58 protein-coding genes and 3 pseudogenes (2 of these 61 cut by a window edge) are annotated in these 56524 nt (G+C 62.9%); 22 read left to right on the top strand and 39 right to left on the bottom strand.

The window, feature by feature from the left end:
* The 6 genes in view from CO669_RS18430 to CO669_RS18455 are tightly spaced (at most 60 nt apart) and all read right to left on the bottom strand, a layout consistent with a single transcriptional unit that may run on beyond the window.
* Positions 1 to 954, bottom strand: the 5' portion of a protein-coding gene (locus CO669_RS18430; protein ID WP_097661326.1) for a sugar kinase. The gene continues 6 nt to the left of window position 1, outside the view; the window shows 954 of its 960 coding nt (coding positions 1-954); it begins with the start codon at positions 952 to 954; its stop codon lies off the left edge, out of view.
* Positions 951 to 2024: an ABC transporter ATP-binding protein gene (locus tag CO669_RS18435; RefSeq protein ID WP_097661328.1), complete on the bottom strand. Its 1074-nt coding sequence runs from the start codon at positions 2022 to 2024 to the stop codon at positions 951 to 953. Before CO669_RS18435 ends, CO669_RS18430 begins: the two co-directional genes overlap by 4 nt.
* A 2-nt stretch (positions 2025 to 2026) precedes the next feature.
* Positions 2027 to 3031: a zinc-dependent alcohol dehydrogenase family protein gene (locus CO669_RS18440; RefSeq protein WP_097661330.1), complete on the bottom strand. Its 1005-nt coding sequence runs from the start codon at positions 3029 to 3031 to the stop codon at positions 2027 to 2029.
* A gap of 7 nt (positions 3032 to 3038) precedes the next feature.
* On the bottom strand, positions 3039 to 3866 hold the full coding sequence (locus CO669_RS18445; protein ID WP_097661332.1) for a carbohydrate ABC transporter permease: 828 nt from the start codon (positions 3864 to 3866) through the stop codon (positions 3039 to 3041).
* Positions 3867 to 3870: 4 nt separating this feature from the next.
* Complete coding sequence (locus tag CO669_RS18450; protein ID WP_198964091.1) at positions 3871 to 4758, bottom strand: carbohydrate ABC transporter permease; 888 nt, start codon at positions 4756 to 4758, stop codon at positions 3871 to 3873.
* A gap of 60 nt (positions 4759 to 4818) precedes the next feature.
* Complete coding sequence (locus CO669_RS18455; protein ID WP_097661336.1) at positions 4819 to 6120, bottom strand: ABC transporter substrate-binding protein; 1302 nt, start codon at positions 6118 to 6120, stop codon at positions 4819 to 4821.
* Between the two features lie 194 nt (positions 6121 to 6314).
* Between CO669_RS18455 and CO669_RS18460 the strand changes: the two genes are divergently transcribed.
* Both CO669_RS18460 and CO669_RS18465 read left to right on the top strand, forming a co-directional pair.
* Positions 6315 to 7355, top strand: coding sequence for a LacI family DNA-binding transcriptional regulator (locus tag CO669_RS18460; RefSeq protein WP_097661338.1), 1041 nt, complete (start codon positions 6315 to 6317; stop codon positions 7353 to 7355).
* A gap of 11 nt (positions 7356 to 7366) precedes the next feature.
* Positions 7367 to 8101, top strand: coding sequence for an SDR family NAD(P)-dependent oxidoreductase (locus CO669_RS18465; RefSeq protein WP_097661340.1), 735 nt, complete (start codon positions 7367 to 7369; stop codon positions 8099 to 8101).
* Positions 8102 to 8270: 169 nt separating this feature from the next.
* On the opposite strand, the gene CO669_RS18470 is transcribed toward CO669_RS18465, so the two are convergent.
* The 17 genes from CO669_RS18470 to CO669_RS18550 form a co-directional block, all read right to left on the bottom strand.
* Positions 8271 to 11318 carry an ATP-binding protein gene (locus tag CO669_RS18470; RefSeq protein ID WP_097661341.1) on the bottom strand — a complete coding sequence of 1016 codons (3048 nt, stop codon included), beginning with the start codon at positions 11316 to 11318 and terminating at the stop codon, positions 8271 to 8273.
* Positions 11315 to 11680, bottom strand: a complete 366-nt coding sequence (locus CO669_RS18475) for an Hpt domain-containing protein (RefSeq protein ID WP_097661343.1) — start codon at positions 11678 to 11680, stop codon at positions 11315 to 11317. The genes CO669_RS18470 and CO669_RS18475 overlap by 4 nt, the downstream gene beginning before the upstream one ends.
* On the bottom strand, positions 11665 to 12972 hold the full coding sequence (locus CO669_RS18480) for a PP2C family protein-serine/threonine phosphatase (protein ID WP_097661463.1): 1308 nt from the start codon (positions 12970 to 12972) through the stop codon (positions 11665 to 11667). The genes CO669_RS18475 and CO669_RS18480 overlap by 16 nt, the downstream gene beginning before the upstream one ends.
* Before the next feature lie 5 nt (positions 12973 to 12977).
* Entirely contained in the window at positions 12978 to 13631 is a 654-nt protein-coding gene (locus CO669_RS18485) for an ATP-binding protein (RefSeq protein WP_097661344.1), read from the bottom strand.
* Between the two features lie 3 nt (positions 13632 to 13634).
* Positions 13635 to 13928 carry an STAS domain-containing protein gene (locus CO669_RS18490; protein ID WP_097661346.1) on the bottom strand — a complete coding sequence of 98 codons (294 nt, stop codon included), beginning with the start codon at positions 13926 to 13928 and terminating at the stop codon, positions 13635 to 13637.
* A gap of 9 nt (positions 13929 to 13937) precedes the next feature.
* On the bottom strand, positions 13938 to 15074 hold the full coding sequence (locus CO669_RS18495) for a methyl-accepting chemotaxis protein (RefSeq protein ID WP_245444356.1): 1137 nt from the start codon (positions 15072 to 15074) through the stop codon (positions 13938 to 13940).
* A gap of 2 nt (positions 15075 to 15076) precedes the next feature.
* Positions 15077 to 16138, bottom strand: a complete 1062-nt coding sequence (locus CO669_RS18500) for a protein-glutamate methylesterase/protein-glutamine glutaminase (protein WP_097661348.1) — start codon at positions 16136 to 16138, stop codon at positions 15077 to 15079.
* Positions 16139 to 16147: 9 nt separating this feature from the next.
* Positions 16148 to 16786, bottom strand: coding sequence for a chemoreceptor glutamine deamidase CheD (cheD, locus tag CO669_RS18505; protein ID WP_349627012.1), 639 nt, complete (start codon positions 16784 to 16786; stop codon positions 16148 to 16150).
* Positions 16783 to 17610, bottom strand: coding sequence for a CheR family methyltransferase (locus tag CO669_RS18510; protein ID WP_097661352.1), 828 nt, complete (start codon positions 17608 to 17610; stop codon positions 16783 to 16785). Before CO669_RS18510 ends, cheD begins: the two co-directional genes overlap by 4 nt.
* Positions 17611 to 17677: 67 nt before the next feature.
* A complete protein-coding gene (locus CO669_RS18515; RefSeq protein WP_502694492.1) occupies positions 17678 to 19885 on the bottom strand; it encodes a methyl-accepting chemotaxis protein in 2208 nt (735 codons plus the stop codon).
* Between the two features lie 188 nt (positions 19886 to 20073).
* Positions 20074 to 20616 carry a chemotaxis protein CheW gene (locus CO669_RS18520; protein WP_097661354.1) on the bottom strand — a complete coding sequence of 181 codons (543 nt, stop codon included), beginning with the start codon at positions 20614 to 20616 and terminating at the stop codon, positions 20074 to 20076.
* A complete protein-coding gene (locus CO669_RS18525) occupies positions 20606 to 22693 on the bottom strand; it encodes a chemotaxis protein CheA (protein WP_097661356.1) in 2088 nt (695 codons plus the stop codon). The genes CO669_RS18520 and CO669_RS18525 overlap by 11 nt, the downstream gene beginning before the upstream one ends.
* Positions 22684 to 23049, bottom strand: a complete 366-nt coding sequence (locus CO669_RS18530; protein WP_097661358.1) for a response regulator — start codon at positions 23047 to 23049, stop codon at positions 22684 to 22686. Before CO669_RS18530 ends, CO669_RS18525 begins: the two co-directional genes overlap by 10 nt.
* A gap of 1 nt (position 23050) precedes the next feature.
* Positions 23051 to 23395, bottom strand: a complete 345-nt coding sequence (locus tag CO669_RS18535; RefSeq protein ID WP_097661360.1) for an STAS domain-containing protein — start codon at positions 23393 to 23395, stop codon at positions 23051 to 23053.
* A gap of 604 nt (positions 23396 to 23999) precedes the next feature.
* Entirely contained in the window at positions 24000 to 24647 is a 648-nt protein-coding gene (locus tag CO669_RS18540; RefSeq protein ID WP_245444360.1) for a response regulator transcription factor, read from the bottom strand.
* Between the two features lie 242 nt (positions 24648 to 24889).
* Positions 24890 to 25291, bottom strand: coding sequence for a response regulator (locus tag CO669_RS18545; RefSeq protein ID WP_097661362.1), 402 nt, complete (start codon positions 25289 to 25291; stop codon positions 24890 to 24892).
* A complete protein-coding gene (locus CO669_RS18550) occupies positions 25288 to 25728 on the bottom strand; it encodes a response regulator (RefSeq protein ID WP_097661364.1) in 441 nt (146 codons plus the stop codon). The genes CO669_RS18545 and CO669_RS18550 overlap by 4 nt, the downstream gene beginning before the upstream one ends.
* 341 nt (positions 25729 to 26069) lie before the next feature.
* Between CO669_RS18550 and CO669_RS18555 the strand changes: the two genes are divergently transcribed.
* The gene (locus CO669_RS18555) at positions 26070 to 29270 is read left to right on the top strand and encodes a PAS domain S-box protein (RefSeq protein ID WP_097661366.1); all 3201 of its coding nucleotides are present in this window, start codon (positions 26070 to 26072) and stop codon (positions 29268 to 29270) included.
* A gap of 849 nt (positions 29271 to 30119) precedes the next feature.
* Complete coding sequence (locus CO669_RS18560; protein WP_097661368.1) at positions 30120 to 31571, top strand: integrase family protein; 1452 nt, start codon at positions 30120 to 30122, stop codon at positions 31569 to 31571.
* 12 nt (positions 31572 to 31583) lie between these two features.
* Here CO669_RS18560 and CO669_RS18565 read toward each other — a convergent pair whose 3' ends face one another.
* From CO669_RS18565 to CO669_RS18600, 8 genes and pseudogenes are all read right to left on the bottom strand, one after another.
* A complete protein-coding gene (locus tag CO669_RS18565) occupies positions 31584 to 32225 on the bottom strand; it encodes a hypothetical protein (protein WP_143278688.1) in 642 nt (213 codons plus the stop codon).
* 4 nt (positions 32226 to 32229) lie between these two features.
* Positions 32230 to 32496 (bottom strand): hypothetical protein, encoded by a 267-nt coding sequence (locus tag CO669_RS18570; protein WP_097661372.1) that lies wholly within the window; start codon positions 32494 to 32496, stop codon positions 32230 to 32232.
* Complete coding sequence (locus CO669_RS18575) at positions 32489 to 32947, bottom strand: hypothetical protein (protein ID WP_097661374.1); 459 nt, start codon at positions 32945 to 32947, stop codon at positions 32489 to 32491. Before CO669_RS18575 ends, CO669_RS18570 begins: the two co-directional genes overlap by 8 nt.
* 59 nt (positions 32948 to 33006) lie before the next feature.
* Positions 33007 to 33411 carry a hypothetical protein gene (locus CO669_RS18580; RefSeq protein WP_097661376.1) on the bottom strand — a complete coding sequence of 135 codons (405 nt, stop codon included), beginning with the start codon at positions 33409 to 33411 and terminating at the stop codon, positions 33007 to 33009.
* 333 nt (positions 33412 to 33744) lie between these two features.
* Positions 33745 to 34155 (bottom strand): annotated as a pseudogene (locus CO669_RS18585) (TIR domain-containing protein); the annotation flags it as partial.
* A 144-nt stretch (positions 34156 to 34299) separates the two neighbouring features.
* A complete protein-coding gene (locus tag CO669_RS18590) occupies positions 34300 to 34614 on the bottom strand; it encodes a hypothetical protein (protein WP_097661380.1) in 315 nt (104 codons plus the stop codon).
* On the bottom strand, positions 34611 to 35192 hold the full coding sequence (locus CO669_RS18595; protein WP_097661381.1) for a metallophosphoesterase: 582 nt from the start codon (positions 35190 to 35192) through the stop codon (positions 34611 to 34613). Before CO669_RS18595 ends, CO669_RS18590 begins: the two co-directional genes overlap by 4 nt.
* Positions 35189 to 35383 carry a hypothetical protein gene (locus tag CO669_RS18600; RefSeq protein WP_143278689.1) on the bottom strand — a complete coding sequence of 65 codons (195 nt, stop codon included), beginning with the start codon at positions 35381 to 35383 and terminating at the stop codon, positions 35189 to 35191. The genes CO669_RS18595 and CO669_RS18600 overlap by 4 nt, the downstream gene beginning before the upstream one ends.
* A 124-nt stretch (positions 35384 to 35507) precedes the next feature.
* Between CO669_RS18600 and CO669_RS18605 the strand changes: the two genes are divergently transcribed.
* Positions 35508 to 35792 carry a hypothetical protein gene (locus tag CO669_RS18605; RefSeq protein WP_097661384.1) on the top strand — a complete coding sequence of 95 codons (285 nt, stop codon included), beginning with the start codon at positions 35508 to 35510 and terminating at the stop codon, positions 35790 to 35792.
* Here CO669_RS18605 and CO669_RS18610 read toward each other — a convergent pair.
* Positions 35761 to 36267: a hypothetical protein gene (locus CO669_RS18610; protein ID WP_097661385.1), complete on the bottom strand. Its 507-nt coding sequence runs from the start codon at positions 36265 to 36267 to the stop codon at positions 35761 to 35763. The two genes, CO669_RS18605 and CO669_RS18610, sit on opposite strands and share 32 nt — an antisense overlap.
* Before the next feature lie 167 nt (positions 36268 to 36434).
* Between CO669_RS18610 and CO669_RS18615 the strand changes: the two genes are divergently transcribed.
* From CO669_RS18615 to CO669_RS18650, 8 genes are read left to right on the top strand one after another with little or no spacing between them, the layout of a single operon-like run.
* Positions 36435 to 36728, top strand: a complete 294-nt coding sequence (locus CO669_RS18615) for a hypothetical protein (protein WP_097661387.1) — start codon at positions 36435 to 36437, stop codon at positions 36726 to 36728.
* Positions 36718 to 37047 carry a hypothetical protein gene (locus tag CO669_RS18620; protein WP_143278690.1) on the top strand — a complete coding sequence of 110 codons (330 nt, stop codon included), beginning with the start codon at positions 36718 to 36720 and terminating at the stop codon, positions 37045 to 37047. The genes CO669_RS18615 and CO669_RS18620 overlap by 11 nt, the downstream gene beginning before the upstream one ends.
* The gene (locus CO669_RS18625; protein ID WP_097661390.1) at positions 37047 to 37343 is read left to right on the top strand and encodes a hypothetical protein; all 297 of its coding nucleotides are present in this window, start codon (positions 37047 to 37049) and stop codon (positions 37341 to 37343) included. The genes CO669_RS18620 and CO669_RS18625 overlap by 1 nt, the downstream gene beginning before the upstream one ends.
* Complete coding sequence (locus tag CO669_RS18630) at positions 37340 to 37732, top strand: hypothetical protein (RefSeq protein ID WP_097661391.1); 393 nt, start codon at positions 37340 to 37342, stop codon at positions 37730 to 37732. Before CO669_RS18625 ends, CO669_RS18630 begins: the two co-directional genes overlap by 4 nt.
* Entirely contained in the window at positions 37732 to 38127 is a 396-nt protein-coding gene (locus CO669_RS18635) for a hypothetical protein (protein ID WP_097661393.1), read from the top strand. Before CO669_RS18630 ends, CO669_RS18635 begins: the two co-directional genes overlap by 1 nt.
* Positions 38124 to 38861: a hypothetical protein gene (locus CO669_RS18640; protein WP_097661395.1), complete on the top strand. Its 738-nt coding sequence runs from the start codon at positions 38124 to 38126 to the stop codon at positions 38859 to 38861. Before CO669_RS18635 ends, CO669_RS18640 begins: the two co-directional genes overlap by 4 nt.
* The gene (locus CO669_RS18645; protein ID WP_097661396.1) at positions 38858 to 39508 is read left to right on the top strand and encodes a hypothetical protein; all 651 of its coding nucleotides are present in this window, start codon (positions 38858 to 38860) and stop codon (positions 39506 to 39508) included. The genes CO669_RS18640 and CO669_RS18645 overlap by 4 nt, the downstream gene beginning before the upstream one ends.
* Positions 39499 to 39756 carry a hypothetical protein gene (locus tag CO669_RS18650; protein WP_097661397.1) on the top strand — a complete coding sequence of 86 codons (258 nt, stop codon included), beginning with the start codon at positions 39499 to 39501 and terminating at the stop codon, positions 39754 to 39756. Before CO669_RS18645 ends, CO669_RS18650 begins: the two co-directional genes overlap by 10 nt.
* Before the next feature lie 382 nt (positions 39757 to 40138).
* Here the strand turns inward: CO669_RS18650 and CO669_RS35705 are convergent, their stop codons facing one another.
* Positions 40139 to 40306, bottom strand: coding sequence for a hypothetical protein (locus CO669_RS35705; RefSeq protein WP_158228776.1), 168 nt, complete (start codon positions 40304 to 40306; stop codon positions 40139 to 40141).
* 861 nt (positions 40307 to 41167) lie between these two features.
* Here CO669_RS35705 and CO669_RS18655 point away from each other — a divergent pair.
* Positions 41168 to 42001, top strand: coding sequence for a GIY-YIG nuclease family protein (locus CO669_RS18655; RefSeq protein ID WP_097661398.1), 834 nt, complete (start codon positions 41168 to 41170; stop codon positions 41999 to 42001).
* A 411-nt stretch (positions 42002 to 42412) separates the two neighbouring features.
* Here CO669_RS18655 and CO669_RS18660 read toward each other — a convergent pair whose 3' ends face one another.
* Both CO669_RS18660 and CO669_RS18665 read right to left on the bottom strand, forming a co-directional pair.
* Positions 42413 to 43510, bottom strand: a complete 1098-nt coding sequence (locus tag CO669_RS18660) for a hypothetical protein (protein WP_097661399.1) — start codon at positions 43508 to 43510, stop codon at positions 42413 to 42415.
* Positions 43511 to 43607: 97 nt separating this feature from the next.
* A complete protein-coding gene (locus CO669_RS18665) occupies positions 43608 to 43949 on the bottom strand; it encodes a hypothetical protein (RefSeq protein ID WP_097661400.1) in 342 nt (113 codons plus the stop codon).
* A 363-nt stretch (positions 43950 to 44312) separates the two neighbouring features.
* Here CO669_RS18665 and CO669_RS18670 point away from each other — a divergent pair, with 363 nt between their 5' ends.
* Positions 44313 to 44987, top strand: coding sequence for a class I SAM-dependent methyltransferase (locus tag CO669_RS18670; protein WP_097661402.1), 675 nt, complete (start codon positions 44313 to 44315; stop codon positions 44985 to 44987).
* A gap of 128 nt (positions 44988 to 45115) precedes the next feature.
* Here the strand turns inward: CO669_RS18670 and CO669_RS36645 are convergent.
* A pseudogene (locus CO669_RS36645) lies at positions 45116 to 45341 on the bottom strand (DNA-directed RNA polymerase subunit alpha C-terminal domain-containing protein); the annotation flags it as partial.
* On the opposite strand from CO669_RS36645, the gene CO669_RS18680 reads away from it, so the two are divergent.
* The 7 genes and pseudogenes from CO669_RS18680 (at position 45307) to CO669_RS18715 (ending at position 53448) form a co-directional block, all read left to right on the top strand.
* Positions 45307 to 46212 carry an AAA family ATPase gene (locus CO669_RS18680; RefSeq protein ID WP_502694493.1) on the top strand — a complete coding sequence of 302 codons (906 nt, stop codon included), beginning with the start codon at positions 45307 to 45309 and terminating at the stop codon, positions 46210 to 46212. The pseudogene CO669_RS36645 and the gene CO669_RS18680 sit on opposite strands and share 35 nt — an antisense overlap.
* 339 nt (positions 46213 to 46551) lie before the next feature.
* Positions 46552 to 48537: a Qat anti-phage system ATPase QatA gene (gene qatA, locus CO669_RS18685; protein WP_097661405.1), complete on the top strand. Its 1986-nt coding sequence runs from the start codon at positions 46552 to 46554 to the stop codon at positions 48535 to 48537.
* Positions 48524 to 49528, top strand: coding sequence for a Qat anti-phage system associated protein QatB (gene qatB / locus CO669_RS36540; protein WP_097661407.1), 1005 nt, complete (start codon positions 48524 to 48526; stop codon positions 49526 to 49528). The genes qatA and qatB overlap by 14 nt, the downstream gene beginning before the upstream one ends.
* A complete protein-coding gene (gene qatC, locus CO669_RS18695) occupies positions 49528 to 50931 on the top strand; it encodes a Qat anti-phage system QueC-like protein QatC (protein WP_097661409.1) in 1404 nt (467 codons plus the stop codon). The genes qatB and qatC overlap by 1 nt, the downstream gene beginning before the upstream one ends.
* Positions 50928 to 51665, top strand: a complete 738-nt coding sequence (qatD, locus tag CO669_RS18700) for a Qat anti-phage system TatD family nuclease QatD (RefSeq protein WP_097661411.1) — start codon at positions 50928 to 50930, stop codon at positions 51663 to 51665. Before qatC ends, qatD begins: the two co-directional genes overlap by 4 nt.
* Before the next feature lie 599 nt (positions 51666 to 52264).
* Positions 52265 to 52714: pseudogene (locus CO669_RS36390) on the top strand (hypothetical protein).
* Between the two features lie 2 nt (positions 52715 to 52716).
* Entirely contained in the window at positions 52717 to 53448 is a 732-nt protein-coding gene (locus tag CO669_RS18715; protein WP_097661415.1) for an SOS response-associated peptidase, read from the top strand.
* Between the two features lie 211 nt (positions 53449 to 53659).
* Here the strand turns inward: CO669_RS18715 and CO669_RS18720 are convergent, their stop codons facing one another.
* From CO669_RS18720 to CO669_RS18730, 3 genes are all read right to left on the bottom strand, one after another.
* The gene (locus CO669_RS18720; protein ID WP_198964098.1) at positions 53660 to 54055 is read right to left on the bottom strand and encodes a (R)-mandelonitrile lyase; all 396 of its coding nucleotides are present in this window, start codon (positions 54053 to 54055) and stop codon (positions 53660 to 53662) included.
* 170 nt (positions 54056 to 54225) lie between these two features.
* On the bottom strand, positions 54226 to 56445 hold the full coding sequence (paoC, locus tag CO669_RS18725; protein WP_097661419.1) for an aldehyde oxidoreductase molybdenum-binding subunit PaoC: 2220 nt from the start codon (positions 56443 to 56445) through the stop codon (positions 54226 to 54228).
* A protein-coding gene (locus tag CO669_RS18730) for an FAD binding domain-containing protein (protein WP_097661420.1) crosses the window boundary here: on the bottom strand, positions 56442 to 56524 show its end. 871 nt of this gene lie beyond the right edge of the window; the window shows 83 of its 954 coding nt (coding positions 872-954); the start codon falls outside the window, past its right edge — the gene reads right to left on this strand; it ends in the stop codon at positions 56442 to 56444. Before CO669_RS18730 ends, paoC begins: the two co-directional genes overlap by 4 nt.

The following is a 56524-nucleotide window of genomic DNA, read 5'->3' on the forward strand; positions in this document are numbered from 1 at the left end:
CTTCGTCCTCATGAATGCAAGACACTCGTTGATGGTGGGAATTCCGTTGCGACCGCCGGCGTGGCCGCATTTCATCGCAGCCGTGGCCGCCGAGAACGCCATGGCTGTGCGCACATCGAGGCCGACGCCGATCGCGAGCGCATAGGCGCCGTGGAACACGTCACCCGCGCCCGTGGTGTCGACGACGTCGACGGCATAGGCGGCCTGTCGCTGCAGCCGGCCACCTTCATGCCAGCTCACGCCCTGCTCGCCTCGCGTGACGGCAACGACACGGCAGCCGAAGCGGGCGAGCGCGGCGAGAGATTCATCCTTGGCCGATCCAGCGAATGAGGTGAGCGCGGGTTCGGAGAAGATGGCGTGGTCCGTCAGCGGCAGCAGCCGTTCAAACACCTCGGCATCCGCCATGTCGCCGTCGAGCACCGTCGGAATGCCGCGTCTCCGCGCTTCACCGAACAGCGTTGCCGCGCCCTCGACCCAGCGTGGATCGGCCAGCACCGCGGAGGCCAGGGAAACCGCATCCAGCGGAAGCCAGTCCGCAGCTTCCGAATAGAGACCGCGGAAATTGACGATCTGCCGCTCACCGGAACTGTCGACGATGATTCCCGATACCGACGAGCGGCCGTCGGGAAACAGCCGGAAATTGGCGACGTCGACGCCTTCAGCGGAGAGGGAGGACTTCATCTCATGACCGGCGGCGTCGCTTCCAGCCCGCCCCCAGAACGCAACGGACGCACCGAGCCTTGCCACAGCCACGCTCGCATTGGCGGCCATGCCGCCACCGAGCGTGCCGTATCCGGTCGCCTTGATCTTCTCGCTTTGCCCGGCAAACAGACGATCGACGCGCCAGACCTGATCGAGCGCCGACAGACCAAGGCAGATCACGTGCGCAGCCCCGGCCTTGGACGCGACGCCCGCGAGCGGCGAGAGATCTCCGATATCGGCCGACGCACTCACAGCAGGACCTGTCCATTGGTTGCGTCGAACAAATGCGTCTTGCCAGGCTGCGGACGCAGGTTGAGGCGATCACCAACCTTCGGCCGCAGCGCGGGATCGACCCGTGCGATCGCGGAGACGCCGGCAAGGTCGAAGTGGATCAGAGTGTCCGAGCCGAGCGGCTCGACCAGCCGAACGGTGACAGCGACGCCATCGGCCGCATCCGCGGCCAATACAAAATGCTCGGGCCGAATGCCAAGGACGGCATTGCCGGCCTGCCGCAGCCGACCTGTGATCTCACGATCCAGCGGCACGGCCGTCTCGCCTTGCGACAGGATCGCGCTCTCCCCTCGCCATTCGACCGGAAAGAAGTTCATCGCGGGCGAGCCTATGAAGCCGGCGACGAACTGGTTGGCGGGCCGCTCGTAGACCGTCTCCGGCGTGTCATATTGCTGGATCGTGCCACTCTGGAGCACGACGATGCGATCGGCCATGGTCATGGCCTCGATCTGGTCGTGGGTGACGAAGACCATCGTGGTCTTCAGCTGCTGCGACAGCGCCTTGATCTCGGCACGTACCTGCCCGCGCAGCTTTGCGTCGAGATTGGACAGCGGCTCGTCGAACAGGAAGGCCTTGGGATTGCGCACGATAGCGCGCCCCATGGCAACGCGCTGGCGCTGCCCGCCAGACAGCTCCTTAGGCTTGCGGTCGAGATAGGGCTCGATGTGCAGCAACGCCGCGGCTCGCTTCACGCGGGCGTCGATCTCCGCCTTCGACGTTCCCCGCAGCTCCAGCGCAAACGACATGTTGTCGTAGACGCGCATATGCGGATAGAGCGCGTAGTCCTGGAACACCATCGCGATGTCGCGCTGTGCGGCCTGCACACCGTTGACGCGCTTGTCGCCGATATAGAGATCGCCGGACGAAATCGGCTCGAGGCCGGCGATGATCCGCAGCAGGGTCGACTTGCCGCAGCCGGATGGGCCGACGAACACGACGAATTCGTGGTCGGCGATCTCCAGATTGAGATCGGGGATCACGGTGAAATTGCCGTAGCGTTTGGTGAGGTTGCGGATCGAGATCGATGCCATGATCAGTCCAATGCCAGCACGGGCTTGATCAGCTCGCCTTTGGCGAAACGGGCGAAATTCTCGGGGAGAGCCGACAGCCCGAACTCGCCATCGACCAGGACGCGATATTCGTCCTTGTACCTGCGCAGCAGCTCTACGTTCGGCTCGAAATCCGAGACCGGAAAATAGAAGGTCCGGATCATGTAGAAATCCTTGCGACGGAACACCTTGCCTTCCTCGATGATCCAGGGCGCCGCATTCTCACCGACCAGGACCAGCGCGCCGCGCGGCAGGACGAGCTCGATACCGAGATTGCGCGCCGCATGCGCGCCCGAGCACTCCATGATGAGGGCGAAGCGCTTCGAGGTATCGCCGACAGGGTGCGCCTTCGCACCAAAGGATTGCGCGATCTTGAGCCGCGCCGCGTTGGGATCGGCTACGCTGATATCATCGTAACCGAGCGCGCGAAGCGCCAGCACGACGCCGAGGCCGACCGGCCCTGCCCCCATCACGAGAACGGCTCCGGCCTCTCCGGCCGGCACGACGCGACTGACAAAGCGCACCGCGTGCGCCGACGTGCCAATGGTGTCGAGCAGCAGAGGCGCGAGGCTGTCCTCGATGTCGTCAGGCACAGGCAGCAGGCAGTTTTCCGGCACCGGCACGTATTCGGCATAGCCGCCCGGCCTGTTCCAGCCAATCAGGCTCGACACTTCCAGGCACATCTGGGTATCGCCGCGCTTGCAGGCCGCGCAACGGTCGCAGTGCAAGGGGATATAGACGGCGCAGCGGCGACCGTGGAAGCGGTGGCCGGGCTGTTCGACCACGCCAAAAATCTCATGGCCGGCGGTGAACTCGGCGCCCTTGTGCCAAAGTTTGAAATCGGAGCCGCACAGAGCGGTGCGCGAGACGCGCACCAGCACTTCACCCGCCCCGACGTCGGGTATCGCCACGCGCTCGACGGTAATGCGGTCGTCGCCATGGAAGACCGCTGCCTGCATGACCGAATTCGGACGAGGTGACAGATTCATCAGAGACCTAGCCTTTCACCGCGCCGAGCGTCAGTCCGGACACCAGCCAGCGCTGAACCAGGGCCGCCAGCACCAGCGGCGGCAACGCGATCAGCGTCGCCGCGGCCATGAGGGCGCCCCACTGCGTCGAGCCTTCGCCGATGAAGTTGAAGGCCGCCGCGATCAGCGTCTTGCTGTCACCATTGGAGAGCACCAGCGCAAATAGGAAGTAGTTCCAGGAGAAGACGAAAGCGAGGATCGCCGAGACCGCGACACCCGACGCCACCAGCGGAAGCGCGATACGCCAGAGGATGCGCGTGACGCTGCATCCGTCGACCTGGGCCGCCTCGAACACGCTGCGCGGAATGCCGTCGAACGACGGCAGCAGCACCCAGATCACGATCGGCAACGTGATCACGGCGTGGCTCAGGATCAGCGCGGTGTAGGAGCCGATCATGCCGACCTGCCGGAACATGACGTACCATGGCAGCAGGAAAAGCGTGCCGGGTGCCATGCGCGCCGCTAGCGTCAGGATCGCCGGCCATGAGATCCGTGTCCAGGAAACGGCGAAGGCGGCAGGGATTCCGAACAGCAGCCCGAGCGCGGTGGAGCCGACCGTGACCACGAGGCTATTGAGCGCGTAGCTCAGGAACGGCGTCGTTCTGGTCAGCTCGGCGTAGTTCGCCAGCGTCGGCGTGAAGATCAGCGTCGGCGGATAGGCCGTCACCTCGAAGGACGGCTTGAACGAGGACAGCACCATCCAGACCGTCGGCGTCATGATGACGATTCCGGCGAGCACGAGCTGCAGCGTGTTGAGGCAGCGGATCCAGCGGTCGGTGGTGGCGGCGTCGTTCATGGCGTCACCAGGCCACCGCGCCGCGCAGGCGGTTGAAGGCCATCACCGCGCCGAACACGATCGCGGTCAGCGTCAGCATCAGGGCGCTGGCATAGCCGATGTCGAAGAACTCGAAGCCGACCCGGAAGCCGTAAATGTTGAGCGTGTTCGAGGCGTTGCCGGGACCACCCTGGGTGGTGATGTAGATGATGTCGAAGAAACGCAGGAGATCGACGCTGCGCAGGATCGCCGCGGTGACGATGGTTGGCAGCAGCAACGGCAGCGTGATGCGCTGGAAGGTCTTGAACGGAGACGCACCGTCGATCTGCGCGGCCTCGTAGACGCTCGGCGGCAGCGACTGCAATCCGCCCAGCACGATCAGCGCAACGTAGGGAGTCCACTGCCAGCTGTCGATCAGCGCCACGGTCGGGATGACCCAGGTCGGCGAGGCCAGCCAGTCCGATGGCGGCAGGCCGAACGCCTGCAGGATGTAGTTTGCCGCGCCGAGCGACGGATCGAGGATCACGAGCCACATCATGCCGGCCACGACCGGCGGCATCATGAACGGCGAGATGAACAGCGAGCGCACGATGCCCGGCAGGCGCTTGGCGTGGAACAGCACCAGCGCCAGCCAGACGCCGAAGACGAGTTGCAGCACCAGTGACAGCACGAACAGCGCGATCGTGACCCACAGCCCGTGCCAGAACTCGACGTCGGAGATCAGCTTCGAATAGTTGGTGAGGCCTGCAAAGGATTGCTTGCCGGTCGAGGAGAAGGTCTGGAAACCGAGCCAGATCGTATAGACGACCGGAAACGCGATCATCGCGACCGTAAAGGCCACGGCCGGCGCCGAGAGCGCCGCCATTTCCAGCTTCTGCCGGTCCTGTGTGAGCGTCGCAGCCGTATCAGACATGCGTTCGTGTCCTCGATCGGGTGGGGTGCCGGCAGGCAGCAAGCCTGCCGGCATGAGGCGTCAGTTCAGCGCGATCAGCGCGTCCAGCGCCTTGTCGGCATCCGCGCAGGCCTGATCGACGGTCTTTTGCTTCAGGATCAGATCCTGCACCGCCTGCCCGATGAACTCGCGCGATTGCGGATTGGCGACGATGGGATAGCCGACTTCGGACGAGCCCTTGGTGGCGAGCACGTCGAGCGCTGCCTGCCATTCCTTCCGCACCGGCTCCTCATCGATCCACTTGCGATATTCGGGATCGTTGGCGACGGCCGGACGCGGCGGCGCAATCCCCTGCAGCGCCATCTTCTTCTGCACCTCAGGACTGGTCGCCCACTGCACGAAGTACCAGGCCGCATCCGGTTGCTTGCTGTGCGAGGACACCGCCATGCCCCAGCCGATCGTGGTCGGCACCTGGCCGGCATCACCCGCCGGGAACGGCAACAGGCCGGTATCCTTCAGGCGCGCGCCGCCCTCCATGACCGTGCGCAGCTCATTGGAGGATTCGAAAGCCATCGCAGCGCGGCCGCCGCGATACAGCGCGGAAATCTGCTGGAAGCTGTAGTTCACGACGCCGGGCGGACCGAAATCGCGCAGCAGGCGGCTATAGGTGTCGAGCGCGTCCTTGGCTTTGGCCGAGCATAAATTCGACTTGCCGTTGGCGATATAGCTGCCGCCGACGTTGTGCAAGACGTTGCTGAAAGTATAGGCGATCGCCGGCTTGAGACCGCGCGAGACGAAAGGCGTCACCGTGCTGTCGCATGTCTTGATCTTCTCGGCCGCGGCCTCGACGTCCTTGATCGTCTTTGGTGCCTCGATGCCGCACTTCTTGAAGATATCGGTGCGGTAATAGAAGATCGGGCCCTCGAGGTTCATCGGCATGCTGGTCAGCTTGCCGCCGAAGGTCGCGGCCTTGACCAGGGCCTGGCTCAGGCCGGAGGCATCATAATCCTTGGCGACCGCGTCTTTCGCCATCGCGGTCAGATCGCCGTACCAGCCGGCGGCGGCGAACTGCTCGCCCTCGCGCGAGGGCAGCGTCATGAACACGTCGACCTCGTCGCTGTTCGCGTTCATGACCGTGACCAGACGCTGGCGCATCTGCTGTTCCTGATAGCCGTCGACCTTCAGGGTCATGCCGGTCAGCTTTTCGAAATCGACCTTGTATGTCAGCAGCGCCTGCGAGACCGGATTGTTGTTGGCAAGAAAGGTGACGGTCTTGCCCTTGAACTTCATCCAGTCGAAATCGGCCGCATGCGCTTGCGCGCTGACGGCGGCAATTGCGAGAACGGGCAACGCGACCCGCGTCGCGAGCATCCTGGCCTTCATCGAACTCTCCTCCCGGCTGGCCCGCCTTGAGCTGGAGGGCCTTATGACCACGCTTGAACGCGTCCTGAAAACGGTTACATCCTAGGCATTGGCCCTGCGCTGTCAAGCCGTGGACAATTTGCGCATTATGCGGCAGATTTTAGCACCAAATCTGCTCTCTTGCGGCCCGCCATGGACGATGTAACGTTACATCAATGCGCTTGACCGACGCAAAATCCGTGAAGCAAGGCATCCGCGCCGTCGCGGCCCGCGCCGGCGTGTCGACGGCGTCGGTCTCGCGCGCGCTCAATAATCCCGACGCAGTCAGCCCGTCCTTGCGCGCTCGCATCGAACAGGCCATCGACGCGCTCGGCTACATCCCGCACGCACCTGCACGCATCCTGTCGTCGCGGCGCTCGCGCACGCTCGGCGCGATCGTGCCGACCATCGACAACACCATGTTCGCGCGCGGCATCGCGTCGCTGCAGCAGTATCTCTCGTCGGTTGGATACATGCTGTTTCTCACCACCAGCGGATACGATCTCGACGTCGAACTGCAGCAGGCGCGCAACCTGATCAGCCGCGGCGTCGACGGTCTCGTGCTGCGCGGCGATTGCCACCACGACGGATTGCGCAAGCTGCTCGCCGACAACGCCGTGCCCTTCATCAATGTCGGCATCTATCAGCCAGATCGACCCTACCCCTGCGTCGGCACCGACAACGAAGCCGCCGCCCATCGCGCGGCAGCGCACGTCATTGAGCTCGGCCATCGCCGCATAGGGATCGTCTCGGCACTTCAACGCAACAACGACCGCGCAAGCGCGCGCGTCGCCGGCTTTCGCCGCGCACTCGCGGAGAACGGCCTCGAACTTCCTCCCCAATGGCATGTCGAGGTACCCTATACGCTGGACGACGCGCGCGAGGCGGCGCGCCATCTCCTCAATCTCAAAGACCGCCCAACCGCCGTAGTTTGCGGTAACGACGTCATCGCCTATGGAGTGCTGCTAGAGGCGGAGCGCGACGGGTTCTCCGTGCCGCGCGATCTGTCGGTGGTCGGGTTCGACGACCTCGACTGGAGTCGCCATTTGCGGCCGAGCCTGACCACAATCCACGTTCCGACCGGAGAAACCTGGCAGCGCGCCGGCGAATATCTGGTGCGTAGCCTTGCCGGCGAGCAGACCATCATGCATCGCGAGATCGACTTCTCGCTTGTGGTCCGGGAATCGACCGCTGCACCTTCAACATCCCTGAAGTGAGCCCCCTCTCGATGAGCTCGAATTTTTCTCTGGCATCCGGCTTTCATGCCGTCGTGATCGGCGGCGCCGGCGACATTGGCGCGGCGATCAGCAACCAGTTTTGCGATCTCGGCGCGACGGTCACCGCAACCGGGGCGAACGAGGCGGATCTGGCCCGCTCGCTGCTCAAGCCGCGCGCCGGTCTCACGCTCGCGATCCTCGATGTCACCGATGACGAGGCCGTCAAATCCTTCGCCCGGCAGCACTCGCGCGTCGACGCGCTGGTCAACTGCGCCGGCATTCTCGCGCGCGACAAGGAATTCGAGATCGAGACCTTTCTGAAGGTGCTCGACGTCAATCTCACCGGTACGTTTCGGACCTGCACGGCCTTCCGCGCGCTTCTCGCGGATCGAAAGGGTTCGATCGTCAATATGGCCTCGATGAACGCGACACTGGCGCTACCGCGGATTCCCGCTTATTGCGCCAGCAAGGGCGGCGTCGTGATGCTGACCAAGGCGCTCGCGCTGGCGTGGGCCGAAGACGGCATCCGCGTGAACGCAGTTGCTCCCGGATACATCGAAACGGCGATCAACGCCGCGGGCCGTACCGATCGCGCGCACTACCAGCGCATCGCCGATCGGACCGCGGTCAAGCGATGGGGGCAACCGGAAGAGATCGCGGGTGCGGTCGCATTCCTCTGCATGCCGGCTTCACGATACGCAACCGGAACGGTGGTCGCGGTGGACGGCGGATTTCTTGCGGGATGAACTCTTGGGCGGCGAGACACGATCTGGTTCGTGACCCCGATCTTTGCAAATTAGGTCATGACTGCGAGCCCGCGAGGCTCGCCTGCCGCCTCGTCATCAATCTTCGCCTGCTGTCGTGCACACGCTGCCTTCTAAGCAATTGAAATTCCTGAACTCTGGCTGCAATCCATCATTGGACGAGACGCAGGTCGCTCCTGCCGTGGTCTGCGCCGAGTTGATCCGCCCGCACGGCCCATCGCTCGATGGCAGAAAACAGCGCGTCCGGCCGAATGGGCTTGGAAACGTAATCATTCATTCCTGCAGCGAGATAGCTGTCCCGCTGCTCCGCCAAGACGTTGGCAGTCAGCCCGACAATCGGTACGCAACTTTCGGTGCCGGGCAAGCTGCGGATCGCGCGCGCCGCGGACATGCCGTCCATTTCCGGCATGTTTACATCCATCAACACGATGTCGTAATTTTTCCTGGAAACGGCATCGACCGCTTCCAAACCGTTTTTGACCATATCCGGGCAAAAGCCGCGCTTTCTGAGCAACGTTGATATCAGCGTCGCAATGATTGGGCTGTCTTCTGCGACGAGGATGTCCAGCGTCTCCCCTGTTAGCGGCACGAGGGGAGGCGCGTCGGAGACATTCGGATTACCGAGGCTGCATATGACGGTGAACCAGAATGTACTACCCTGCCCGAGCGTACTCTGGACGCCGATGGCGCCGCGCATCATTGCGCAAAGCTTTTTGCAGATCGCGAGGCCGAGGCCGCTGCCGCCGTACTTGCGCGAAATCGAGGTGTCAGCCTGAACGAACGGAGTGAAGAGCTGCGACTGCTGTTGGGCTTCGATCCCGATGCCGGTATCGGCCACTTCGACACGAAGCTCCAACTCGCCCGCCGCGAGCTCACGATGTGATACGGTCACGATGATCCGGCCGCGCTCGGTGAATTTGACGGCGTTGTTGACGAGATTCAGAAGAATCTGGCGCAACCGGGTTGGATCCCCGGACAGCCAGCTTGGGAGTTCAGTTGGCGCGATCACTTCGAGATCCACCCCCTTGTCTCGCGCCTTGGGCATCTGGAGCATGGCGACGCCGTTGACGAGGTCGAGAACGTCGAAATCGACGCGCTCGGTGGAGATGCGGCCCGCCTCAAGCTTCGAAAAATCGAGAATGTCGTTGATGACACTCAGCAGGCTGTCGGAGGACTCCTTGGCCAGCTTGGCGTAGCGTTCCTGCTCCTCGTTCAGCTGAGTATCCCGAAGCAGCTCTATCATTCCCACCATGCCGCTAAGGGGGCTCCTGATCTCATGGCTCATGATCGCCAGGAATTCGGATTTCGCCTTGCTCAGCTGTTCTGCCGAATCTCTGGCTTTCACCAGATCCTGCGACGTGACAACGAGCTCCTGCTTCTGGGCCTCCAACTCCGCGCGGCTCTTCTCGAGGTCCTTGAGCTTCTGCTCAAGGGCCGCCTGGACCTGCTTGAATTCGGTGATGTCGGTACGAATGCCTGCGACGCCGCCGTCGGAGGTCCGATGGTCGACGAACTGGATCCAACGACCGTCAGGATAGCGGTTTTCGATGGGCTCGCCCGTGCCATGCCAGGCCAACATGCGCGCGCGCCACTGCTCGAAGTCGGCCCCCATCTCGCCGAACAGGCCGAACTGCCATCCGATCCTCAGGATTTCCTCGTAGCGCATCCCAGGCACCAGCAGCGCCGCCAATTGCGGAAACATCTCCTGGAACCGACCATTGGCAAGAACGAAGCGATCCTCGTTGTCGTACATGATGAAGCCCTGCGAAACCGACTCGATCGCGTCGAACAGCCTGGCCCTCGACTCTTCCGCGGCGCGCTCTGCCTCCTTGCGGTCGGTGATGTCCTGCACTGTGCCAAGCGTGCCGGTGACGTTGCCGTCGGGACCGAATTGGGGATCGCTGTCGAACCGTACCCAGCGGACGGTGCCGTCGGGCCGCAGCCAACGATGTTCGTGCGTGAACGGCTCGCTGTTCAGGCGCGCTTCCCGATGCGCGGCGAGAAACGCGCCGGCATCTTCCGGATGCAAGAGCGACGCGAATTTTTCAAAGGGAACCGACTCCATCGTTTCGATGCCGGCAATTTCGAACATCTGGGGAGACCAGATCGCGTCGCGCCTTGCCGGGTCCGCAAACCAGTGCCCCAGCCTTCCAATCCGCTGGGCATCGAGCAGCAGTCGCTCGCTGCTTTCGAGCCTCATGTTCTGGCCTTCGAGCAGGACTTCGGAACGCCTGAGATTGCGCATCTCCCGATACAAGACGCACAATAGCAGGACGACTGCGAACAACGCGCCCAGCGTTCCAACAGCCAGCGTGGTGGCATCCTGGCGCCAGGATCCAAGGACAGCCTCTTTAGTGAGCGCGGTCGAAACCACCAGGGGGAAGTCCGGAACCCGCCGGACCGCAACGTAACGCGCGGGGTCATCGAGGGTCTCGCTCGCAGCTGCGTGCCCTGCCGGTCTGGAGCCAACCAAACCCTCAATCCAGGGATGATGAGCCAGCACCGTTCCGTCGTCCCGCCGCAACGAGATCGATCCACCTTCTCCCAGCGCGACCGAAGCATAGAACTTTTCGAAATAGTTCAGCCGTACCGCAGCCTGAACGACGCCCGCGAACTGTCCGTCCGCGGCGGCGAGACGTCGGGCAAGATAGATCGTCCAAGCGCCATCATAGGTATTCTTGACCGGCTCGCTGACGAACAGGCCGCCATCCGAACGATCTCGATGGTATCGAAACTGCTCGCGATGCGCGAAGGAGGTTCGCGCCACCGGCCACTCGCGGCCGCTGTTGGCATAGATGCCATCGGCACCGATCAGGATGAGGTTCGCAACTTGAGGGAGGCCCTTGACCTTATCTACGAGGTAGTCGTGCAGCACCTCGCCTCCAAGCTGCGGCCGCGCGGTCCCTTCTGCCGCAGCGAGGGCGTCGATCCGATCCGAAGCATCCTTCAGGACCAGGTCCGCCGCCTGAAAAGACCGCGACGTCTGGTCGGCCAGGATCAGCGCGATCCGGTTGAGGCCTGCCTGGGTCTCCCGATCCGCGCGCGCGTGAAGATGCCAAATCGTCGTCTGGGCCGCTATGATCGCGAACACCATGAGTAGCGCGGCCGCCACCATCGGCAGAAAAGCGAGGACGGCCCGCTTTTGCCGGCGAAACAGGTGGCTCGATGCCTTCACGAGCGGCGCGCGCGGCGTCATCATGCAAGCGCCCGTCCCATGACCGCAGGCAGATGAGCCCAGGTCTGCTCAGCCACTTCGGCAAGACGCGCCAGGCTTTCCGGAACCTCGTGGATTCCTCGCAATTCCTGCTCGATCTCCCGAGCGAGGCCGGCGAGGCGCGCCGCACCGAAGCTGCTGGCCACTCCCTTAAGAACATGCGCTGCGCGCTGCACGTCCGCGAGGTTACCCGACCTCGCCGCGACGCCAATCGCCTCGATCGCGGCGCCGGAGGCCGACGGCAACTCAGCCATCATCGCAGCCAGATCCTCCTCGTCCAGAGCCTCGCGAAGCAACGCGATCTGCGGATCGTCGAACAGCGGCACGTCGGCTAGGCGCTCCGACATCGAACCTCCTCCTGAGCGGGCACGCGGCAGGCAACGTCGAAGCCTGAATTAAGACCCGTCTTGATGATGCACGGGATGCTGCAATGGGCGCGCCGGTCGATGCAGATGATCGTGGTGTCGTCAGGCATCGCGACGCCATCGTTAATTCCGGCGGCAAGGCAGATCGAGTCGATCAGCTCGCGAGGCGCGATGGCTTGGGGGATGCTCTCAAGCTTTGTGACAAGGCCCGCTTCCCCGATGCGATCGTCCTTGCCGTTTGTGAACTCGGGCAGGCCATCGCTGAACAGCAGCAGTCGCATGTCTTCAGCAAACGGATGGATATGCTCTTCGTAGATCATGCCTCGGGCAATTCCGAGCGGCACGCCCGATGCTTCAAATGACCGGGCGGAGTCCTTGCTCTCCGAGGTCATGATGGGGGGCGGCGCTCCGGCCGTGGCGAAGCGAACTTCTCCAGCCTTGGAATCGACGATCACATACAAGAACGTGGCAAACTGCCCCGGCGGCAGAAGCCGCACCAGCCGGTCATTGAGCATCGACAGCAGCCCCGCGGGATCCCCATGCAGCGATCTGTACTCATGGACCAGCGCATGGAGCCGAAACGTGTTGAGCGCAGCCGTTACGCCATGTCCGGTGAAATCGGCGAGGAACACGCCGAAACGGCCATCATCGAGCGGCAACAAACCCCAGAGATCGCCACCGATCTCCGACGATGAACGGCTGTAGGATGCGATCCGCAATCCGGCCGTTTCCGCTACAGCGCGCTGGCCCGCCAGTGTGGGCAACAGGTCGGCTTGCATCTGCCGTGCCGCTTCGAGTTCGCTGGAAATACGCTCACGATAATTGCGCAACTCGCGTAGCATGTTGTGCCGTTCGAGATGGACGACAACACGGGCAACCAGCTCGGCCGGATTGATCGGCTTGGAAAGGTAATCCGACGCGCCGGCGCGAAACAGATCTCCCATCTCCCGGCGATTCACCGTCGCGGTCTGCACCAGAATCGGAATGTCGATGAACTCGTCACGGAGCCGCACGGCCCTGCAGACATCCAGCCCCCCGATATCAGGCATCTGCATGTCGAGAAGCAGGAGATCGGGCTGGAACGATTGCATCAAATCGAGCGTTTCCTGCCCATTCTCCGCAAAACGCAGGTTGCTGAAGTGCTGCGCCTGCAGGATTGCAGCGAGCAGCTTCCTCGTCAGCGGCTCGTCATCCGCAATCAGGATCCTGGCGTCGCGCGAGGATCGACCGGAGGCTGCACCCTCCGCTGGTGCGTTCGGGTTCGCGGGCGACATCCTGTTCACAGGCGGAACCCCAACTTGATAGTCTTGCCACCTTCAATCACGGCAACCCGGTCGCACACCGCCCCGAGAATCGAAAGGCCGCGGCCGCTACTGCGTGATGAGTGCTCATCCGGTGTTGGGGATACCGGCAACTGGTCCCGCTGGTAGCCGTCGCCGTTGTCGCGAACGATCACATAGAGCATCTTCCTGCTCCACAAGGCGTCGAGCTGAATCATGCAACGAGCCGTCTCGAGCCGATCCAGTTCAGAGGCGATGGATCGGTGCAACTCGCCCAAGCTTTCGAGGCTGCGGCGCGCATTTGCATCGACGTTCAGGTTTCCGTGCAGAAGGCCGTTCATTAAGGCCTCCTGCACAGCCGTGTCGATTCGCTCATGCAGACCGCCGGAGATCGCCGTCCGCCTCTCGATGGCCTCGACAAAACGCCGGCCGATCGGATGCCGATAAGCAGATCTCGTCGACACCAGCAGACTGAGCTGACCAATCGCACGCTCGCGCCGTGCTTTCAGACGTCCTTCGAGGCCATTCTCCACGCATTGAATGACAGGAGGCGACAGCGCCAGAGACAATGAATTCGGCGAGACCCCGTCCCAGTAGGCCAGGCGCGGGCTTTCGAAGCTGCGCGTCCGCAGCTGTGCAACACCGGCCTCCATCGCTCAGTCTTCTACGCTGAACAGGGTGTCGAACTTCGTGAGGCCGAACATCCGCTTCACCTGTCCGCTCGGTGCCCGCAGGACCAGCTTCCGATCGGCCTTTCCAAAGGCATCTCGCGCCAGCAGCAACATGCCGAGGCCTGCCGAATCGATGAACTGCAGCTGACCGAGATCCATTGTGACCGACGGTGAGCCATCCTTCAGCAAGCTGTCGATCATCGTTTTGAACGAGGCATGATCGGTGAATGTAAACTCACCCGATATCTGCACGCCGCCATTGTCTAACCTGAATTCCATGACTTCCTCCTAGAATAGCTCCACAGATCCGCTCGAAGCCGGAGCAAGCCTCTCGGGCAGACCGCCCGGTGGCTCCTCGGGCGCCTGGCCATCGAGTAGTTGAGACACGAACCGCGCCCGCATGTCGCTGAGTTTGAACCGATCGAGCAGTCTCTTCACCCACTCGGTGTCCGGTTTGATCTCGCCCGCGAGTTCCGGCACCTCCTCCGCCGTGGAGGTCTTCAGCTCATTCGTTGCCTTGTTGATCACGTCCAGCGTGTCGACCACGTGCTCCAGCCGCTGTTTGGTCCGGTCCTGAAACTGGATGCCGGTGACCATGCTTTCGACATCAGCCGATATGACAGTCGCCTCGCGCACGGCATCGGCAACGATGCCATTAAGATCTTCGCTTCGACGCATCAGCGCCGCCAGCAGAACTTCGAGGCGGTCTTTCGCGAGGATGTTCTGCGACATGTCGATCGTGGCGACGCGCTGCAGCGTATCGCGACCGCTCGCGATGCCGTCCGTAACGGCGTTCAATTCCTTCTGCATCGACACAGACAGGTCGGCCGTGTTCTTCGAAAGCTCGCGAACCTCCTGCGCCACCACCCGGAAAGCGGCACCGGACGCACCGGCGCGCTCGGCCTCGATGCGGGCGTTAAGCGCAAGCATGTTCGTGGTCTTGTTGATGCCGCTGAGCTGCTCCATGCAATTGTTGACCCGCACGACATTGGTACTGAGCTCGTTGAGCGCATAGACCATCGACATCGAGTCCTTGGACAGCATCAGAATCTTCTCGACGACGTCGCCGAGCGTGCCTTCCAGAAGGCCGGCGATCCGGTCGATGGGAACGGTTTCGCCCTCGACCTCGATGCCGACGGCAAGATGCGTCAGGCTTTCGACACGCGCCGTCTGCTGTTCGGCACTCAGGGCCAGGCGCTGGAAACGGCCGCTGAGCGCGTCCGCCTCGGTCTCGACGAAGACCGACGTCTGACCGATCTCGGACATCAGTGTGGCAATCACGCGCTGCTGCATGTCCGCGAGCGCCATCCATCGCTGCAAAAGCGCGGTGTGCTGCGGTGAGGTTTCACTCGCTGCCGTCGGGATCGCGACGACCGGCTCTTCAGCAGGTACCTCCACGATCTTGCGCTGCCTCAATCCGAACATATCTAGACTCTCACGCCGCGTGCGCTCATCGACTGGCAGAGTTCGAGTGCATGGCTTGGTATTTTGTCCAGGGGAAGCTCGGTCTGGACGGCGCCACAATCAGCAGCGGCCTTGGGCATGCCGTAAACGACGCAAGATGCCTCGTCTTGGCCGATCGTCGACGCTCCGGCGCGCCGCATTTCCAGAAGACCCGAGGCGCCGTCCTTGCCCATTCCGGTCAGGATGATGCCGACCGCGTTCGCGCCGGCCGCCTTCGCGACCGACCGGAACAGCACATCGACCGAGGGCCGGTGGCCGGATACGAGGGCCTGCTCGTGCAGGCGGCAGGTATAATTGGCACCGTTCCGCGCCAGCTCGAGATGATGGCTCCCGGGTGCGATATAGGCATGGCCAGGCAGCACCCGTTCACCATCGGTGGCCTGGCAGACACCGATGAGACAGCTCTTGTCGAGTCGCTTCGCGAACGATTCGGTGAACATGGCCGGCATGTGCTGCGTGACCAGGATAGCCGGCGCGTCGGCGGGAAACGCCGTCAGAAGCTGCTGCAGCGCTTCCACCCCTCCGGTAGAGGCCCCGACCGCAATGATCTTTTCCGACGAGCTGAACGACGCGCCCGACGATGTCCGTGGAGCCGCTGGCTTCGTGCCCTGCAGCGGTCTGACCCGTGCCGATGCCGCGATCTTGATCTTGGCGACGATTTCTTCGGCCAACGCGGCGAGCCCGTCCGCCAGCCCGACGCTGGGCTTGGCCACGTAGTCCACCGCGCCCATCTCCAGAGCCCTGAGCGCCGTCTCGGCTCCCTTCTGAGTCAGCGAAGAAATCATCACGACCGGCATCGGCCGAAGCGACATGATCTTGTCCAGGAACTGCAGACCGTCCATGCGCGGCATCTCGATATCGAGCGTCAGTACATCGGGATTGAGCGCCTTGATCATGTCTCTCGCGACGAGCGGATTTGGTGCTGCGCCCACAACGTTGATCGAGGGATCGCGCGAAAGTATCTCGCTCAGAACCTGCCGCACGAAGGAGGAGTCGTCCACAATGAGGACCTTGATCGGAACCATGACTTGGCCTCAGAAAAGCTCGGCCGAGCCCGCCACGGGCTCGATCTGAATCTTGGATTTGTAGGACACCTCGCTCCGCATCACCTCTTCTTGCTCGGTACGCTGCAGCTCGAGCAGCATGACCCTGCCGGTCGCGGGGAAATAATGAACCCGACGCGGCAAGTTGCCGCGCAGGTGATGGGCGGCGATCGGAATGTTCTCGGCAGAGAGATATTGCTCGACGAACTCCGCATTGCGGTGACCGATATTGGTCGTTCCATTCATGACGTTGCCGCCACCGAAGACCTTCACCTCCAGCCGATGTCGCGCCCCGCCACGATTGAGTATATCGTTGACCAGACGTTCCATGGCGACATTGCCGTAGCGCATGCTCGCCGAGGCCGTATCCCATCCCGAACCGGCCGCTTCTGGCAACATGAAATGGTTCATGCCGCCAACACCGGCGAGCGGATCGCGAATGCAGGCGGTGACGCATGAGCCGAGGATGGTCACCAGCATCTCGTCGGCTGACGAGGTGACATAATGATCTCCGGGAAACACCTTGACGGCGACCGCGTCGAACCGCGGATCGCGATAGCGCCGCGCTCCCGACGTCGTGGACGTGTCAGCCGCCTGTTGTCTTTTTGCCCGGGCTGGATTCATTGTCATTTGACCCTGCGATAGATCGTTCGTCCGACGAGATCGAAACGATCCGTGACGTTGAGCAAGCTTTCAGAGTGACCGATAAACAATGATCCGGTCGGTCGAAGCATCTCGGCATAACGGTCGAACAACTTGCGCTGGGTCGGCTTGTCGAAATAGATGACCACGTTCCGGCAGAAAATGACGTCGAACGGCCCCCGCATCGGCCATTTCTGCAGCAAATTGAGAGGGGCAAACGAGATCAGCGAGCGCACTTCGTCGTTTATGCGCGAGCGTCCTTCGTCGAGCTCGGTGACGAACCGATTGCGATACGACGATGGCACCGATTCCAGCCGGTCGGTGTCGTAGATTCCCTCGGCCGCATGCGACACAACGTTGGTGTCGAGGTCCGTCGCGAGGATCTTGACATCCCAGTCCCTCAGCGCCGATGCATGCTCGCGCAGCGTCATGGCGATCGTATAAGGCTCCTCGCCCGTCGAACACCCGGCCGACCAGATCCTCAGGCGCCGGCTCTGTCCCGCCTCGCTGCTTGCAAGCTTGGGAAGTATGGTGTTGGCCAGATAAGCGAAGTGATGGGGCTCACGGAAGAAACTGGTGTGGTTAGTGGTGATGGCATTGATCAGGTGCGATCGCTCCTCCTCCCCGGCGGGAGCCTCGAGAAGACGGCAATATTGGCGAAAGTCGGTCATACCGAGCGCACGCAGTCTGCGCCCGAGCCGGCTCTGGACGAATGGGCGCTTTCGGTCGCTGAGAACGATGCCGGCCGTGTTCATGACCAATTGCACGATCTTGCGAAAGTCGCCGTCGTCGATGGCGTATTCCTGCTGCACGATCCCTTGTCCCTCGCGTCGTCGAGCGCTGGCTCATCCGCAAGATGAGCCAGCGTCCGGTCAGGCCTCAGAATTCCTTCCAGTCCAAGTCTTCCGCGCCGACCGCTTTCCGCCGGGGCGCGGGCTCGGGCTCGACCTTCTTCCTGGGCGCCTCGGCAGGCTGGCGCGCCCTCACGTTCGTCAACGGCTCCTTTGCCGATCGCAGCGAGCGGTCGACGACCGGATTGCCGGTCAGCTTTCCACCGCGTTCAGGAACCGCCTGGCCGCGTTCGAACTCGGCCGACAACATGAACTGGCCGACCATCTCCGCCATGGCGCCGGTCTGGTCTTCCATCGACTTGGCAGCCGCAGCAGCCTCCTCCACCAGGGCAGCATTCTGCTGCGTCACCTTGTCCATCTGGGTGACGGCGTTGTTGACCTGCTCGATGCCGCCTCGTTGCTCCTGCGACGCCGCCGAGATCTCGGCCATGATGTCGGTCACGCGCTTCACCGATTGAACGATCTCCTCCATGGTCTTGCCGGCCGTATCGACCAGGCGCGAACCGGATTCGACCTTGGAGACCGAGTCCGAAATCAGCCCCTTGATCTCCTTGGCGGCGTTGGCGCTGCGCTGGGCGAGATTGCGCACTTCGGCGGCCACGACCGCGAAGCCTCGTCCCTGGTCGCCGGCGCGCGCGGCTTCGACCGCGGCGTTCAGCGCGAGGATGTTGGTCTGGAAGGCGATCTCGTCGATCACGCCGATGATGTCGGCGATCTTGCGGCTGGCCTGGCTGATGCCGTCCATGGTCTGCACCACATCCGCGACCACGCTCCCACCCTTGACCGCCACGTCGGAAGCCGAGGAAGCCAGCTTGTTGGCCTGCTGAGCGTTCTCCGCATTCTGCCGAACCGTCGCGGTGAGTTCTTCCATGCTGGCAGCGGTCTCTTCGAGGCTCGCGGCTTGTTCTTCGGTCCGTTGCGACAGATCGGTGTTGCCGGTGGCAATCTCGCGTGCAGCGGTGCTCAGTGTCTGCGAGGTCTCGGAAATCTCTGAGATCATCGACGACATGGTATCGATCAGGCCGTTGACGCCCTCGCAAAGCTGCGCGATGTCGCCGGTCTTGCCATCGAGAGGGATCCGGTGCCGGAGATCGTTCTCCTTGGCGGAGGTCACGACCTCCTGGGTCTGGGCCACGGCCGCCTGCAGCGCCTGGGCCGCCTTGACCTGGGCGGTGACGTCGGTCGCGTATTTGACGACCTTGAACGGCTTGCCGTTCGGGTCGAGGATGGGATTGTAGCTGGCCTGAATCCAGATTTCCCGGCCGCCCTTGCCGATCCGCTTGTATTGCGAAGCATCGTACTCGCCGCGCCCGAGCTTCTCCCAGAACAGCCGGTACTCCGTCGACTGGCGGTCGACCGGGTCGACGAACATGGAATGGTGCTGGCCCTTGATCTCGTTCAGCGAATAGCCGAGCGTGCTCAGGAAGTTTTCGTTGGCATTGATGATCTTGCCGTCGAGGGTGAATTCGATCACCGCCTGGGCCTTGTTGATCGCATCGATCTGGCCGCTCAAGTCGGCGTTCTTGAGCGTCTGCTCGGTGATGTCGGTCGCATATTTCACGACCTTGAACGCCTTTCCGTTGGGGTCGAAGATCGGATTGTAGCTGGCCTGGATCCAGATCTCTTTGCCGCCCCTGCCGATGCGCTTGTATTGTCCGGCGTCAAACTCGCCGCGACCGAGCTTGTCCCAGAACAGCCGGTAGTCGGCGGTCTGCCGGAACACCGGATCGACAAACATCGAATGATGCTGCCCCTTGATCTCGTTCAGGGCATAACCCAGCGCGTGCAGGAAATTCTCGTTGGCATTGAGGACCTTCCCATCGAGCGTGAACTCGATCACCGCCTGGGCCTTGTTGATCGCGTCGATCTGGCCGCTGAGGTCGGCGTTTCTCAGCGTCTGCTCAGTGACATCGGTCGCGTACTTGACGACCTTGAACGGCTTTCCGCTGCTATCAGGGATCGGATTGTAACTGGCCTGGATCCAGACTTCCCTGCCGCCTTTGCCGATCCGCTTGTACTGTCCGGCATCGAACTCACCCCGACCGAGCTTGTCCCAGAACAGCCGGTAGTCGTTGCTCTGACGGTAGGCCGCGTCGACGAACATCGAATGATGCTGGCCCTTGATCTCGTTCAACGAATAGCCCAGGGCATTGAGGAAGTTTTCATTGGCGTCGAGAACCCGTCCATCGAGCGAGAACTCAATGCGCGCCTGGGACCGGTCAATCGCCGCCAGCATCGACGCAAGCTCGGAAGCGGAGCCATTCGAACCCTGAGTCTTCGCGGCCCGCTGCGCTCTCGGCCGAGGGGCTCTCGGCTTGGCCACTTCGGTCTCCTGGGCCGCCTGTTCGTCGAATTCGTGCATCATCGTCATCGTTGTTGTCCTCGAATTGAGTTGATGGTCGAAATGGAATCAGCAATTCCGGGTCAGGCTGCTTTCGTCGTCGCCATGTCGGGGGCAAAGCTTCTCTTCGCTTCAGTGGCCATTCCGAATAGACCGGCCAGCGATACGAGAGTGACCATCCGCTCTTCGATGGCGACCAGACCGTCGAGATACTGGTCTTCCGACGGCAGCCCCATCTCCGGAACGGGACGGATGGCTTTCGGATCGACCGAGATGATGTCAGAGACAGTGTCGACCAGAAGGCCGACCGTTCGTGACCCCGCAGCAACGATGATCACCACATGCATGCTGGTCGGCACCGTCAAGCCGACACCGAACCGCGCGCGCAGATCGAAGATCGGGACTATGACGCCACGCAGATTGATGACACCGCGGACGTGCGCGGGAGCATTCGGAATCATGGTCGTTTCGGTCCAGCCCTTGATCTCGCGGACCACCATGATGTCTATGCCGTATTCCTCATTTCCCAGGGTGAACGTAATGAATTGCTGGGTGTGCTCTCCGACGGAAACTCCGTCGAGATTGCCTTGACCAAGAGTGCCGATCGGCTGGCTTTCAGGCTGCATGGGTCATATCCTCTCGAACCTCGATTGTCTTTTCCTTCGGCGTGATCGTACGTACGCCGGATTTCTCACCAATCTCGCGCACGCGCGCCACATCGAGAATGAGCGCGACGCGCCCGTTGCCAAGGATGGTCGCGCCGCTGATGCCGTCGACCGCGTCGTAGTTGGCCTCCAGGCTCTTCACGACAACCTGCTGCTGGCCCAGGAGCTCGTCCACCACCACGCCTATCCGACCCGCGCCCTCGCTCTGAACGATGATCACGATGCCCTGACACGGGTCAGTGACCGCAGACCCGATCGCGAAACTGCGATGGAGGTAGGTCAACGGCAGATATTCACCGCGTAGTGCGAGCACGTCGCCGCGTCCGACCACCGGATTGATGTCGGACGGTTGCGGGCGTAGGCTCTCGATGATCGCCGTCAGCGGAACGATGAACGTTTCCTTGCCGACCGAAACGACCATTCCATCGACGACCGCCAGGGTCAGCGGCAGCGACATCGTAAATCGCGATCCCGCGCCGAAGCGGGATTGGACGCTGATGCGGCCACCGAGCGCCTGGACATTACGCTTCACGACGTCCATGCCGACGCCGCGCCCGGAGATGTTCGAGACCACATCCGCGGTCGAGAACGCGGGCAGGAAGATCAGATTGTCGATCTCTTCCTCGGTCGGATTGACGCCCGCTGCAACCAGGCCGCGGTCCCGCGCCTTCGCCAGCACCTTCTCGCGGTTGAGACCCCTGCCGTCGTCGGACACTTCGATGACGATACGGCCGCTGCGCTGGGCTGCAGATAAATGGATCGTGCCTTGGCGCGGCTTGCCCGCCGCGACCCGGTCGTCCGGACTCTCGATCCCGTGATCCAACGCATTTCGGATCATGTGGGTCAGAGGGTCGTTCAGCTGCTCGATGACCGTCTTGTCGATTTCGGTCATTTCGCCTGACGTGACGATCTTGACCTCCTTGCCGAGAGTCGCGGCTAGATCGCGCACGACGCGCGGCATCCGCGCGAACACCGATTTCACGGGCTGTGCGCGTATGGCCATGACGCTCTCCTGCAGCTCCCGCGCGCTTTGCGCGAGTGCCTCGATCCCTTGGATCATGGCAGGGTATTGGTCGACCGGCAGCAGTGAGCCTTGTTCGGTCAACATCGCCTGGGTGATGACCAACTCGCCGACGAGGTTTACCAGCCGATCCACCTTGTCGACATCAACCCGGATCGATTGAGACGGCGTTGGCGCGACGGTCGCGGAAGGCTCGGCTGCCGCAACGGCAGTCGGTGCAACCTCTGTGGCACTTGCGGCCGTAGCGGCGGAAACGGCCTCAGCGGCCTCATGCAGCAGCACGATCGACAGGTCGCAATCGTCTTCCACGAATTCGAAGACCTCGTGAATCGCGCTCTCTGGTGCTCCGGTCTCCAGCACGAAAGTCCAGCCGAGATAAGCTGCTTCCGGCTCCAGGGCTTCGAACGCCGGCAAGCGCGACGTGTTCGCATCGACGGTGAGTCCCCCGAGCTTGCGCAGCTGTCTGAACAGGAGCAGCGGCTCGTTGGCCTTCTGCAGCATCTCGGTGTGTGGCGTGAAGACGATGCGGTACGAGCGCTCGCCCTGGACAGCGACATTGGCGCTCTCGAGTCCGCTCATGGCGGACGCTGGGGCGGTGGCCCCCGACGCTCCTGCCAACACTTCTTCCATGCCGGTCAGGATGTCGGAAGCGAACTCCGCCGGCAGGACCCGCTCGGACCTGGCGGCGTTCACGATGTCTGCGAGTGCGTCGCTGGCGCGCAGCAGCAATTGCTTCACGTCCGGCGTTGCATCGACCTTCTGTTCGCGCATTGCGTCGAGCAGGCCCTCGAGCACGTGCGAGAATGCCACAAGCGACGAAAAGCCGAACGCTCCGGCACCGCCCTTGATGGAATGAACCGCTCGGAAAATCGCGTGCAGCGTCTCTTCGCCGCCGGCGCCTGCGGCCAGCAATTCGAGGTTGGCCTGAAGAACGTCGAGCAGCTCGGCGCATTCCTCGAAATAGGTCTTGCGGAACTGTTCGAGTGGGTAGGCTTCGCTTTCCGACATCATGGACACACGCGCTGAATCAGTTCGATCAGCTTGTCGGGACTGAAAGGCTTCACGAGCCAGCCTGTCGCCCCCGCGGCCTTCCCGTCGGCCTTCTTCGTCCCGTCGCTTTCCGTCGTCAGGATCAAGATAGGCACGGCACGGTGTGACGATCCCGCACGCACATTCTTGATCAACGAGATGCCGTCCATGTTCGGCATGTTCAGATCCGTGATGATGAGGTCGAACTTGCCGCCGCCGAGCACGTTCAGCGCCGCCTTGCCGTCCTCGGCCTCTGCGACGTCGAATCCCGCCTTCCTCAAGGTGAACGAGACCATGTCACGCATGGTCTTCGAATCGTCCACTGCTAGTATTCGCTTAGCCATTTCAAACCATCCAGTTTCTGAATTGCGTCTCCAACCCGAGCTCGACGACGGCGGCACTGAACGCCCCGGACGCATTTGCGATCCGGAACGAAACATCTGCGGACGCGGCCGCCCGACCCGCCGCGAGAAGAACCTGGACGCAAGGGGTCGAAAGGCGATCCACCGCGCCCGCGTCAAGGACGACGGCGCCCGACGCCAGCCGCGATCTAATCTCGTCTTGGAGCTTCCGGGCCGCGGTGAGGTCGAGTTGGCTTGGCAGCCGATGTCCGCCAGTCACCAATTCGTTCGGCTCGGCAACGTTCTCGTCGCCCGACGTTGACGAAGCTCCGGTGTCCACGATGATCATCCTTCAAACTGCACGTTGAACGGCGACGAATAAAAATGACTGGCGCAGGCCCGCGTGCCGAACGCACGGTTCTGCTTATCGGTCTCATGATCCAATTCATGCATGGCTCTTCGGTAAAAACGCGCGCCCGTACGATCACGGGCATCCCAAGCCTTTCGCGACGCACAACGAGCGGTCGCTCCTCGCTTGCTTGCCGCTCTCACCATACTTGCTCCCCATGGCTCGCGATTGACGTGCATCGGCAAACGCCATTCGCGGCATGCGCTCGTGGGCCGAAATTTTTCTTCAACGCGTCGCCGACCAGATTCTTAAATTTCTGATCCGGAGCACCACGGGATTCTCGAACTTCACGCCCGCAGGTTAAAGCGAAGCATACCGATGGTGGTATCCTCGTCCCGTTCTGCCCGTGACATCACGGAAAATCTTCAAGAGATGGACGCACCGGCAATTAAGCCTATGGCGAAGTCAAAATGCGGCCGACGCCAAGAATGCGAAGTCTGCGGCCGCGACACAGCTTAAGAGTCCTGCCGCTCGGACGAGAGGCCGGGAGGTTTCGCTGGAGTGGTCGAACTGTTGCGAGAGGTGTCCGAAGGGAGGACTTCGTCTAGACTTTCGGTCGGCGAAAGCCCGCCAGTGCAGCGCGGAGCAGTTCTGCCGTCGTGCCGACATTTGCCTTTCGAAGAAGATTTGACCGGTGGTCCTCGACAGTCCGCGGGCTCAGCGCCATGGCTCGCGCGATGTCCTTGGTGGAATCCCCTCGGACTATGCGGTCCCAGATCTGGCGCTCCCGCGGCGTGAATGACGCCAACACGGCCGGATCGCATGCCATCACGTCTTCTGACTTGCCGTCCACGGGACGGCAGTCGACCTCGACCGCCAATACTTTTTCGATGCTGTCGATCAGGTCGCTTGGCTTGAAGGGCTTTTCGAAGAATTGAACGACACCCAGTTTGGCTGCCTTCACGGCCGTCTCGATGCTACCGTAACCAGACATCATGAAGACGGGAACGGGATATCTGATCTCGCGCAGCTCAGCGAGGACTTGAAGACCGGATTTGCCCGGCAATTGGAGATCCAGGATGATGCAAGCAGGAGACTTCTGTCTTGCAACCGCGAGCAGGGAGTCGCCGTCGGCGAAAAAGAGGGCTTGGTAATTCCGCTTGGCAAGCATTGTCTCGAGGGCACGGCGAACCTCTGGGTCATCTTCGAGGATAAAGATCTCGTTTGAAGTCATCATGATCTTGCTGGTCAATGGGGTGCGGACGCAATTATCGGGTTCGTCACTGTCGCACGCAACGTCGTGAAACCATGCGGTAAATCAACCTCCCGTAGTCTTACGGAAACATTGCTATCGGCATCTGGCAATCCCGGCGTCATCTCGCGCGGTTCGACGTTAGCTCGGCAGGACCATCGGGCGACGTATCATGTTCGAGATCATGCAGTGGCCGACGGCATCTCTCGTGCCGCGACGTACTGATCGACGAATCATGTCTTTCAGGCGAAGTCGGCGGTGACCGATCGTGCTGCGCCTGGCAGAGCTATGGCAACAAGCCGGCTCAGTTCACTCGGCCTGAAGGGCTTGGCAAGACAGTATGCCCTGTCAAGCGGACCGATCTCGGGATGATCCGCTGGATTCGGGCTGGACGTGCTCAACATCCCCGTGATGACGATGATTGGGACGAGAGGTCGAAGGTCCCTGGCAGCAGCGACAACCGATACGCCGTCCACCATGGGCAGACTGAGATCGATCAAGGCCAGGTCAACGTTGCTGGTCGCCAAGATCGCGAGCGCCGCAGCACCCGTGTCGCAAGCGGTGACGGCATGCCCGTCTTTCTTCAACAACAGCCGGATAGCCGTACAGACGGCCGGTTCGTCGTCGACCACCAGAAGATTCATTTCATGGAACTTCCATTGATCTGCGATTTTGCCGTTTCAGCGACGAGATAAGGCCGCCGCCTGGCGAAGCATTGGTCTAATGCAGACAGCAGTTCGGCCACCCCGAACGGCTTTTGAAGAGCGGCAGTTGCACCGAGACGAACGGCCATGCCAAGAGAATCGGAGCCGCCAAGCCTGCTGTCGGTGAAGCGTTTGCCCGATATGGCAATAAAGGGCAGCAGCGGATCGAGCTCGACGAGTTCTCGAATGGTCGCGATCCCGTCCATTCCGGGCAAGAACATGTCGATGATCGCGGCGTCAAGGGACCTGGATCCGACTAACCGCAGCCCTGCCGGCCCATCGGCGGCCAAAAGGACGTTGACGCCCTGCTTTCGGAGGAATGCTTGCAAGGCAATGCGTATAGCCTGGTCATCATCGACCAGAAGAATTGTAGACATCGGGCACCTCGTTGAAGTCCGTTGCCTTTAGCAATCAAGCAGCTTCCAACGCCCGTCTTAAGCAACCACCTCTACCCGAAATCACACACTTCAAATTACTTTGTAGGATGCTAGACATTTTATTTTTCCGCAATCGGTAGTATCCCGGAACAGACACTCGTTTTTCGATCGGGTATGGCAGCCGGGGCGAGGCGGACGGCTGTGCCCTCGTGAAGGAAAGCCCGCTTCGAGCGCTAAGCACTGCAAGGTGCATATATCGATATTGTCAAGCCACCCACCCCGATTAGTCTGGCCGGTGGTTTTCCCTTCGGGAGACAGACGTGGGTCGAAGAAGCACGGCCATGGGAATTGCGCTGGATGCCGACGCGGCGCAGCCGCCTAGGGTTTCCCTTTTTAGAGCGGCTGTCGAGCGGCTTCCTCTCTCCACGCTCTTGATCGTATCGATGATCGGGTTGGTCATTGCAACCTCACTCGGCGTCGCTTTCCTGACCCTTCACAACCTCGATGCCGCCCTCGTCCCGTTTCGCGTGCAGCTCATGGCCCAGCAGGCGCATGCGCGCGTGGAGGATGTTGCGAACTATACCGGGACAGCCCGGGCCGACTTACTTGTTCTTTCCGAAGGGAGTTCGCTGACTGGATTGCTGCGGGCCTCTGCCGGCGGTGGCACGGACCCCATTGACAAGGTCTCCTCGACTGTTTGGCAAGAACGGCTGGCCAAGCGGCTGTTTCGCGAGATCGAGTTGAAGCCGGCTTATTACCAAATCAGGGTGATATCGGCTGCAGACGGCGGACGCGAGCTCGTTAGAGTCGATCGCGATAACGGCGTCCCGCGGCTGGTGGCGGAACAGTCGCTCCAGCGAAAAGGGGACACAGACTACTTCAGAAAGACGATGTCGATCGGACGGGGTGAGATCTACGTATCGCCCGTTGACCTCAACAAGGAGTACGGCCGCATTGAGATGCCGGTCGTACCGGTCGTCCGCATCGCCACTCCACTATTTCTTCCAGACGGGCAGCGTTTCGGCATCTTCATCATCAATCTGGATCTGCGGCCGATCTTCGACAGCTTGAAGAGCCGCGCTCCGGCATATGGCGACATTCGCCTCGTCAACGGCGATGGCGACTATCTTCTGCACCCGGACGATTTAAAGTCGTTCAGGTTCGAGTATGGCGGACGCAGTCGCGCCAAGGACGACTTGCCGGAACTGTCTTCGCTTCCGACGGAGACCGGGCTGCAGAGGGATCACGACGGCCGGCTGGTCGGCGTCGCCGTCGTATCCGGACGTATCGCAGACGCCGTCGATTTCAGCGTCGTGGAGGTCGCTCCCTACCAGGCGTTAGCCGCCGCGCCTGCCCCGCTCCGGGATGCGACTCTGGTCGCCGGTTCGTTGGCCGCGCTGGCTTCAATCGGCATGGCACTGTTGGTCGCCCGCGCGTTGTCACGGCGCATCCGATATGTCGTCGAGTCCGTTGACGGCCTGACCAGCGAGCAGCTGAACGTCGGGGCGCTGCCGCCTCCATCGGACGGCGGCAGCTCTCTGTACAGATTGCTGCGCATCAAGCAGCCCGTTGAGGAGCTACGTGACGAGCTCGTCCGACGGCGCCGCGCCGAACTTCTGATGCGGCAGTATCTCGAGAAACACAGCCTCTATAGCGCGGTCGTTCAGTCCGCGACCGACGCCATCGTGACCAAGACACTCGACGGAAAAATCACGGGCTGGAATTACGCGGCCGAGAAACTGTTCGGCTACTCCGCCGAGGAAGCTGTTGGTCAGTCGATCGAGATCATCGTCCCGCCGGACAGACTGAGCGACGTCCAGCATATCCTGGGACGGATCGCGCAGAGCGAGACCGTGGATCACTATGAAACGGTCCGCAAGACCAAAGACGGCAGGCTTATCGACGTCTCGCTCAGCGTATCGCCGGTCAAGTCGGCCGACGGCGAAATCATCGGAGCGGCGAAGATTGCGCGGGACATTTCGGAACGGAAGTTCGTCGAACGAAAATTCGAGCTTGCCGTCGAAGCCTCCCCCGGCGGCGTTCTCATGATCAACGGTGCCGGTGTCATCATTCTGGTCAACAAGGAACTTGAGCGCCAGTTCGGGTACGAACGCACCGAACTCATCGGCCGCTCCGTGGAGACCTTGCTGCCGGCGTCGGGGAGAGAGGCCCATGCCAGTGTCCGAAAGGCGTTTTTGAACGCGCCTGCGGTTCGTTCGATGGGCGCGGGACGCGAATTGTTCGCCCGCCGTAAGGACGGAACCGAATTTCCGGTGGAGATTGGCCTCAACCCAATCCAGTCCCGTGATGGGTTAATCGTTCTGGCCAGCGTGGTCGATATCTCGCCGCGAAGACAGGCTGAGCGCGCCATCGAAGCGCAGAAGGAACAGTTGCAGCACGCGCAGAAGATGGAAGCTGTCGGATTGATGGCGGGCGGTGTCGCCCATGACTTCAACAATCTCCTCCTGGTCATGCTGGTCTACGCCGAAATGTTGCGCGCAGACTGCGACGCCCTCGATCCGAAGCTTCCCGAAATCCTGGAGATCGTCAAATCGATCGATCGCGCTCAATTGCTGACAGGCCAATTGCTGGCGTTTTCTCGCAAGCAGCCGAGCGAACCGAATGTGCTCAACCTTGGGGATGTCGTGTCTGGCTTCCACTCCATGCTCAGGCGCACGCTGCCGGCCGACATCGAGATCGTCACGATCGCGGCGGACGATCTCTGGCCGGTGCTGATTGACAAAGGGCAGTTGGAGCAAGTGCTGATGAACCTCGCCGTCAATGCACGAGACGCTATGCCTACCGGCGGTCGCTTCGCAATCGAGATCACGAACAAGCAAGATGGAGCCCCGGTTTCCGGCAATTTGGTCTGCGAATTTGTCGAGGTGCGCGTTAGCGACTCCGGATCAGGTATCGCTCCCGAGCTGATCGAGAAAATATTCGACCCGTTCTTCACGACCAAGGAGCGCGGCAGGGGGACGGGCCTCGGGCTCTCGACGTGCTATGGAATCATCGCGCAAGCTGGCGGGCGTTTGACCGTGGAGAGCGAGCTTGGAAAGGGTGCGACCTTCTGCATTCTGCTGCCGCGAACCGAGCGGTTGGCCTCCACGGCCGCGTCCGCCCCGAAAGATGCCGAGCAATTCGGCGGAACGGAGACGATCCTTGTCGTCGAGGACGATCAGGCCGTCATGCGCGCGACGACAGCGGCGCTGAGACGCGGTGGTTACAGCATATTGACCGCTGCAAATGGAGATGAAGCCCGACGCCTGCTGCAACAGCAGGGCGATGGCATCGACCTCGTCTTGAGCGATGTCGTCATGCCCCAGCTCAGTGGGCCGGAACTCGCCGAGTTCGTAAGAGGTAGCTATCCTGGCCTGCCGTTGATCTTCATGACCGGCTATTCGGACTACCCCGTCATCACGGAGAGCGGCGACCACCGGATCGCGCACCACCGCGCCATCATGAAACCGTTCCGCCCCAACGAACTCCTCGCGACCATACGTGAAGTTTTGAATGGACATGACGATCCCGGCTGCTCTTAAGTTGACGTCATTGCACTCGAGGGCCCTGCGTCGCAGGCTCCGGCGCCGCTGGATCTCGCGGGGCCCAGCGTGCCCAACTCGTCATAAGGCGCCTCAGTTCAGACTCGTTCAGCACCCATGAACGAAAAACGGTCGGCTCCTTGGAGACGATCTTGCCGGTCGAGTTATTGCGGGCCTACGATCCGGTGGGCTCGATGCCGAAGCGGAATTGTCACTCTGCGCCGGCCACCAATTCATCCATGTGTTCCCCTCTGTCAACTTCGACGAACAGCGGCGTTTCAGAACGCACCCGGGCTGCCGAACTGATCGACTATTTGTCGGGAAGCCTTCCCCTGGACCGAGCCCGTCGGTCTCGGACGTCCCCTTCTGCGGGGCCGGCTGCCCCGCGTGGTGGTCGCGAGGCGACTCGACCCCCGAGCCGAACAGTCTGGTTTTGGTTCTGCAGCAAGCCGTATCTTGCTGCGACGCTCAGGAAGTTGAGAAACAAGCGAAAGCTGAACGCAATCTGGCCGTGTCCGCCCGCACAAAAACGCGGCACGAGACCCGTCTTGTTCTCGGCGCCACCGCGCGTAACGTTTTGAAGGGGAAAGACTTTTGAATGGTGGGCGCACCAGGGCTCGAACCTGGGACCCGCTGATTAAGAGTCAGAGGTTCTACTCTCAGTCAGCTAGGCGACGAAGGATCAGTGGGAAGGTAAGCTCTCAAGATTGCGCCAGCGTTCTCAAGGAATTAACCCTGAATCGCGCAGTTGTTCAAGCCTGGCGCGGGTTCGTTGACTCCTTTGGCCCTTTTGGCAACTTTGCCCCCGATGTGCCCCCGATTTTCGACCGGGGGGCAAGGAGAAGGTTGGTGGGCAACAAGATCACTAAGGCGACGATCGAGAAGGCGTACCGCGACAAGAAGTCCGGCAAGTCCTACGACATCTCTGACGGCAGCATCGCCGGGCTCGAGCTGAGGGTGAGGCCCCTGTCCGTCAGATGGTCGATGCGGACGGCGCTGCACGGCAAGCGTACGCGGTACGACCTCGGTCCCGCGGAGAGCAAGGATCCGCCTGTGGAGGGCCTCTCCGTCGACACGGCACGCACCCGCGCCTCCAAGGTCGCCGAGCTGGCTCGCGGCGGCCACAATCCCACGACCTTCCTGTCCGCCATCACCGCCGGCGTCTCGATGGAGACGCAGATCAAGATCGAGTCCGCCAGGCCGAAGCCGAGCTGGACCTGGGAGGACGCCAAGAAGAACTTCCTGGATGAGATCCTGCGCACGCGGCGCGAAGACACGCACAGGGACTACCGCGGCAAGCTGATGCCGGCCGAGCTAGACCGGTTCGCCGGCCGTCTGGTCAGCGGCATCACCCTGAACGAGATGGCGGCCGCGATCGCCGACGTCCACGCCCGCAAAGCGGAGTCGATGTCCGAGGGCATGGTGAGGACGATCCGGCGTATGTGGAATTGGCTCGCCGAGCCCGTTCGCGCCGAGCAGACCAACGTCCCAAGACACGTCATGGAGACGCTCAAGGCGCCGGAGCGCACGCGGAAAGAGCTTGGCGAAGAGGCCTTCGATCCGGACGATGAGGACGGCTACACGCCGGAGCCCATCGAGATCGGCCGTGCCCTCGCCGTCGCCCGCCTCGGCTGCCTGCCAGAGCGGATCGGACTCGGGTTGCAGCTCATGATCGGGACCGTGCAGCGCCGGCGAGCGGTGACCGGCGCGTCGCGCTGGCGCTTCAGGGAGTACGAAGAGGCGCCGGGTGAGTCCGGATGGTTTGTGCCGCCCTACTTCCGCAAGAGCGGCACGAAGCGGGGCAACCGCTCGCATCTGGTGCCGTGCGTCGGCTTCGCCGCCGAAGCGCATGCGAAGCTCGACAAGCTCAGCGACTTCGAGGGCAGCGAGGGCTGGCTCTTCCCCGCCGGCCTGGCATCGCGGACCGGTCGCGGACACGCCGAAGCCGGCCTGTTCAACGACTGGTTGGCGGCAATCCCCGGCGTGGAGTTCTCGACACACGGCGGCCGATACGCATTCAGCACCTACGGACCGCGCGATCTCGGCTTTGCCGTCGGCGAGGGCAAGCTGATCCTCGACCACCTCGAAGGCATCGAGCCGACCGACGTCACCGGCCAGTTCTACAGCTCGGACCCGCAGATCAAGCGCAAGCGAGCGATGATGAAGGCCTGGACGGAGTGGTGCGAGCACTGGACCGCGAAGGCGATAGAGAAGGACGCTGCTCTCAAGAACGCCGAGCTGATGGGCAAGACGATCCGCGCAGAGCGCTACAAGCACAAAAGGAAGAAAGCCCCGACATGATGCCGCCGAGGGCTATGGAGAGAGGGCGGCGAGAGCTTCGTCATCGGCGAGCTCCAGCGGCTCGGGATCCGGCACGGGTGTCATGAGAAGCGATGACGGGTGGGCGGTCACGCCGCTCTCGCAGTCGATCGCCGGCAGTACCAACCCGAGTCCGAGCAGCGCGGCGTAATCGCTTCCGCCGCCGACATCGAACCGGTATCGCTCATCGGGATAGACGACGAACGTCTTGCCGTCGACGATAGACTGCATATCCCGCGTCCACCTGTGCGCGGTGTGGCTGCGCGTCGCACGATCATATGCCGACAACCGATGTCGGGCGCGAGGGCACGTGAGCTTTCGAAAACAGTCGTATGCGCCATCCGTGCGGACGCCGAGCCGACCAGCGAGGTCTGCTTCCAGGCCCCTGCCGGCAGCTATGTCATAGAGCGCCATCGAGCGCCAGACCAGCAGCCCTTCGACGTCGGTAAGGCGCACGCGGCAGAGCCCATCGGCGTCGGCGGGCCAGACGCGCAGGACGTTCGCGAGAACCGACGGCTGCTCGCCTTTCCTGATCTTGCGCCCGACCAGCGTCAGCACCCTCTCATCCTCGCCGTGCGCCACCAGAGCGGCGGCGATCTGGTCGCGCGTCTCCGCGGAGAACGTCATCGAGATCACCGACCTACTCCTCCAGTTCGCGCAGCATCTGCAGCGCCATCTTGTCGAGCTTCAATCCGACCGCGCGCACGCGATCGGCCTCCTTCGCAAGGCCTTCCGCGACCTTGCGGTAGACGTCATCTGTCACCACGCGGCGCTCACCGCCAGCGATCATCGCCAGCAGCGACTGCGGCACGCCGGCCGCGCGCGCCAGCGCAGACTGCCAGCGGTCGCCGGCGAGAGCCTGTCCGGCGGCGACGATGCGGACGGCACGGGGCGAGAGCTTAGCCATCAGCCTGCCTCGCGACCGACAGCATGGCGTCCAGGTTGATCACGGTCGCGCCCTCGTCAGTCGGCCCCCCGTCGACCTCGACGTAGCGCGCTCCTGGATAGCGGCGGGCCTTGATTTCAGCATACGCCCGCGCCTGCTCCTCTGTGCCGCTACCCCAGTGCGTGATCGGCAGCCCGACGAACTTGAACCACTTTGACGGCTCGGCCTCGGCAGCCTTAGCCGCGTTCGTCGGCAAGATGCAGAGGCTCTCGAGTTTCCGGACAAGCGCGTCGAACGTGTCGCCGCTGATAGTGTAGTCCGGATTGACGATGAGGTTGTCGATGATCTTGATCGAGCCAGGATTACGCACCGTCGCGACCATCTGGCCAGACTTCACGTTGGCCAGCATCGAGAGCTCGACCGTCAGGCCAGCGGTTGCTGCGACTTTGATCAGGTCTTGGAGCGTCTTCATATTGTCTCCGATCAAACGGAATAGTCGAACGAGTGGGCGGCCTCGCGGTCGACTATGCGCTAGAAGTGCGGGTCCATGCGGTATTCCCTGAACCCGAAGCCGATGCCCCCGGGGCGGCCGCTCTTGCCCCACATGCCGCTGTCGGTCTTGTACACACGCTGCCAGACCGCGCGAGGCAGGCCGCGGCTGCCGAAGTCGATGTCGAGGCGCCAGTTGCTCGAGCCGCGGCGCATCGTCGGGGTGTAGACGTGCTGGCCGGTTCCGCGGTCGAACGTGTGGTCGTCATCGTGAATGGTGACGACGACCGTGCCGCGATAGGGCGTCACAGCGGTAACCGTCGCCGGATAGCTGTCGCCTCCGTAGCCGTGCGTGGCGCCGTCACCGACGGCTGGGATCTTGGTCGGCTTTTCCAGGCTATCGTTGATCTCGAGCGTGGACGGCAACTTCTTCCTGCGCGGGAACATAGCGTCTCCTTTGTTGTGGGAGTCTCTCGACGTCGTGACCATCGCGCCATCTTTAGTGTGATAGAAATTATCACAACATGAGCGATGCGTAAGTATCATCTGATTCACGCTGTCATGAATCAACATGCGCGTAGAATCCTTAGCTTCCCATCGATGGTTAATTCGCCCAGTATATTGGGCGTTTTGGAGAACGGACCGCGAAAATGCCCAATATACTGGGCATTCTGCGGTATCGCTCTCCGCAGAATCCACAGGCAGAGCGACGGCAGCGATGTCCGATATAGACAACAGCGCGCTGCATTCGGTCGAAATTGTCCGATATAGACGACGGTCTCAGCGCTTCGCGCGCTTCTTCTTCGCCGGCCTGCCCGCCGTCGGCGCGAAGTCTCCGACGTCGAGCCAGTCCTGACGCCCGTCGACGTCGAGATCGCAGCGGAGCATTTGAAGTCGACCGACCAGATTGTGTCGGCTCGCCGTCGAACCGTTGAACCGCAGCATGTGGCGGCCGCCGATGTCGGAGAAGTGCTTCACACTGCCGATCTCAACGAGCAGCGTCTTCTCGGCATGGCGCCCCATCGCCAGGCCAGCCTCGAACAGCACGTTCGGCCGCGCCTGTCCCTGCGGCTTGCCCTCGGTCGACTTCTCATGGCGTGCGACGAACTGCGGCCGGAGCTGCACCAGATCGTCCGGAGAGAACATGACCAGCACCGCCTGGGCCTGGTCCATGACCTCCTCGATTATGTCGCCGACGTAAGCCTGCCGTGATGATCAGGACGAACGTCCCCACCTTCGTGAGAAGCTCGAGCCAGGTGAAGTCGGAATCGACGCGCGCCGGCGCGGTGACGATGTCGCCGGGGGTGTAGGGAGTGGAGGGCGTCTAGGTGGCGGTCATGTCGTCTCCTTGTTGTCAATCTCGTCGAGCCTTGCGAAGGCCTTCAGCGCCGCCTTGCGGACAGGCGCCACGGCGAACCAGAGGTCCTCTGACCGGAAGATGGTGCCATTTAGGACGACGTAGCGCACGCCGTTGTCATCCACCGCCCAGGCGCGGGCGTCGCCGATCGCGCCGATACGCTCGACGAACGGCCACCCGGCGCCGTCGCCCCTGCGCATCGCGCGGATGGCGCGGCGCAGACCGGAGTCCGCCAGCATCTCGCTCGTCGCCGTGGGCGTGAGGCGGGGGTCGAAGAGCTGGAGCTGGCTCACGGCTTCACCCCGTCGACGTCGTACTGCTCGCCGTCCTCGGGATCCACGCGCGGCGGCAGCGTCGCCATGTGCGCTTTGATCGTGGACAGACGAACGGGCGCGAAGCCGAGCACGTCGATGCCGATATCGCAGGACTGCTGGTTGCCGCGCAGCTTGCCGTGATGATGCCCGTAGAGCTGGAGCGTCGTCGGCTTGCGCGACCCCATCCACGACAACATCGGGTAGTGCGACACGACCAATTTTGTCGTCTCGACGTTGGCGTAGAGGATGTCCCGCTTGTCGGCCCACGGCAACTCCTGAGTCTGCGGGCCATCGTGATTGCCGATCACCAGCGTCTTGCGACCCGGCAATGAATCGAAAAGCTTGCGCAGCGCCTCAGGGTCGCCGGCCCGGTGCGCGAAGTCGCCAGCGATGATCAAATCGTCGTCCCGACGCACCATGGCGCGAATGTTGGCAGCCATAGCTTCGTTCATCTGGCGGCCGCTGGAAAAGGGTCTGCCAGCGAGCTTAATGATGCCGTCTGGCTTATCCGGCGACGCGTGGAAGAAATGGGGATCGGCCATGAACCAGGTCGTCACTGCGTTGCTCCCTTCGGCTCGAACCACATCGCCCGGACGGCGGCGACCTCGCACGGGTTGACATGCATGTCGGTCTCGCTGTCGTGCCCGGGCTCATGGATCAGCTCGGTGAGCCTGCAGAGCAGCACCTCGCCCGGCTGCATAACGAGGACGTGGCCGGGCGCGATCTGGTCGTTGGAATGGAGTCTCACAGCCCTGCCCATCGCTAAAAGTGCACCGATCCCAGGAACGATGTCTACACCGTCTGTGTGCTAAAGTCTACTTTGTCGGACAAAAGGCGTCCGGACGAATCCTTCAGCAAGCGAGGTAAGCACCATGGCAGGAGACTCACACACCAACTTCAACGGCGGCGCGTTCAACGCCTGCGCGGCCTGCGGAGCGCTCTCGCTCGCCGGCGCGTTCGTCGGCGCGCTGCAGGCTGCGGCCGAGCGCAACACCGCGAACCAGTGGGCGCACTACAACCGCGATCAGGTCGAGAAGTTCTTGAACTTCTCGGAGCTGCTGCGCGAGCACGCGGTGCGGCGCGCCGAGCGCGCCGAGGCCGAGCTCGACGCGCTCAATCGCCTGCTCAAGCGGGCCGGCGTGCTGGCTCGCAGGTAGCGTCGACCGGGGCCGCCTTGCGACGAGCCGGCTCCGGCGACCACTTCACCGGCGCCAGAGACTGCACTTTCCTCACGCCAGGAAGCCCGTACAGGCCGCGCACATGTGCCTGAATGGCCGATTTTTCGACGGAAACGATGGCTTCCGCCTCCTTAGCAGAAAGGCCCGGCAGCCACGACTTCACCGGCCGAGGGAGCCAGCTCGGCACCGCCACGGGGCCGTCGGCGATGAGTGACTCGACGCACCAGTGCCAGATGGCGCGCGCGATCTTCGCGTAGTTGTCTTGATCCTCGGCGTCCGCCGCGGCGAGCCTGGCGGCGAGATCCTGGACCTCCGGCAGGTCCTCGACCGGCGGCGCCGCGCCTCCGCCGAGCAGCGCGCCGACGGCGCGGCCGGGGATCGAGACGGCGGCGCGAACGAGCGCGAAGGCGGCGCGCAGGGCGGCGCCGATCGCGGAAACGATGTTCTTCAGCATGTGACGACCTCCTTTTCCTACCGCCCATCGTTGCACGGTCGGCTGCAAGGCGGAAACGGGCAGGCCCACCGGAAGGATTCACCCCCGCTTGACAGATGCCAGTCGCCGAACGCATAGTGTCCGCCATACGCACACTTCGTTACCCATTCGTGAGAAGTTGCCGGGAAGTGCCGAAGCCCAAGGAAAACACGCTTCCGCTGCGGATCGAGTTCGTCGGAACGTCCCTCTTCGGCCCCGGCCGAGGCTGGACGGTCGCCCTCGCCCGCGGCTTGAACATGAGCCGCAGCCAGCTTTTCGAGTATCGCCGCGCTGGCTGCATCAAGAGCGGCCGGGACATCGACGGCGAGATGCTGGCGCTGATCGATCGCGAGAGAGATGCCGCCGCCCAGCGCGGCGTGGATCTGACGAAACTGCGCAACCGCCTCCTCTCCATGCGCAAGGAGGGCAGCGATGCAGCTTAGCCTTCTCGAATGGAGCGCCCCCGTCGTGGCGCCGAAGGCCGCTATGCCGTGGACCGAAGCGGACTACGACCGTCTCACCGCGCTCTACGCCGAGACCGGAGGCAATATCCGCGCTATCGCCGCGATGATGGGCCGGACGCCGACGGCGATCTGGACGAAAGCGAGCTATCTCTGCCTCGCCGTCGAGGGCAACGACGTCAAGCTGCGCCGCTGCCTGGGCGACGGCTGCGGCAAGAAATTCCTGAGCCCCGACAAGGGCGTCAGGATCTGCAGCCGATGCAAGCAGAACAGAGACCTTCCATGGGGAGTAGTCTACTAATGACCATCAATATCGCCGACCGCCGCCGCACGAAGTCGCCAGTCACCCACCAAGACCGCAAGTTGAAGGTCTCCGGGCGCGAGTACACCGTTCGCCGCTCCGCCTGGGAAGGCCGCGCGATCGGCGGCTGGATCAGCGTGCGCGACGATAAGGACGAGCCGCTGTTCGTGCGCGGCGGCGACCTGCCGGACGCGATGATCGCGGAGCTGATCGCGGCCTGGAGCGACGGCTACAACGTCGGCCGCAGGGAAGCGGCGCGGGCTGCGGCGCGCCGCTACACGGGAGACATCGTATGAGCCGCCGCTGGCCGAATACTCAGCACTGGCAGGACATCTGGAAGGCTCTCGATCGGATCTCTGGCAAGAGCCGTCGCCGCTACGGCGAGTGGCTGTTCGGCCTGCCGCCCAGTGGGCTGCGCGCCCACATCGATCGCGAAGACATCCCCCACGAAGAGTTGGTCCGCCTCGAGGATCTGATCGCGGCCGAATTCCGCGAGCTGATCGCCGGTCAGAGGAAGGCGATGGACGACATCCTGAAGGCCTCGCGCGAGTTCAACGGCCAGAGCGCCGGCCGCCGCTTCGACGTCAGGACGGCCGAGATTAAGGACATCAACGAGTACGCAGAGGCGTTCGCGAACCAGTGGTGCGAGAAGAACGTGATCGGCTGGAAGAAGGAGGCTGCATAATGGTCGGCGGATTTCCCATCAACAAGCGCGCGCCCAAGCCGGTGCAGCAGACGCCGACGGTTGCTCCCGATGACGTCGAGTTCGACGAAGAGGGACGCCGCCGGATCACCGCACCGCTCACGCCGGCCGCGACGCGTCCACCGCCGACGACCTCCGCGAGGCCGCTGCTGCCGATGCCCGGCGCCCCCCGGCCCGGTGCTCTGCCGCCGATGCCGCCGCGGCCGGTGGCGCCGACCGTTAGGCGCGAAGGCCCGCCGCCGCCGAAGGCCGCGACGCCGGCGACCGCGGTCAAGCGCCCACCTCCGCCGACGCCGTACGTGCGCAAGCCGGCGCAGTACCTCGACCCAGAAACGATTCCGTTCGACAAGCCTCGGACCTACGGGGGTCGCCGGTGACGCAAGCGGAGATGGACTTCGGGGTATTCGCTACCGCGGCCGCGAACCACGCACGCCGCCGCAACGCGCCGCCGCATCCCGACCGTGATGGCCTGTTCGACGCCGAGGGCGTCGCCACTATCTGCGACCGCAGGCAGTGCGCTGTCGAGGTGGTGAGCGAGCTGTTCGCCGACATCCAATTCAAGGAAACGAAGGTCCGCGTGATGGCGATCGCGCCGGGTCGCTGGGATGCCGTCGCGGCGCTGGCGGCCTGCACCAAGGCGCGCGGAGGCCGCTTCTATGAAGTCGACTACGCCACGGCGAAGCCGACAAATCCGAACGGTCTCGACGAACTGCGCATCGCCGCCATCGTCGGCGCCGATGGCATCACGCCCTACTTGTCGAAGAAGGGCAGATACTTCGAGGCCGCCTATGGCGTGTGGGCTCCGGTCGAGCGGCCGCTAGAGACGGAGCAAGGATTCCGCCAAACGTTCCGTGTGTCGGCAGGCAAGCCGACATGGGTATTCCGCAAGCTGTTTGACGGTTTCGCTCCAGACGGGCGGCGCCACCGCTTCGCCGGAGACCCCATCGTCCGCCGCTCCCTGCGCGCGCTGGAGGACGCCGGCCTCGTTCACATCGAGCTCGGCCCGCGCGGCGGCATGGCGACGGCGAAGGTCACGTGGCTGCCGCGCGCGTATCTGGCGCCGGAGCGCCTCGCGAAGGAGGACGAAGCAGCCATGGAGATGCTGGCATGAAAGCCTCGGATTACACGATGGACCCGCGCAACTCGCTCGCGATCCGATTCCTTCAGAGCCGCCCGATCCAGATCGGTACGTCCGGATTCCTGATCTCCGTCGCGCAGGATCTCGACAATCGCGGCAGCCTCTCGAAGGGGCAGAGAGAGTCCCTGGAGAGCATCGCCAAGAAATCGAACTGGCAGCCGCCAGACCCGCTGCCACCGGCGGTCGACGACCGCGGTGAGCGCGTGCTGGTCTACCTCACGCCCGGCCATCATCCGGGCAACGAGTTCATGCAGGCGCTCGGCGAGCAGTACAAGCCGCTGGGAAAGATCGGCGTGCGCGTCGTGCACGATCCTGTCTTCATGGTCCTGCTGGATCCCGCGCCGCTTCCCATGGACGCGCCGTATCGACTCTTCACCAGTCTCGGCGCCTACGAACTCACGGGCACCGGATGGGCGCGCGCCGGCTTCAAGCCGCGCCACCCCGAGTCCGCCGATACGCTCAACGACGTCGTCTCGCCTCTGCTGTCGACGCAGGACAGCGAATTCGTCTTCCGCAACCGCCTGATCGACGGCTCGAAGCGCGGCGGCGGCAGGACGTGGTGGGTGTTCGGCGAGCGCAAGGCGAATGCCATCCGCGAGGTCGGGTCGAAATGCGCCTGACGCCGGCGCCGTTGCACTTGCTCGTCGCCGTCTCGCGTGGCGCGCGGCTGCGGCATGTCGGCGGCTGGTTTTCCGTGATCAAACCGAATGGGGAGTTCGAGCGCGTCCACGGCCGTGGCGTCAACACGCTGATCAAGAACGGCCTCGTCGAGGGGATCGACAAGTTCGACTGGCGACTCTCCGACGCCGGCGCGGCCTGGTTGGCTGCAAACGGAATTGCGGCGAAATCGGACAAACCTCGAAATTAAAGGCGGCGCCGCCCAGGTAGTAACGGGGGGCGTCAAGGAATCGGACATCAGCGGTGATGGCGTCACCTGTGACGCTCAACGGGATCGTACCGTGCAGTGACGGCAGGATACCGTGCGATAATGTGAAGCTAACTGACCTTAACGGCACCACGTCCGGACCCGAGCGCCGATGTGAGAATGCAGGGGGCTAAGCGGGTTCCCCCCCCGCGTTCTCACCTCGACAGAGCCGGCGCCTGCAGAAAACGCATTACGGCTGCAGAAAAAGCATTATTTCGGGGGCCTTCGGTAGAAAATGCATTACACCGGCAGAAAAAACCTAATTCAGCCGACCCCCGGCAGAAAAAGCCTCACTCCGCCTGGCGTCCAATGATGGCAGCTTGAACTAGCGGCCGGCGCCGTCGAGCAGTCGCTGGATCTCCCGGTCGAGGTCGACCTTGGGAGCCTTTCGCGCGACCGAGAACCCCTCCGGGAGCATGGCCTTCAGGACGTGGACGAGAGCGCCGAGAGGTGCATTTTGAGCGCCGCCGCGATGCATGGCGGGATCATCCACCGACAGATCAGCAGCAGCAGCTCGGTCACCGCCGCGCCTTCTTGGCGGGCCTCTTGGCCTTGCGCCGGCGCGGCTTCGGCCTGGATGGCACCTCGGCCGGCGGGTCGGGGAAGTGAACGAAGCTGATCGGCTGCTTCAGCCCGGCTTCGCTTTCGTGAACGGTGGTCGTCGGCGGTTCTAGATCGTCGGACTTGCCTTTCGCCTGATCGGGAGCGACGCTAGTGGGACGAAGGACCCTTGGGAAGCAAACATGAGAGCATCAAGTCACCCCTGTGATCGCTTGTTGTCAGATGCAGTTGCTGCTTTCGAGCGTATCGCGAGCGGTCAGCCTGCAAATTGCGCAAAGGAGGTCACTGACGCCCTGATCAAATACGACCTAATTCGGCCAGCCGTTCAGGTGGTTGGGCGAGACTCATTAGGGCTCGTTCTCCGTCATGGGCATTCGTTGCTCCCTGATGTCGAAAAGCAGTGGAAATTCTTGCGAGGCGATGGCGCGGAACGAAGCCTTTAAGCACCTTCCATTGCACGACAGCCGGCTGGACTATCTGTACTGGAACAAGGAGTTAGATGCGTAGGTCGCGGTGCCGACGTTGTGATGCACCTCATAAGAGTGTCAAAACACACATAAGTGCGTCGCGCTTTGCCGCCTGATCTTGTCAAAACATCGCCATCGGACCGAACGACATCAAGCGAACGAGTTCTCCGACGTTATCGTCCGGCCCTTCGTGGTTAAATCTTGGTGTACATCGACGGGCCCATCGACTGGGGCGTTGGATTCTTAAAGGTGTCGAGTGTCTTGACCTCTGGAAGACGATCCTGGGCAATCGGCCGACTAGGCCACAATTGTGTTAGAGGGCGAGAATGAGCGCCTCTGAGCCGCCGCCCTCCTCCCTTCGGCTATCGGACATTTGGTCGATAGCCGGTCCATCGGACTACAAGCTCCATTTTGCGCGCTGGAACGGACACAGCCAGCCTTTAGAAGTGTGGGCGCGCGACAGGGGAGAATGGCAAGGTTGGCAGGAGTACCGCCCAGCGCGCGACGAGTTCAATCGTCCGAAGATCTTTTCTCTCATCCAATTTTATCACGAACCGGACGCTTGGCTCTTCGGTGGCGTGTTCTGTGTGTCGGAACGATTGTCAGATCGGTATGTGGTGATGCTGAGCGAGGAAGGCGGCGGCTTCATCGGTCGTCTTAAACTCCGTTCTTCGTACCGAGAGCGCGCGACGCGGGTGAATTTCGAAAACCATTACTCCAGCTTGGAGGTCCTGGAGCTTCTTCGGGAGCCCTATACGGGTCGAAGCTTTCCAGGCTTTGAGAATATCGACCTTGCGTTCGAGGAGCTTGAGACGCTTGTCCGGACAGGCCGCCCCGATTGGAAAGCAGCTCTAAGTAGCGTCAAAGGCATCTATCTGATCTCCGATACCAATACCGGAAAGCGGTATGTGGGCTCAGCTTATGGATCGGAAGGGGTATGGGCCCGCTGGTGCAGCTACGCTTCCACGGGTCACGGGGGCAACGTCGAACTCACCGCTCTGGTTCGCGACCCTACGCTCGAATACTGCCGAAACAATTTCCGGTTTGCCTTACTCGAATATCGCGCGAGCCCGACTCCTGATGAGACCGTCCTTGAGCGAGAGGCCTTCTGGAAGCGGATCCTGCTGACGCGCGGTGAGTACGGTCTTAACCGCAACTGAAGTCGGTCACCCCGCACGTCGAACGTGGCGCCGCAAGTGATGCAGCTCGGGGGGCTTGCGCAAAGCGCTGGCGGAGAGAGTGGAACTCTCTTCGCGACATCGCCATACGCGCGAAAATCGCCGAAAAACAAGGATTCTCGAAAAGCCCGGCCGGACTCTGTGACCACCGCTGTGTACCACCCGTTCGGCGATTCGGACCGTCAATCTCGGCCGATTTCGAGGCGTTTTAAGGTTCGGCCGACCGAGATCGATGCGACGGTCGCATCGTCGAAAGCACTCCTGCACGGCAGAGGTCTCGATCTTGACGCGATCGCGGCCGAGGTCAGCTACAGCGGGGGCACGCCACCGATTTTATTGAGGGAGCGTCCGGGTAAAGGCGTCAGGGACCTGCGCTCCGACTGGCGATAGCGGTCACTTCGGCTGCTGCAGATCCTTGAACCACTCGCCCAAGAGGCTCGTCGACCTGAGAAATCCGGCACAGATCGGCAGGAGCGTCAGCAAGGGAATGCCTTCGATCCGCATTAGATGCGTCCTGAAGCTGGCATCGGTGACTTTCCCGTCTTTCAGTCTGGTGCCGAAGCGTTCGTTTCGGACAGCCCCTTCGTAGACGTTGAGCGCCAGATCGAGATGCGAAAGCTTCACGTCGCGTATCGCTGTCTTGTTTGGCGCGTGCGTGTCCAGATGGATACACCGGCCGACCATCAAACCGTCGGGGGCATCGGGGGCCGGCAACTCCTCGATCATCATGCTCACGATGTCGCCGCGTCTCTGCGCTCGGATTTCCAGCCTGCGTAGTCTCTCGATCTCATAGTCAATAAACGGCGCTGGATTTCTCGGGTCCAAGGCATCCTTTTGCAGCACGTATTCGCCGTATTCTCGCTGACCGGGATACATGTCAAATTTCATCAAAGCGTCGAAGCGACCGGGCGCAATCACCGCTTCGGTCAGCATCATCGGCGGCTTCTGGCTGTAGAAGCGATTGGGAGCGAGCCGCACGAAGAACGGTGACGTCGGATTGTTGCGCCTCAGCCACTCGACGAGCGCCGGATCGAGCTCGTCGGCGATTTTCCCGAAGCCCTTCGGGACCGCCACGACCTCGCTTCCAAGCTCCTGAGCGAGGGCGGCGAAGTCGATCAATTCGCCGTCACGTACGCTGCTCCAGAGCGCCGGCGAACCGCTAAACAGGGGATCGGTGCGCCTGTACGGCGCGCACGCCGTACGCATTCTCAGCTTCAGGACGGCGCGGGCCACCTCGGCCGCGAACGCGTAACCGCCGAGTTGGACATCAGTCGGCAGGGCGACGGGAAAGAATCCGAGCTGCAGTTGCCAGTTCAGCGTGTCCCAGTCGCCGACCGTCAACATCGTGCTGCGGAAATCGACGCATTCGATGACGGTCTGGTCTCCGTTCCCGTAGCGATCGCCGAGAACTTTCGCCGCATAATCCGTCAGGTCCACGTATTCGCCGGCGATCCGGGCAATGCGCTCGATATATTGGTCAAGGTCGATCATGGTCGAGATGTGGGGTGGTCCGCGACTCGGATCAACATATCGCGCAGAAGCCCCGCCAACGGCGGGGCTCCCTTCCGGCTACGGACGTCGACCGGCGCTACGCGACCAAAGCTGGCTGCGGGCGCACCATCGTCCCGTCGATCCATAATACGACCTTTCCGGACGCGATTAGCGGCGCCATCATGATTGCAAGTCGACGCGCCGCGTACGTGCTTCCGACCGTGAAGCGATGGCGGTAACCGTTCGCCACGGCCCGGTCCGTCAGCCCTTTCGATCCGCGAAAGCCGGCGACTTCCTGGATCTCGAACTGCACGTCCCACCGGACGCGCCGCGGACGGACTTCGTCCCGAATTTCTATACTGATCCGATGCTCGCGCGAACTGCGGACCAGAACTGACTTCAGTCGTTTTGTCGTCGGGAATTTGAGAATCTTGCTCAATCTAAGTCTCCTGAGGTTTGATAAACCCTTGGAGACACGCGGCCCCCATAGGGGCTGCGGTTAGCCTGACTACCAGGGCCAGGTCGGGAGCCGTCACGATCGCGATCGGCCGCCAATTCGAAAAGATTGGCTCAGCGCCTTAAATATAGCGTAGTGGATCCGCACTTCAAGGCCGTTCCGGACCCCGGCCGGTCCCCGCGGGAACGTGCCTGCAGAGCGACGATGGGCGGTGTTCAATCGTTGACCTCGGGAAACAAGCAGCCGCGTTGATACGATCCCGGCCGCCGACATCGCGCGATTAAGCCCTTCAGCGCGAGACGACTTGTGCTAGTCATCGCGGGACCTAGACAATGGCAGCTCGCTTTGACAGCCACAACCATTGCCCACCCGCAAGCCTTCATCCGCGCCAACACCCGGCTGCGGTCGGTGCCGCTGGTGCCGGAAATCGCGCTCTTCCTGGCCGATGAATCGTTGCCGATCTGGCAGCAGACCGAGGACGAGCTGAACGAGGCCGGCCTTCCCCCACCCTTCTGGGCCTTTGCCTGGGCGGGCGGCCAAGCGCTGGCGCGCTACGTGCTCGATCATCCGGATACCGTACGGGACCTGCGCGTGCTCGACATCGCTTCTGGCTCCGGCCTCGTCGGCATCGCGGCGATGAAGGCCGGCGCGGTCGGGGTGACAGTGTCTGATATCGACACCTTCGCGATCGCGGCGACAGAACTCAATGCGGAGGTCAACCAGGTCCACCTCACGTCGTGCGGCGAGGACGTGCTCGATACTCAACCAAACGACCGATGGCAGACCATCCTAGCGGGCGACATATTCTATGAGCGAGACACTGCGGCGCGTGCCTTTGCATTTCTGGCTGACCATGCGCGCGCCGGCGCGACCATCTTGATCGGCGACCCCGGGCGCACTTTCCTTCCAAAGACAAAACTTGTTCGACTTGCCGACTATCGTGTACCGGTGACCCGCGACCTAGAAGACGCCGAAATCAAGAATACGGCGGTTTGGACAATCTCGCCGGATTCTCTGTAAGTTGAGTTCGTCGAGACCACGACTGAATCCGCGCAACGCAGAAAGCCCGTTCTGCCGAATTTCGTCCATGACCGAGCCGGCGGTGGCTTCCGGCACAGCGATACTGCGATAAAGCCGTATGGTGCCGCTCAAGCTACCGCCTTGATCGGCCACGCAGACAAAACCATCCCAAGGTGCAGCCCAAACTGGCGAGAACATCCTTGATCTCGATGAGCGATTTCCGGCCAAAAACTAGGGCTCCGCAATAGCTCAGCCTCGGACCCTGGACCATCTCGCCAACTTATGCATGACATCGTTCTTCAGGCAGTTAGCGGACCGGATGGAAAGTTCGAGGGTGTCCACCCGTTCGAACAGCTTGGCCTGCCCGCTGCGCGGCCCAGCTCGCCGAGCTCGGCGAACTCGACTCCGTGCTCAGCGATCGGAAAAGTCGGATAGCGAGAGGGCGAAGATCCTGACCAAGCTCGAATCCCTCAGCGTCATCGACGACAAGACGCTGGTCGTCGACGAAGCTTCGATGACCGAGCTGCCGACGGTCCACGCGATAGCAAAGCGCCTGGTCGCGGGCAGCCGCCTGCTTTTCTTCGGCGACGAGGCGCAATTGCCCCCGATCGGTTTCGGGCTCGTCTTCCACAAGCTGGCGCAGGATCCCGGCATCGCGCTGCGGCTGACCGAGGTTGCACCGCCAGGCCGAAGCGACCGGCATCCCGCCCGCCGCAGCCGTCCGGTCCGGCCGCTGCCCGCGTTCTCCGAGTTCGCCGGCGCGGCCGCGGGAGTCTCGTTCGTGAATGTCGACCACTCCGCGCTGGACCGCAAGCTCGACGAGGTCATCGTCAAGCTCGCCGGCGACGACGAGGTGATCGTCGTCACCGCCAGGTCGCGGGTGCGGCCGCGAACGCGGGCATCGTCGGCACATAGCCGACGGCCGTCCCGAAGATGCGAGGCTTCTTCGGCCGCCGCTTCTCGGTCGGCGAGCCCGTCATCTTCGTCAAGAACGATTACCGCGCCGGGCTCTGGACGGCCTGCTCGGCCAATCGTCGTGATCGATCCCGACGAACGGACGATCGACATCCTATTCGACGGCGACAGCCAGCCGAAGCGGATGGGAGACGAGCACCTAGTCGACCTCGATCTCGCCTACGCCGTCACATGCCACCGGATGCAGGGGTCGAGCGCGAAGCGCGTCGTCATCCCGATCTACGAAAGCCGGCTGCTCAACCGGTCGTAACTCTACACGGCGATCACCCGCGCCGAAGAGCAGGTCGTCCTGGTCGGCGATCGCGACGTTTTCGCGAGGGCCCTCGCGAATCCTCCCGCGGTGGAAAGCCGAATCCACGGCTTGCGTTGGCCTCGAGACGCGCAGGCGACGGCTCCCTCTTCGATGTCTTCATGATCCCTGGAGAGCCCGAGCGCCTTCGCTCGGGCATCATTCCGCAACTGCGGAGACCGCTCCGTCTTCTTGTCAGCTTGCGGCGAAGCTCCGAGCAACCTAACTGTATACTTTTGGGGCGCGTTGCAACCAACGGTTATCGGCGACGCCTTCGCCGCATTGCGAAAAGGAGGGCCTGTGTCCGCCGAAAAGGTCACGCCGCTGGGCTATCTGAGCGATAAGGAAACCAAGGTCGATCTCCTCAACAACGAGGCAATCGCGAAAACCATCGTCCGACTGATCGCGGAGACGGCCGATTCCGCCGTGACGATCGGCGTCCACGGTGACTGGGGTGCAGGGAAATCCAGCGTACTAGAGATGGTCGAGGCCGCCTTCCCCGACGGAGGCGACGTCCTCTGCCTGAAGTTCAACGGCTGGCAGTTTCAGGGATTCGAGGACGCCAAGATCGCGCTGATCGAAGGCGTCGTGAACGGCCTCATCGAGAAGCGTTCGCTCACGACCAAGGCAGTGGAAGAGGTCAAGCGCGTGCTGAAAAGCATCGACTGGCTGAAGGTCGCCAAGAAGGGCGGCGGCCTTGCGCTCACGGCCTACACGGGCATTCCGATGTTGGGCCTCGACGACCTGGTCGGCTCCGTCGTCGACCGCGTGAAGAACGCCTTGACCGACAAGGACGCGCGCGAAGCGGCCATCAAGCAGATCGAGGAATTCAAAAAGGAAAAGAGCGACGAGGCCACCAGCAAAAGCGTGCCGACGGAAATCAAGGAATTCCGCGAGGCCTACAAGGATCTGATCAAGAAGGCCGGCATCAAGCGACTCGTCGTGCTGATCGACGACCTCGACCGCTGCCTGCCTCAGACCGCGATCGAGACGCTCGAGGCAATCCGGCTGTTCGTGCTGTGGGACAAGACGGCCTTCATCGTCGGCGCCGACGAAGGCATGATCGAGATCGCGGTCCGCGACCATTTCAAGAACCTGCCCGAAGTCGACGTCGCGTCCAGCAACGCAAGCGATTCCAATCAGAACTACAGGCGGTCATATCTCGAAAAGCTGCTGCAGGTGCCCTTCCGCATCCCCGCGCTGGGAGAAACCGAAACCGGCATCTACGTGACGCTCCTGTTGCTCGGCCGGGCCCTCGGCGAGGACTCGGAGGAGTTCACAAAGTTGCTGGCTCTCGGCAGGGCGGCCTTGAGCAAGCCTTGGGAGGGCAAGGGCATCGATCGCGACGCGATCAAGACCGCGGCCGGAATGCGGTTCGACGAGATCGTCGATGCCCTGACGCTGGCCGATCGCGTGAGTCCGGTGCTCGCCGCCGGAACGAAGGGCAATCCGCGGCAGATCAAGCGCTTCCTGAATGCCCTCGCCCTCAGGCTCGCGATCGCGGAAGCTCGCGGCTTCGGCAACGCCATCGAACAACCCCATCTGGCGAAGGTCATGTTGGCCGAGATGTTCCTGCACACGACGGTGTTCGACCACATCGCCACGACGGCCGCCAGTTCGGAGGACGGCATCTGCCCGGAGATCGCGCTGATCGAAAAGATCGCCGCCGGCGGCGGACCTGCATCGAGCGAAGAAGAAGCGGCGACCGAAGCGGGCAATCCCGTGATCGACGAATGGAAGACGCGCCCCGACGTCATGCGGTGGGCGTCGGTCAAACCGGACCTCGGCAAGGTTTCGCTCAAACCGTACCTCTTCGTGATCAAGGACAGGAAAAACTATCTCGGCTCCGCCGCACCGCTGCCGGCCAAACTCGCTGCGCTCCTGGAAAAGCTGCTCGGCGGCGACATGTCGGCCAAAGGGGCCCTCCCCGACGTCAAGAGCCTCAATGTCCCGGAGGCCATCCTGCTCTTCGATGCTTTGGGCAGGAAGGTGCGGGAGGCGCCGAATTTCGAGGCCCGACCGACAGCGATACCGGGCGTCGCCGTCGTGGTGGAGGCTCACCCGTCCCTTCAGGGCCGGTACGTCGACATCCTCGAAGCCCTGCCGCCCGACCGCGTCGGCCTGTGGGTCGCATCCGGACATGCTTTCGTGACGGAAGCGGCTCCGAAAGCCCGGATCGAAACCCTACGCGACAAGTGGAAAAAGGCGACCAAGAACCCGTTGCTGAGGGCCGAGCTGGAGCCGAAGAAACCGGCAAGAGGGAGCCGCGGCCATGGGAACGTCTAATCCCTTCAACGGCGGCAACAACCGCAATCCTCTCGTGCCCGACTGGGTCGGCGGGGCCGGACCGGATCCCGCGCCCCCGGGCGCTCATCCCCCCAGTCCCACGGGCGCACCAGGTGCTCCGGGTGGCGGCAATCCCGGCAACGGAAATCCGGCCGGCGCGAACCGAGGTGGAGGCGATCCGGGTACCGCGCCTGCGGCCGGCGGAAACGGCGGCGCTGCAGGCGAAGGCGACGCGCCGGCGCTGAATCGCTTCCAAAGCGCTCGCACCAACTTCTTCAAGTTCGCCAAATCCGGCGGGGGTGGCGGAGGCGGAGGTCGCGGCGGCGGGACCAACCGCAACCTGCGCCGCGCAGTCCGGTCGTTCGTCGGAAAGTCGAGCGGCGGTGCGCGCCGGGCCACGCAGCGCATGGCCGCGGAGCGCAGCGCCACCACCAGCCTGGGACGGATCCTTTCCACTGCCGGCACCGCCGGCATCCAGGAGACTGTTCGCCGGCTCGGCTTCGCGCAGTTGGCCACGCTGCCGGTCCAGGACATATACGCCGCCCTCGTCGACGTCATCTGCGAACCCGGCGGCGAGCTCGACGAGTCATTCGCCAGAGAGGCCTACATCAAAGCGTTGGCTGAAATCAGCGAGGCGCGGGCAAATCTCGAACGCCCGTCACCCGAGACCACCGTCTCCTTCCTGGCCTCCTTCATCACCAACGCGATCCAAAACCGATTGCTCAACGCGGTTGGAAACAAGGTGGTCGCGATTCCACGCGATGTCGCCGCTGTTCAGAACGTCGAACAGCAGATCAACGACTTCATTCGGGGCAACGTGAACGACGCGATGACGGAGGCCGGCGAAGATTTTCCCGTCGACATTATCGTGTCGACCATCGACGACATCTACGAACGCTCCATTGTCCTGTTGGAGGGGTCGGACCAGGAAGGTCCCGACGTCGGAACGACTGACGACCTCGAAGTGGAAGCCCATGAGGAGATCGCGTGATGACGGCCTACGCTTTGATAGGTCACATGGGACCGGCCGACCAGGCACCTGATCTCGCAGGACGCTGGCATGCCCAGTTCCGCATCGACCTTTTGAGCGGCAATCGGGCGCTGGGATATGGGATGGGTGGCGTCGTCCGGAGCCTCGGACGGCTCGGCGTCTATCCGAGCGAAGTCGGCGTCGACGTTCTCGTCCTCGCGGCGATGGTGCATGCCGCCGACACGCGCATCAATCGCGTGCAGACGTCGCAGGACGCGTGGACGCGCGAACTCGGCATCTGCGTGCCGGTATCCGATCCCGAACTATGGGCCGGGCAGCGCGCCTTGCTCGAAAAGACGCTCAGGTTTCTCACCGGAGACCATTGGACGGTCTCTTTCAGGCCACGCCCCGAAGGAATGGCCGACTTCGTCAGACGTCCCGTCGCGGGTCTACAGGACCACGGCTTCGACGGGGTTGCCCTCTTCTCGGGCGGATTGGACAGCCTGATCGGCGCGATCGATCGTCTTGAGCAGGGCTCCTTTCCCCTGTTCGTAAGCCATGGAGGCGACGGAGCGATCAGCAAGCCTCAGAAGGATCTGTTCGTGGATGTCGCCGCTGCGTACCGCGACGGCAATCGAGAACCGAGGCGGCTCCGCCTCGGAATGAGCTTCACCGACAAGATTACGCCGGGGGTAGGACGCGAGGAAAGCACCCGCGGTCGGTCGTTCCTGTTCATCGCCCTCGCCGCCGCGGCTGGGTCCGGGCTGGGTCGTCGCTTTTCGCTCGAAGTCCCGGAGAACGGCCTGATCGCGCTGAACGTCCCGCTCGACAGCGTCAGGCTGGGATCCTTGAGCACGCGCACGACCCATCCCTTCTATCTGCGCCGCTGGAACGAGTTGCTTTCGCACATCGGAATCGACGGCGTCATCGTCAACCGTTACTGGGATAGGACCAAGGGCGAGATGATGGAACGCTGCCTCAATCCGGACCTGCTGCGCGAGCTCGCCGGCGCGTCCCTCTCCTGCGCGCACCCAGCCGCCGGCCGCTGGGTCAAGTCGGCGGCCGGCCGGCATACCCATTGCGGCCATTGCGTCCCGTGCCTCATCCGCCAGGCTGCGTTCGACCACGCATGGGGCCGAGGCAACGATCCCACCGGATATCGGGTCGACATCCACCAGCATCGCTTGAGTACGCGGGCGGCGGAAGGCAAGCAGGTGCGGGCGTTCCAGTACGCGGTAGCCCGCCTCGCGGGACGCCCCGATCTTGCCCGCGTCCTGATCCACAAACCGGGACCGCTGCTCGAGGACATCACCCAGCTCGACGGGCTTGCCGGAGTGTATTCGCGGGGCATCATGGAGGTCGGCCAGTTGCTGTGCGACGTAGAGACGTTTTCACCGGCGGCAGAGGCCGAGATGACAGCATGAGGCTCGTCGATTTCCACTGCCACCTCGACCTGTATCCGGAGTTCGAGACGCTCGTCGCCGAAAGCGAGCGGCTCGGCATCTTCACGCTCGCGGTCACCACGACTCCGAAGGCCTGGGCGCGCAACAACAAGCTGGCCTCGTCGACCAAGTACGTCCGAACAGCGCTCGGCCTGCATCCCCAATTAGTGGCGGAGCGGTGGCGAGAGATCGACCTCTGGGAGCGTCTTCTCGACGAAACGCGATACGTCGGCGAAGTCGGTCTCGACGCCGGTCCCCGGTACTACTCATCGATGGATCGCCAAACCGAGATTTTCCGCCGCGTCCTGCGCTGCTGCGCACAGGCGGGCGGCAAGATCCTGTCGATTCACAGTGTGCGCGCGGCGCCCAAGGTGCTCGATCTGATCGAGGAAGAGGTTCCGAACGGCCGCGCGAAATTCGTCTTGCATTGGTTCACGGGTTCGGCCGCGGACGCTAGACGTGCCGCGGATCTCGGCTGCTACTTCTCGGTCAACAGTCAGATGCTGCAGACGGACCGTGGGCGGGCGCTGGTCTCCTCGCTACCCGTCGAACGCCTCCTCACGGAGACCGATGGCCCATTCACATCCGATGGCGACCGCCCTGCCCGGCCGCGCGATGTCGCGACGGCCGTGAGGCAATTGGCGACGGCGAGAGGCATATCGATCGAGGACGGCGCTGAAACCATTTTGCGGAATCTCAAGACCCTGACGGCCTAAGGACGGCAGCAATGGCGGATTACTTCAGCACCTGCTGTCGCCGGTACACCTAGGCCGCACGCGGCTGTGCGTCCTCTCGGGCAGACCTCCGGACCAGCGCTGAAGCTCGATCCGACGAAAAATTCGGGCGGCGGCCATTCCGGACTCGACCTTTTGTTCATGTTATGTTCTCATGAGGGATGGCAGCAGATCGACCCGCAAGCTGGCGCATGCCGAGCAGGAAAGAGATGGAAAAGCTGGCCGAGCAGTCTTCGGTGGGTAGGAACGCGTCGCCTGCGCCGGCGGTCGGCCCGGCGGATCCGTTGCCCTCCGCCTACTGGGACGCCCTCCTACGGGACGCGGGCGCCGACGCTAGACCGCCCGACCCCTTGATCCGGACGCAGCGTCTCTCTGAGATCACGCGCCATCTACTGCGGGTGACCTGCGGTAGGTGCAGTCGGATCGTCGAGATCCAGAAGGCGGACGCTACCAGGCTCTTCGGTCCGAAAGCCCTCTGGAAAGACGTCGGTCAGCGTTTGCTGGACAACACTTGCACGCAGCGCACCGGGCGCCATGAGGAAGATGGCTGCTCGCCGTCATACGACTGACGGCGCCCGGCCGTGGCGCCGAAGCACCATCCGACCCCGCTTAGCGGCGGCGACCGCAGGTCCTGCAGAAGTAGCTCGGCCGGGCCCGCGCCATGACGGGCATCCTCGCCGCCCAAGCCGCCGAGGCCCGTGCCAAAGGTGAGGCCCTCATCCGTCAGGCGGACAAATTACTCTGCGAAGCTTTCAACGAGCGACTCTGGGCGGACGGAGGCCCGATCAATCCCTCGCCGGCGATCGCTCAGGCCCTGAATGGCGGCTACCCTTGGCTCGAGATCGAGTGCTCGCGATGCAAGACCAAGTGGGACGTCGACTTGGCCGCGCTGCGCCATCCGCCCGACCACCTTCGTCCACGACCTGGCGAGCCGCCTCCGCTGCAGCAAGTGCGCCAAGGCAGGTCGCCGGCCCGCTGCCACGCTGCTACAGTTGGCGCAGCGCCCTCGCCAGGCCGCTCAGGAGACCTGACGATGTGCAATCTGTATTCAATCACCACCAACCAAGCCGCCATCAGCGCGCTGTTCCGCGTCGTCAACCGCTACGTCGGCAACCTCGCGCCGATGCCCGGCGTCTTTCCCGACTACAAGGCTCCGATCGTGCGCAATGGCGCCAATGGCCGGGAGCTCGCGACCGCGCGGTGGGGCATGCCGTCGTCGTCGAAGGCCCTCATGGACGCCACGAAGAAACGGGCCGACAAGCTGCAGGCCAAGGGCAAGGAGGTCGATTTCAAGGAATTGCTCCGGATGGAGCCGGATTCCGGAACCACCAACATCCGCAACGTGAAGAGCAAACATTGGACCCGCTGGCTGAGTCCGGCGCACCGCTGCGTCGTTCCCTTCAACTCGTTCAGCGAGTTCAATAAGGCCGAGGGCGGCGATATCTGGTTCGCACTCGACGAGAGCCGTCCGCTCGTCTGCTTCGCCGGCATCTGGACCAACTGGACCTCGGTCCGGAAGGTCAAGGAAGGCGAGACCACCAACGACCTCTACTCGTTCCTGACGACGGAGCCGAACGCGGAGGTCGGTGCCATCCATCCGAAGGCGATGCCGGTGATCCTGACGACGCCTGATGAGGTCGAGACCTGGATGACCGCACCGGCCGACGAGGCATTGAAGCTGCAGCGGCCGCTTCCGGACGGAACGCTGCGGATCGTCGCCCGCGGCGTGAAGGAAGATATCGTCGGGCCAGAAAAGGCACCATGACTGAGGGCGCAAACCCTCAACATCAGCCGCTGCGGGTGGCATTCGGCTGGCTCCCTCTCGATTTCGAGAAGCGCACGCCGTCTTCTTGAGCGAATGGGTTCAGCAGGCTAACATAAGCGTTGCACTCACCCACAAGCCTTCAGCTTAGCGCCCGGGACATCGGCTAATGCTGGATGGACAACCATCTCAAGATTAGAACCGCCCAGCCCAGTTACTTGCGGTATTGCTCGTCACCCACCTTTTCCATCCAGGTCACCGGACTTCCGTTCAAGGATTCCTGGATGGCGATATGGCTCATGGCCGTCGCCGGCGAAGCCCCGTGCCAGTGCTTCAGGCCGGGCGGAAACCAAACCACGTCGCCGGGGCGAACCTCTTCGATGGGTCCTCCGTCCTTCTGCACCCATCCAAAGCCCGAGGTGATGATCAGTGTCTGGCCGAGCGGATGCGTGTGCCAGGCCGTGCGAGCGCCCGGCTCGAACGTCACATGAGCGCCGCTTACCCGCGCAGGGTCGGGCGCCTGGAAAAGCGGGTCCACGCGCACCGCTCCGGTAAACCACTCAGCCGAGCCCTTGGTGGAGGGCCGCGATCCGCTTCGCTTGATGTCGATGTCCATGTCCTCATTCCTCTGTTTCGCGATCGACGGCTCCGCGCCGGCTCTCCTTGCGATGTACGCGGCGAGGCCAGCGGCCGTGGCCACCATGATGCCGCGACGCGATGCGCTCTGAATCATGCCTCGGCTATTGTGGTCTCTTTGGAGGAAGCCTCCGCAGGGCCCAGTCAAGAGACCTCCGGTAGCCTATCGAGATGTTTGTCCAAGGTGACGGGATAATTGCGCACGCGCACGCCTGTCGCATTGTAGACGGCATTGGCGACGGCTGCCCCGACTCCGCATATGCCGAGCTCAGCCACGCCCTTCGCCTTCATCGGCGAGACCTTGTCGTCGGCCTCTTCGAGGAAGATCACTTCCTGATGCGGAATGTCGGCGTGGACGGGCACCTCGTAGCCGGCAAGGTCGTGATTGACGAAGAAACCGCGTCGCTTGTCGACCGCGAGCTCTTCCATCAGCGCGGCTCCAGCGCCCATGGTCATCGCTCCGATTACCTGGCTCCGCGCGGTCGTGGGATTGAGAATGCGGCCGGCCGCGCACACGGCCAGCATGCGGCGGATCCGGACCTCCCCGGTGAAGCCGTCAACCGCGGCCTCCACGAAGTGGGCTCCGAATGTGGATTGCTGGTAGCTCTTGTCCAGGCCTCCCCATTCGATCTTGTCCTCGGCGACGAGTTCGCCTTCGCGGACGGCGTCGGCAAGCTTCGCGGAACGGTTTCCACTCATCACATGGCCGTCCGAGAACGTCGCCTCCGCGGAGTTGAAGCCAAGCCGCTGCGCAACGGCTTCCCGAAGCTTTACGCAGGCCGCGTAGACCCCCGAAGTCGAACAGTTCGCACCGAACTGCCCTCCAGATCCGGCCGAAACGGGGAAGGCGGAATCGCCCAGACGAACCACGACTTTTCCGATGTCGACGCCCATCATCTCGGCGGCGGTCTGCGCGATGATCGTGTAGCTGCCGGTGCCGATGTCGGTCATATCGGTTTCGACAACGACAAGCCCATCTCTCTCCAGCCGGACGCGCGCGCCGGAGGGAATGAGGAGATTGTTTCGGAAAGCGGCCGCGGTGCCCATGCCGAGGAGCCAGTGCCCGTCCCGCACGGCGCCAGGAGTCGCGCTCCGACGCGTCCAACCGAAACGTTCGGCACCCTCGCGCAAACAACGCACCAGGTTGCGCTGGGAGAAAGGACGGTCCGGCTTCTCGGGGTCGATCTGGGTGTCGTTGCGCACGCGCAGCTCGACGGGGTCGAGGCCCAGCTTCTCGGCAAGTTCGTCCATCGCGATCTCGAGCGCCATCATGCCAGGCGCCTCGCCGGGGGCGCGCATCGCGTTTCCTTCCGGCAGGTCCATGACGGCGAGCCGCATCGAGGTGAGACGATTAGCGCCGGCATACAGCAGCCTCGTTTGATTGGTCGCCGTCTCCGGCTGACCGTCGGGGAGATCGCCGGAGCCGCTTTCGTGCGCGATGGCAATGATGCGTCCATCCGCGCCCGCCCCGATCCGGATTCGCTGCCGCGTGGCGGGGCGGTGCGTCGTATTGTTCGGAATGAACGGGCGCGGCAATGCTACCTTAACCGGCCTGCCGGACGCCTTCGCTCCCAGCGCGGCCATCACCGCGTCAGAACGCAGGAACAGCTTGCAGCCAAAGCCGCCGCCGATGTACGGCGACACGAACCGCACGTTGTCCTTAGGGATACCCAGCGTGGTTGCAAGATCCGTCCTTCCCCAGTCTATCATCTGGTTTGACGTCCACACCGTCAGCTTGTCGCCGTTCCAGGCAGCGATCGAAGCATGAGGCTCCATCATCGAGTGGCTCTGGTCCGGGGTCGCGTATAGCTCGTCGAGCTTCACCGGCGCTTGAGCGAAAGCCTGTTCGAATTCCCCGGTACGACTTTCGGGCGGCGCATCCTTTTCGGGACTGTTGGGGTCCTTTGCAAGAGGAGCAGTTTTCAGCGCTTCTTCGAGATCGAATCTTCCATCCGCGTGCGCGTATTCGACGCGTATCAGCGCCGCTGCGGCCGTCGCTTGCTCGAAGGTCTCCGCCACGACCACCGCGATTGCCTGGTGATAGTGATCGATCTCAGGGCCGCCAAGCAGTTTGGCTGTGTTGAATTTGCCCTTGCCGAGCTTGCCGGCGTTCTCGGCGGTCACGACCGTGAGAACCCCAGGCGCGCGCTCCGCCTCCGCGAGATTCATGCTGGCGATGCGCCCCTTGCCGATCGCAGATCCGACGATGGCCCCATAGGCCGGATTGGTCACAACGTCGTGGTGCTCATAGGCATACGGCGCTCTTCCCGTCGTCTTCAAGGGGCCGTCGATGCGGGGATGTGCTCGTCCCACCACCTGCATGCGGTCGATTGGGTTGGCTTCGGCGGGTCTATCGAATTTCATTGCTGCCTCGCATCGTTCAGAGCGGCGGCAACCGTCCGCTCGACCAGGGGTATCTTGAACGCGTTATCGGTTGTCGGCT

It is taken from the genome of Bradyrhizobium sp. Y36 (assembly GCF_002531575.1).
GTDB lineage: Bacteria > Pseudomonadota > Alphaproteobacteria > Rhizobiales > Xanthobacteraceae > Bradyrhizobium.

Excerpts from the sequence above, each read along its gene's own strand:
- CO669_RS18630 (WP_097661391.1), top strand. The coding sequence starts at position 37,340 with ATGAGCCGCCGCTGGCCGAATACTCAGCACTGGCAGGACATCTGGAAG.
- CO669_RS18515 (WP_502694492.1), bottom strand. The coding sequence starts at position 19,885 with ATGCTGGCGGCGATTGACCGGTCCCAGGCGCGCATTGAGTTCTCGCTC.
- CO669_RS18575 (WP_097661374.1), bottom strand. The coding sequence starts at position 32,947 with ATGAAGACGCTCCAAGACCTGATCAAAGTCGCAGCAACCGCTGGCCTG.
- CO669_RS18435 (WP_097661328.1), bottom strand. The coding sequence starts at position 2,024 with ATGGCATCGATCTCGATCCGCAACCTCACCAAACGCTACGGCAATTTC.
- CO669_RS18485 (WP_097661344.1), bottom strand. The coding sequence starts at position 13,631 with ATGGAGGCCGGTGTTGCACAGCTGCGGACGCGCAGCTTCGAAAGCCCG.
- CO669_RS18680 (WP_502694493.1), top strand. The coding sequence starts at position 45,307 with ATGGAAAGTTCGAGGGTGTCCACCCGTTCGAACAGCTTGGCCTGCCCG.
- CO669_RS18460 (WP_097661338.1), top strand. The coding sequence starts at position 6,315 with ATGCGCTTGACCGACGCAAAATCCGTGAAGCAAGGCATCCGCGCCGTC.
- CO669_RS18530 (WP_097661358.1), bottom strand. The coding sequence starts at position 23,049 with ATGGCTAAGCGAATACTAGCAGTGGACGATTCGAAGACCATGCGTGAC.
- CO669_RS18470 (WP_097661341.1), bottom strand. The coding sequence starts at position 11,318 with ATGATGACGCCGCGCGCGCCGCTCGTGAAGGCATCGAGCCACCTGTTT.
- CO669_RS18475 (WP_097661343.1), bottom strand. The coding sequence starts at position 11,680 with ATGTCGGAGCGCCTAGCCGACGTGCCGCTGTTCGACGATCCGCAGATC.
- qatC (WP_097661409.1), top strand. The coding sequence starts at position 49,528 with ATGACGGCCTACGCTTTGATAGGTCACATGGGACCGGCCGACCAGGCA.
- CO669_RS18655 (WP_097661398.1), top strand. The coding sequence starts at position 41,168 with ATGAGCGCCTCTGAGCCGCCGCCCTCCTCCCTTCGGCTATCGGACATT.
- CO669_RS18620 (WP_143278690.1), top strand. The coding sequence starts at position 36,718 with ATGCAGCTTAGCCTTCTCGAATGGAGCGCCCCCGTCGTGGCGCCGAAG.
- CO669_RS18440 (WP_097661330.1), bottom strand. The coding sequence starts at position 3,031 with ATGAATCTGTCACCTCGTCCGAATTCGGTCATGCAGGCAGCGGTCTTC.
- CO669_RS18545 (WP_097661362.1), bottom strand. The coding sequence starts at position 25,291 with ATGAATCTTCTGGTGGTCGACGACGAACCGGCCGTCTGTACGGCTATC.
- CO669_RS18480 (WP_097661463.1), bottom strand. The coding sequence starts at position 12,972 with ATGTCGCCCGCGAACCCGAACGCACCAGCGGAGGGTGCAGCCTCCGGT.
- qatB (WP_097661407.1), top strand. The coding sequence starts at position 48,524 with ATGGGAACGTCTAATCCCTTCAACGGCGGCAACAACCGCAATCCTCTC.
- CO669_RS18580 (WP_097661376.1), bottom strand. The coding sequence starts at position 33,411 with ATGTTCCCGCGCAGGAAGAAGTTGCCGTCCACGCTCGAGATCAACGAT.
- CO669_RS18650 (WP_097661397.1), top strand. The coding sequence starts at position 39,499 with ATGCGCCTGACGCCGGCGCCGTTGCACTTGCTCGTCGCCGTCTCGCGT.
- CO669_RS18495 (WP_245444356.1), bottom strand. The coding sequence starts at position 15,074 with ATGTTCGGATTGAGGCAGCGCAAGATCGTGGAGGTACCTGCTGAAGAG.
- CO669_RS18660 (WP_097661399.1), bottom strand. The coding sequence starts at position 43,510 with ATGATCGACCTTGACCAATATATCGAGCGCATTGCCCGGATCGCCGGC.
- CO669_RS18605 (WP_097661384.1), top strand. The coding sequence starts at position 35,508 with ATGGCAGGAGACTCACACACCAACTTCAACGGCGGCGCGTTCAACGCC.
- CO669_RS18490 (WP_097661346.1), bottom strand. The coding sequence starts at position 13,928 with ATGGAATTCAGGTTAGACAATGGCGGCGTGCAGATATCGGGTGAGTTT.
- CO669_RS18455 (WP_097661336.1), bottom strand. The coding sequence starts at position 6,120 with ATGAAGGCCAGGATGCTCGCGACGCGGGTCGCGTTGCCCGTTCTCGCA.
- CO669_RS18555 (WP_097661366.1), top strand. The coding sequence starts at position 26,070 with ATGGGAATTGCGCTGGATGCCGACGCGGCGCAGCCGCCTAGGGTTTCC.
- CO669_RS18610 (WP_097661385.1), bottom strand. The coding sequence starts at position 36,267 with ATGCTGAAGAACATCGTTTCCGCGATCGGCGCCGCCCTGCGCGCCGCC.
- CO669_RS18625 (WP_097661390.1), top strand. The coding sequence starts at position 37,047 with ATGACCATCAATATCGCCGACCGCCGCCGCACGAAGTCGCCAGTCACC.
- CO669_RS18445 (WP_097661332.1), bottom strand. The coding sequence starts at position 3,866 with ATGAACGACGCCGCCACCACCGACCGCTGGATCCGCTGCCTCAACACG.
- paoC (WP_097661419.1), bottom strand. The coding sequence starts at position 56,445 with ATGAAATTCGATAGACCCGCCGAAGCCAACCCAATCGACCGCATGCAG.
- qatD (WP_097661411.1), top strand. The coding sequence starts at position 50,928 with ATGAGGCTCGTCGATTTCCACTGCCACCTCGACCTGTATCCGGAGTTC.
- CO669_RS18715 (WP_097661415.1), top strand. The coding sequence starts at position 52,717 with ATGTGCAATCTGTATTCAATCACCACCAACCAAGCCGCCATCAGCGCG.
- CO669_RS18570 (WP_097661372.1), bottom strand. The coding sequence starts at position 32,496 with ATGGCTAAGCTCTCGCCCCGTGCCGTCCGCATCGTCGCCGCCGGACAG.
- CO669_RS18520 (WP_097661354.1), bottom strand. The coding sequence starts at position 20,616 with ATGCAGCCTGAAAGCCAGCCGATCGGCACTCTTGGTCAAGGCAATCTC.
- CO669_RS18450 (WP_198964091.1), bottom strand. The coding sequence starts at position 4,758 with ATGTCTGATACGGCTGCGACGCTCACACAGGACCGGCAGAAGCTGGAA.
- CO669_RS18550 (WP_097661364.1), bottom strand. The coding sequence starts at position 25,728 with ATGTCTACAATTCTTCTGGTCGATGATGACCAGGCTATACGCATTGCC.
- cheD (WP_349627012.1), bottom strand. The coding sequence starts at position 16,786 with ATGACAATGAATCCAGCCCGGGCAAAAAGACAACAGGCGGCTGACACG.
- CO669_RS18465 (WP_097661340.1), top strand. The coding sequence starts at position 7,367 with ATGAGCTCGAATTTTTCTCTGGCATCCGGCTTTCATGCCGTCGTGATC.
- CO669_RS18645 (WP_097661396.1), top strand. The coding sequence starts at position 38,858 with ATGAAAGCCTCGGATTACACGATGGACCCGCGCAACTCGCTCGCGATC.
- CO669_RS18500 (WP_097661348.1), bottom strand. The coding sequence starts at position 16,138 with ATGGTTCCGATCAAGGTCCTCATTGTGGACGACTCCTCCTTCGTGCGG.
- CO669_RS18535 (WP_097661360.1), bottom strand. The coding sequence starts at position 23,395 with ATGATCATCGTGGACACCGGAGCTTCGTCAACGTCGGGCGACGAGAAC.
- CO669_RS18635 (WP_097661393.1), top strand. The coding sequence starts at position 37,732 with ATGGTCGGCGGATTTCCCATCAACAAGCGCGCGCCCAAGCCGGTGCAG.